Raw genomic sequence first — 57,671 nt, forward strand, 5'->3', positions numbered from 1 at the left:
GCCGCTTAGTTGCGGTTTTTTTGTACCTGAAATTTGGTAGAACAGCGGTCTCCACACTCCATAAAAAGACGCGTTGGTTGGGGGGGCGAGTCCCTCCGCCCCTGCCAATTCGAAGAAATAAGCCGCTTAGTTGCGGTTTTTTTGTACCTGAAATTTGGTAGAACAGCGGTCTCCACACTCCATAAAAAGACGCGTTGGTTGGGGGGGCGAGTCCCTCCGCCCCTGCCAATTCGAAGAAATAAGCCGCTTAGTTGCGGTTTTTTTGTACCTGAAATTTGGTAGAACAGCGGTCTCCACTCTCCATTTTCTACTTCTTCAAAACCTCTTTTTCAAAATACTTCCAGTAGTCAGGAAAACTGTCCATCCAAAATGACAAGTGTTCCTTGTATGCTGGCGAAGCTAATACTGATTCCTTCAACGTTTCATTGATGATTTTTAATGCTTTTTTAGAAAACTCAGGATTAGAGGCCGAACAGCCAATCGCGCCTGTCACAAAGTCGCCAGCTTCTTCAATCGGCAGCATGGCTAAAGACTCATGACCCGTCAATGTGAGGTAACGATAGGTCGTAAGGTAATCAATCGCATAATCGACTCTGCCTTTTGTCACGAGTTCGGCGATTGCTTCACTAGAACGAATTGAATTATGGGAAGCTATTGAGTTCTGATAGGCTGGGCTTGTTTGAATCATCTCTTGTAGATCACCATACTTTCTGGCCACTTCTCTACCTAGACGCAACTTCCTATCTTGTAATAGTTGTTCCAATTTAACTGGCGACCCAAAAGATTCAAATTTCGTTTTATCTGATTTTTTGATAATCAAAACATAAGGTGGATACAAGGTTGTGGGAATAGAATATTGACTACGCGAAGTTGCTTTCTCACGGTAAATCATACAAGGAAAACACACTGGCGCTCCATCGTCCAACATTTTACTTATTCTGACTTCTGGGGCAATCAAGGTGTCGAAGTGGACGTCAGGATTGTGGTATTCAATTTCACTAATTAATCCATCACAAATTCCCTTGCTTGAAAACTTACCGCTTTCGATATGAAATGGCGGGGTGTCACTCATGACCCAAGTTATTTTGAATGGCTGGTTTGCCACTACCGGTAAGGCTATTAATAACGCCGAAAGTAATAAAAAGGTAACAACTCGAAGAAATGCCATCAAACATCATATCTCAGTACTTGGTTATTCAATCATAAATTAGCCCACACGATTTTTAAAGGTGTATGTAGCATTATTAATCACTCAATAGATTCGTGGAACTTTTACCTTTATTCAGGTAGTATTTTGAACTCAACATCAGTGGATATGGCGATTATGTACACACCTCATCAGATAGATTGCATGCAACAACTTGGCGTGTCGTTTTTGCAGCCTGTTGCACCACCTAAAAAGGCAGATTCTGAGTCTACACCCGTTCAAGATGTATTGCTGCCCGAGTCATTACTCACCGATTTAAAAGTCGTGTTTCCCGATTTACTTATCGATGGAGAGCGAATTCATCTTACGAATAAATTTAGCTGGTTAATTCAAGCTAACACGACACGTGTGATTGCCACTAAAACCCAATTAATTACGCCGAGTTTAAATGTGATGACTCATCAACATTGGCGCAAAGTTTGGGAGCAAATAACCGACCATGCGGTGCCTTTTGGCTAACGCATTATCAAACTAACGTCAGTCTTCAATGTGACTCTTAGTTAATAAGAATGAATCTTAGTGAGTGAGAGTAAATAGAAAAGAAAATAGAAAATCGTGAAAACCCAATTAGAACCACTGAATCACTCACACCTCCCCGAGTTACTTAACATTGAACAAAACGCTCATGTGACACCGTGGTCAGAGAAAATCGTCAATCAAAGTTTTTCGCCGCGAAGTCACAATGTTGGTTTATTCAAAGTCAACGGCAACCAGTTTGAGCTTATTGGATACTATTTTTCAGAAAGTATTGCAGGTGAGGTATCGTTAGAAAATATATGTGTGGCCAATGAGTATCAGGGACGAGGTCTGAGTAAGCGCTTAATGAGTGATTTAATTACCCATAGCCAGTCCGCAGGCGCAGAAGAAATTTGGTTGGAGGTGCGTGCGTCTAATACGGCTGCAATCGCACTTTATGAAGCCTTTGGGTTTGAACAGCAGGGGATACGGCGCCAATACTACGCTATTCCAAATTCAAACTTAAAAGAAGACGCATTAACAATGAAGCGTGTCCTTTAAAAAAATACAAAATTTCAATTCTTTAAAAAAATATCCAAAATATAAGCTAATTTTCAAAAGCCGATTATATTTAGTAGACGCAATTTAAAAATGGACCGTCTATGCCTTTCCCTAAGTTAGTCTCAGCTGACACTATCGAACGTTATGAACAGAAAATAAAAGTATTGGAGTCTGACAAACAAGTTGTTGATGCTCTTAAAAGTAGTGTGGCCTACATTGAATTTCTACCGACTGGAGTCGTCACTTACGCCAACGATCTTTTCTTGTCTGCAGTAGAGTATGAATACGATGAAGTAGTTGGTAAACACCATCAGCTATTATGTGAACCCGAATATGCAGCAAGCCAAGAGTACAAAGACTTTTGGGCATCGTTGGCGGCTGGACAAAGCAATCATGGGACGTTTTTACGAGTTCGAAAAAGCGGTGAAGTACTTTGGATTAACGCAACGTATTTCCCAATATTTAATGATGAAGGAGATGTTGTAAAAGTTGCTAAAGTTGCGGCAGATGTCACTTCCAAAAAGCTTCAGTTAGATAGTCAAGAAGCGGTTGCTAAAGCGTTAATGCAATCCTTTGCTTTCATTGAATTTACACCTGATGGCAAGATCGTAAATGCGAACAAAAACTTTTGTGACACCATGAATTACAAACTAGAAGAAATTGTTGGGAAAGAACATAAAATATTCTGCCCGGATGGCTTTTTATCTCAATACGATAGCTTTTGGCGAGAATTGGCAAGTGGCGAATTTAAGACTGGAATGTTTGAAAGAATAACGAAAACAGGCACAAGTATCTGGTTAGAGGCGACCTACAACCCCGTCAAAGACAAATCCGGTAAGGTGACACGAGTGGTTAAATTTGCTCAAAATATTACTGAGCGAATAAATCAGTATGAAATGGTAGAGGAAACGTTTGAAAGCTCAAGACAATCAGCACTGCAAGCGGCAGAAATTACCTCTCAAGGTCAAGCGTCAATTCAAACTGCAACCCGGACAGCTGGTCAAATAAACCAAGCGGTTGATCAGGCTACCGATTTAATGAATCGTCTGACAGAACAATCTCATCAAATCACCCAAATTGTAACAACCATTTCGAGTATTGCAGAACAAACGAATTTACTTGCACTAAATGCCGCAATTGAGGCGGCTCGAGCAGGGGAAGCCGGTCGTGGTTTTGCCGTTGTTGCGGATGAAGTTAGAAATTTGGCTGCAAATACAAGTCGCGCAACTCGTGAAATCGCCGATATTGTTCAGCTTAATTCTGAATTGACCAAACAATCTGAAGACAATATGGGAATAATTCAAACCAATGTCACTGAAGTGAACGAGCAGCTAGAATCGGCCATGCATTTGATTCAAGACATCCGCACAGAGTCAGAAAAAATTGCGAATACGGTGACACAACTGTCGACCTCCTAACAGTCTTGAGTCGGGTTTAAAAACCAAGAAAACAACCACAACAGAATTGACATTTACATCGATAGAATAGAGGAATCGCTTTTGTCGAATAAAAATTAATAAAGCTTGGTAATTAGTAGTGAAAATATTGATTAAAGTTTGTTTGATGCGTTGTTTATCAGCTCAAGATCGGCGAAAATAGCCGACAAATTTTATGATAGATTTGGGCCTGTTCAAATGCGCCCATTTTTCAATTTTAAGAACCAATTTAATGTCTGATCAAAACGTATTAAACGAAGTAAACAAACGTCGAACGTTTGCGATTATCTCGCACCCCGACGCCGGTAAAACAACCATCACTGAAAAGGTCCTTTTATTCGGACAGCAGTTACAAACTGCCGGTACCGTTAAAGGCCGAGGCTCAAACCAGCACGCCAAGTCTGACTGGATGGAAATGGAAAAAGACCGTGGTATTTCAATCACCACCTCTGTGATGCAGTTCCCTTATAATGACCGACTGGTAAACCTACTTGATACTCCGGGACACGAAGACTTTTCAGAAGATACGTATCGTACCCTAACGGCGGTTGACTCATGTTTAATGGTTATCGACACGGCTAAAGGTGTCGAGGATAGAACTCGTAAGTTAATGGAAGTAACACGTCTTAGAGACACGCCGATCATTACTTTCATGAACAAATTGGACCGTGACATTCGCGATCCGATGGAAGTCATGGACGAAGTTGAATCAGAACTAAACATTGCTTGTGCACCAATTACTTGGCCAATTGGCTGCGGAAAGCTTTTTAAAGGCGTGTATCACATTCACCGTGATGAAGTTATTTTATATGCGTCAGGTCAAGGTCATACAATACAAGAAGTCAGAACTATCAAAGGGTTAGACAACCCAGAAGTTGATGCTGAAATCGGTGAAGATTTGGCTGAGCAATTACGCGATGAGCTAGAATTGGTTTTGGGTGCGTCACACGAATTTGAACTAGATCTATTTTTGGCTGGCCAATTGACTCCTGTTTACTTTGGTACAGCACTTGGCAACTTTGGTGTTGACCATATGCTAGACGGTTTGACTGAATGGGCGCCAACGCCTATGCCACGTCAAACAGATGTAAAGGAAGTGACAGCACAAGACGATAGCTTTAGTGGTTTTGTCTTTAAAATCCAAGCAAACATGGACCCAAAACACCGTGACCGAGTGGCGTTTATGCGCATCGTGTCTGGTAAATATGAAAAGGGTATGAAGATGAAGCACGTGCGTCTTGGTAAAGATGTTCGTATTTCAGATGCGTTGACCTTTGTTGCAGGTGACCGTGCTCAAGTTGAAGAAGCCTACCCAGGTGACATCATCGGTTTGCACAACCACGGTACCATTCAAATTGGTGACACCTTTACTCAGGGTGAAGACATGAAGTTTAGCGGTATCCCGAACTTTGCACCTGAGTTGTTCCGCCGTATTCGCCTAAAAGATCCTCTGAAACAAAAGCAGTTATTAAAAGGCTTAATTCAGTTATCAGAAGAAGGTGCTGTTCAGGTATTTAGACCACTTGATAACAACGATTTAATCGTTGGTGCGGTTGGTGTACTTCAGTTTGATGTCGTTGTTCAACGACTTAAGTCAGAATACAACGTTGAAGCAATATACGAAAATATCAACGTGGCAACGGCGCGTTGGGTGACCTGCAGCGATGAGAAAAAGCTGGATGAATTCCGCCGTAAATGTTCATCGAACCTAGCGTTGGATGGCGGTGACAGCTTAACTTATATTGCACCAACTCGAGTTAATTTGAACTTGTCGATGGAACGTTATCCAGACGTTCAATTCTCTGAGACACGCGAACATTAGTTCAGCAGACAAGTTATATAAAGGTAAATAAATGAACGTTTTCCAATTAGTACAAGATAGATTTAAACAAGCGCTGAGCAAAATTGAAGGTGCAGAAAACGCGCCGGCACCACTAGCAAAAAGCACTCGACCTGAGTTTGGCGAATACCAGTTTAATGGTGCGATGGCACTGGCAAAAATTTTGAAGCAAAAGCCGCGTGATATTGCCCAAGTTATTGTTGATAACGTAGAGCTTGACGACGTAGCTGAGAGTCTAGAAATTGCAGGACCTGGCTTCATTAACGTAAAACTTCGTCCAGAATGGTTGGCAAAACAAGTTGAACGCGCCATTGCTGATCCTCGACTGGCCGTTGAAACACAAACGGCACAAAAAGTGGTTGTTGACCTTTCTTCACCTAACCTTGCTAAAGAAATGCACGTTGGTCACTTGCGCTCGACCATCATTGGTGACGCCGTCGCCCGTGTCATTGAGTTCTTGGGCCACGATGTAATCCGTCAAAATCACATGGGTGATTGGGGCACACAGTTTGGTATGTTGATAGCACACCTGCAAGACAAACTTGCCGCGGACCAAGTTGCAACAACAGCACTGTCTGACTTAGAAGACTTTTACCGCGAAGCAAAAGTACGTTTTGACGAAGAAGAAGGCTTTGCTGATCGCGCTCGTGAGTACGTAGTGAAACTACAAGGTGGTGATGAGCAATGTAAAGCGTTGTGGGAGCAATTCATCGAAGTGTCGATTCAGCATTCAGAGGAAGTGTACGAAAAATTAAACGTAAAACTGACCAATGACGACATTATGGGTGAAAGTGCCTACAACCCAATGTTACCTGGAGTTGTAGCAGACCTTAAAGAACAGGGTATTGTCGTTGAAGACCAAGGTGCGCAAGTTGTATTTATTGAAGAGTTAGCAAATAAAGACGGTGAACCAGCGGTTTATATTGTAGAAAAGTCTGGTGGTGGTTACTTGTACTCGACAACTGACTTAGCAGCAATGAAATACCGTTCATTTGATTTAAATGCTGACCGTATCATCATTTTCACTGACGCACGTCAGGCGTTCCACTTCAAACAAGCTGAAATCGTTGGTCGTAAAGGCGGCTTATTAAAGCCAGAAACGACATACGAACACGGTCCATTCGGCATGATGTTAGGTAAAGACGGCAAGCCATTTAAGACGCGTACAGGTGGTACAGTTAAGTTGGCTGACTTACTTGATGAAGCGGTTGAACGCGCAGAGAAGTTATTAGCTGAACGCGCAAACGAATTAACAGCTGAAGAACAAAAAGAAGTCGCTCGTAAAGTCGGTATTGGCGCAATTAAATACGCCGACTTGAGCAAGAACCGTACTACGGACTACATTTTTGACTGGGATACCATGCTGAGCTTTGAAGGTGATACTGCGCCATACTTGCAATACGCGTACACACGTATTCAAAGTATTTTCAGAAAAGCTGGAATCGATACATCTGACTTTAATACAGCAGTAACAATTAGCGAAGCGCAAGAAAAAGCGTTAGCGGTTAAGTTGTTACAATTCGTTGAAGTGATTGGTTCAGTTAGCCAAAACTTAACGCCACATGTTCTTTGTACTTACTTATACGAGCTAGCTAGCTTGTTCATGAGCTTCTACGAAGCTTGCCCAATCTTAAAAGATGGAGTCGAAGAAGAAGTAAAACAAAGTCGTTTGGCTCTAAGCTTGTTGGTTGCTAAGACAATGAAACAAGGCCTAGATTTACTAGGCATTGAGACAATGGAAAAGATGTAAGCTATCTTAGTCCAGAGATAAGAAAAGCGGTGCTTGTTATAAGCGCCGCTTTTTTGTTTAGCCATTTAAGTGTTTATTAGACCAATTCAAACTAAGTTCATATTCATAACCGGCTTAATACTGTCATTAGTCTACGAGCTCAATTAATTGAGCTTAGAGCGAGAACATTATTGGCATCAATTTGAAGCGCCTGCTTTAAGTATCGTACCAACGTTTTTGAAACCTCGGGTTCGTGCTTACCCCCTAAATGTTTAGCCAAGGCCGTTTCCAGTAAATACATGTATGCTTCCCTCGCCACACCTTGTTTAGGGCTGTGTCCCGACTGTCGAGCCACCAATAAGGTCGTTGACGCAACGGTACTGGCTAAACTTGCATATTGCCTTACTTGTTTGATATCAACCCGATTATCATACAGCCCAGCCCAGATATATAGTGGTTTGTTTACCCTGCGCCAATGAGAAAGAGGCGATTTTTGCTCAAGAGTGATTAGCGCATTTTTATCGTCAGGTGCCGCAGCTAGATTACTAAAAAACGTGAGCCGTTGACCATTTGAATCTCGAATATCTTTACTATCAACAAATTGAATGGCGTGACCTAAATCTGGTGGCGGCGCGCCGGCAAACCCAAATTTGAATAAGTCAGGTGTGAAGCTCAATCCCGCCAAAGCTGAAAAGCCGCCAAAAGAGTGACCAACAATTGCTATCTCAGTTTGGGAAACCTCTGGGAAGCTTTTCAAGGCCTCTAGACTATCGATAATGTCCCGTTGAACAATACCGTCACCGAAGTCTTTGTTTGCGCTGTGGGTATAGCGGTGACCCATTCCAATAGACGCTCTGAAATTAGGTTGCCACACTGCATACCCCCTTGAAGCTATAAATGCGACAAGTGGATCCCAACGCCCGTAATCACGTGACCAAGGGCCACCGTGAGGAAAAACAACAAGCGGAAAGGGGGAATCTAATTCGAAATTCTGCTCTGGTCGGGATATTTTTGAATCAGTTGAGTTAGATACAACAACTCGACTAGGCAATGTCAAATAGCCAAACTGCCACATTTTGTCACTAACCTGATATTCGACGACTTGGGTATAGGTTTGGTTCCGTAACGTTGTTAAATCCTGTGTCTCAGAAAGTACTAAGGTATGTCGTTGGTTTGTATTGTGATCAATCCAGACATAGTCTCGGTTAGAGCGGTTGGCGCTTTCATCATTCACTAACCAAAATTGACCATCAATACTAGCTTGGATATTTAGTATTTTGTCTTTATTCTTAAATACTTCATGCGCCCGTTCAAGTTTATTTTTTGCCTGTGGCGTCAGGGGAATATAGGTTCGAAGAAGATCATTGATAACAAGTAATTCTGGATCAAATACTTGGGCAAAACCGGTTTCAATGCTCGACGTCTCATTTTGTTGGTTAATAACACCGGCCAGATCAAATTTGTCTGAGCTAAAAAAGCTATGTGTTTGATTAGTTGTTTTATTCAATAAGCTTTCGGAGAAGACGGGGGTGATTTGCTTGTCTATGAGAGTTATTTTATGAAGCCTTGCCTTGTCACCGTTTAAGCGGGCATTGACGTACAAAGACTGATTTTTACTGCCGATTCCCACTAAATTACAAGGATCGCCAATAACACAGGTAGCAATTAAACCAAGTTGCTCCATCCCAATCGGAAACTGATTAACATCATTGACCACCTGATAAATCTCTAACTGTTTGTCTTTATATAGCTTAATAAATTGAATGGGATTAACATTTTCGTTCGTAGAATGAAGTAATACATCGTCAACTTGAAAATCAGAACTGAACAATCGTTGAGCGGGTGTATTTAGCGTGTACTTGTAAAGCTCATACTGATTGGTCCTCATATTTTTTTTATGAACAAGTACACCAACATTGTAAGTGTTGCTCAGTCCTATCCATTTTGCTTCATGACGGCTGTTGAGAGTGGCTACAAACTGCGGATAACTGTTGGGTTTATTGTCAACTACACTTACTTTATTTTCATTTTGAAATATTAAGTACTCGTCTGATCTTGCCCATTGAAGCTTATTGATCTCTGAGCTAGTTAAAACTTTATAAGGTTTAGAATTGGGTAACACTTTAACCCACAATTCTTGAACGTTGAGTTTGTTATTGTGCTTGATAAATGCAACAGATTTACCAGACGGACTGAGGATCGGCTTTGGCTCATCAATTAGTTCAAGAATGGTACTACGGCTTAACAAAGGCCCACCAAGGGAGTCCATTTGCTCAGGTTTATGTTGCCGCATTTCCTGAGTTTTTAATTCATTAGCTTGAGCCATGGAAACACTTGCACTGAACGTAATCACGATTAATAAAAAAATAGAGATAAATTGCGCCATCGAAGTATTACCCCTTATTTAGTTTGTGGTAACTTCTGAAAGGTTGGTCACTGCAAGCTTATCCTCAGGAGTTTTGCGACGGCGATATACACCAACAAATGGATTAAGGAATAAAAAGCTGACCACCGCCGGTAAACTGAATACCACAAATAACCCGAGCCAAACCAAGCGAGTTGGATTTGAGAGTTTGTGGAAGCGCATAAAAAAGAGCCCTAAAGCTAAGCTAATTAAATGCAAAACAAACGCCGCAGTATTGATGGAACTTGGATAATTGGCAAACGGTTTTTTAAGGTCTGTATGACGCATCACGGCGCCACTCTCCGTCGATAACAGATCAAATAGGGATGCTCGGCCAAAATAAAGAACAGGCGAAATCAAATAATCAAAGTACATGACCCATTTCGGGTAGATATATGGTGTAAAGCGAGTTTCAGCTATGGGCGTGTATCCGCCATCAAATTGGCTCAAAATGACGCTAGCTGCGGGTTTGTCCAAACCAAAATAATCACGACCGTAATACATCATGGCGAAGCCTTGAGGAAGCTCTACTGCATTTGCTCCCCAGATTTGTTCAATAGGAACTGGGTGCGGAAGAGCAACTAAGCTTTGCAGAGGAGTATATTGATCTAGATAAGCCTGGTTGGTGAAAAGCACGATGCGTTGATTTGTTACCAAGTACGTATAGCCATTATTTTGTCTCGGCATGGTCATAAAGAACTCATTAGGTTCTAAGGTAAAACGAGTTTGAATGTATTCTTGTTCAAAATCGACCCAAACAAGGCTTTGTTTGGTGACATAGTGATTGGGTGCAAGCCATGGTACTTCATCAAACTTATCTTCTGGTTTAGCTAAGCGAAAGTCTTCGATAAAGCCGTTTTTGCCGATGGCTATTGTGTTTTTATCAAGCTGTTTCGAGTTAGGCAATATAAGCCCTAGATCATGAGAAAATAGCCACTCGGTGTCACTAGTGTCGGAGAGTCTGCTGCCAACATCGTCGACATAAAGCTGACCAAGTCGACCTTCTTTTTGATTGTACATTTTAAAGCTAACCGTATCGGCCAGTTTGGCTTGTGCAACTAAGCTACTTTTTTGTGGGTGATTCGAGTCTTTAAGTAAATGAGGCAGAAGCTCTTCGTTTTTAACTCGATAAAGATAACTTATTACATCTTTAGGAGGAGCGAAGTCTGGGTGGGTGCCGAGGATAAAATTAGGTATGTGATAAAACACTGAAGTTAGAACAAGTAATATGACACTTAAGCAAAAACTCATTGGTACAGAGATTAACAATATATCCAATGGACGACGCAAAAACGTTGATAAATCTGGTTTGAAGCTGCGTAAATTCAAATAAAGTAAAATCACATTGAATATTATCACTGGCCCAAATTGAGCAAGTGTTGAATTTGCAATTGGAGCCAAAACGACGACCATTATTGCCACCAAACTTATGGCGCCCCAACTCGCATTTAGAATTATGAATTGACCTAATTGGTATGCGAGTACACACGTCAAAAATAGGTAAACGATATAACTGTAGTGGCGTGTATCTACAATGTAAGTGCCGCTTATATCAATACCCATGGTAGCGATTAGCCATGGGAACGCGACCGCAATGAAAATAACCACTAGACCGACAAAGAGTAGGCCAAGGTAAATCTTACTCAAGTTGACCGGCCGATGAATAAGAAATGTCCAATGGTTTTTGCGTTTGTGTAAAAGCATTTGCAACAAACCGAAACAAAACGATCCGCCTATAAGTAGCAAGTTATTAAATAATGATTGGGCAATGTGATGCTCAAGAAGGGGCTTTTGTTTACTGATAAAACCAAATGCAGCCAATAGCAATAAGGCCCACAGCCATGCCCATTTTTGATATCTAGTTAATTCACTTTTAAATATTTCGAACATAATTAACCTCTTTGGGCGCGTGGCGCATTATGGTTTTTGGTTAGAAACGCATTTACTGCAGCTGGTAACGACATCTCGTTGACGGCCAATACTGTGGCTCCGCTTTTGTCTAGGTAGTCTCTGGTGGCACTTTCGTTTTGGTCGACAAGGTAAAGATGGTGAGCACCATCGATGAGTCTGTAGGTCAATAACCCTTCGACTTGATGTGGGTTAACATTCGATTGGCTTAAATCGACAATCCAATGGCGGATTCTGTCGGTAAATGTATCTGGTGATGACTGATTTTTTAACACCCCTTTTTCTAATATAATAAGGCTATCAGCAAGGCGTTCTATTTCTTCCATTTGATGAGAGCAATAAATAATAGTCATGTTTTCTTTGGCATCACAAAATAGTAACGCTTCAATAAATGACTGCTTTGCAATGACATCAAGACCTAAAGTAGGCTCGTCTAGAATCAATAAGCTTGGAGACTGAGCTAATGCCATGGCTAAATTTAGTCCTGCGCGCTCACCACGGGACAGTCCAGATATTTTTTGTTTTGGATCAACATCGAAGTAACCGACGACTTGTTGGTATAAGTCTTCGTTCCAGTTTTTGTACATTGACTTTTGCATAGCTAATAAGGCGTCAACGCGCATCCAGACTGGTAAAGTGTGTTCTTCATTAACATAACCAACTTCACCTCTAATGTGAGCAGGTAAAGAGCGACAGTCTTGATTGAACAGTTTCGCCTGTCCTGAAGTCGCTGTCTCAACACCGAGTAGCACTCGAAAAAGCGTAGATTTTCCCGCACCGTTGCTGCCGACGATCGCGTGAATACCACCTGAATTGAGAGTTAATGACAAGTCATTTAATGCTACTTTGCCATTAAACTCCTTGGTGAGATTTGTTATACAGATACACGTATTATCCATTATTGTTTCCTGCATTATTTTTTTTGTGGAGTAAATCAAGCGCAGTGTCCACTGCATCTATAAGCGCTTGTTTATCAAAGTCTAAATAAGCCACTTCATTAACAAATGACTGAACTGCGTTGTTTAGTTGAGTTTGTTGCTCTTCTTGGCTGTACTTCTGCTTTGGCTTAGCGACAAATACACCAAGACCAGAGCGGGCCTCTAACAACCCTTGGCTGGTTAATTCGTTATAAGCTTTTGCGACAGTGTTTGGGTTGATGGTCAATTGTTGTGCCAAGCCTCTTACACTAGGAAGCTTGCTACCAATAGGTAAATCACCACTGGCAATTTGAAGGCGCAGACCATCGACTATCTGTCGGAAGATAGGTCGGGTATCACCGGGTGTGATCTTTATATTTGCTACCGCGATTGCTGTCATTAACCACTCTGTTTTGTTTGGTGTACTATCTGTAGTAGTACACTAGATACAGTGTGGCTAAAAAGCAAGCGTTTTGTATAAAAAAAGCCCAAGATAAAAATCCTGGGCTTTATAGGAATAGGGCGTTATTTACAAAAGGATGGCCCTGAGCTCACTTCATTCGGTTTAGAATCACATTTGCGATTGAAGGTAATTCTCTAAGCCAATCGTTTTGATTAGACGCAACTGTTGTTCAAGCCAGTATGCGTGGTCTGACTCTGTATCATCAATGAGCGTTTGCAACATGTTACGAGTTACGTAGTCTTGTTCTTTTTCGCAAAGCGCCATGGCACTTTTTAGTGCTTCATCGACCGCGTATTCAACGCGTAAGTCACTTTCAAGCATTTCAGGGACTGTCTTACCGATATGCAATCCGTCTCGTGTGACCATGTCAGGAGTGCCTTCTAAGAACAAAATACGTTCGATGAGTAAAGAAGCATGACCTTTTTCGTCATCAAACTCATGATCAATTCGCTCAAATAACTTAGATAAGCCCCAGTCCTCATACATACGAGAGTGAATAAAGTATTGATCCATCGCCGCTAACTCATAGGCGAGTAGACCATTTAACGCGTCGATAACCGATTGTTTACCTTTCATGTTGGACTCCTTTAGTCGAGTTGGGCTTGTAAGTATTTTTCAATGCCAAGGTTTTCGATTTGGTATTCTTGCGTTTCTAACCAATCGAGGTGTTCTTCTTCACCTTCCAAAATCTCTGTTAGTAAATCACGTGATACGTAATCTTGTTGCTCTTCACAAACAGCAATCGCTGCACGCATTTGGTTTATTTGTGTCAACTGGAATTGGGTGTCACACTTCATCATCTCTTCAGTGTGTTCACCGATAGACAAAGCGCCAAGTTTTTGCAGGTTTGGCAACCCTTCTAAAAACAATATTCGTTCGATAAGTTTATCTGCTTGCTTCATATCTAGAATCGATTTTTTGTAGCACTTATCGTTGAGTTTTGAGAAGCCCCAGTTTTTGTACATACGAGCGTGCAGGAAGTATTGATTAATTGAAGTTAATTCAATCGTCAAAATATCATTGAGGGTAGTAATGATGGTGCGGTTACTTTGCATGGTTAAAATCCTATCTTGGGCATATAGGATAATTATAGAGCAAAAATGGATTTTTGCAAAAATAACCAATTAAAACAAGGGGTTAATAATGATAATCATTATTGATTAGATTGGTGTTTGTCGGGGTTTCAGCTAACTAACTGACTTCCTTGAATAAAGACTCATCGATGATTACTTTGTCGATGACGCTTTGAGCTACTTTAGTACAGTTACCACATTCTTGACCGACAGGCAGGTGTTGTTTTAGTTCACGTAAATTACCAACGCCATGTTGCTCGACGACTTCTTCGATATCTTTATCTGTGATGCCTTTACAAAGACAAACGTACATGAGAACCACCCTCTTTATTTGATGCAAGTGATAATAATTCTCATTAAGTCTTCTTGCAAGTATTTCTTTGTTATTTTTATGTGTTTTTTCAGGGTGATTTATGTTTTTTTAACTAAATCGATAATTTCGATAGGATTAATCGGAAATTCAACTTGGTTTCTCAAATGTCGTCTATATATACTAGTTGCATAATTTATTAACAAAACAACTTTGGAGATACCCATGGGCGTATTAGTAGGCCGCAAGGCACCAGATTTTTCAGCTGCAGCAGTTTTAGGCAACGGCGAAATCGTTGACAACTTTAACTTTGCAGAAGCAACTAAAGGTAAAAAAGCAGTTGTATTCTTCTACCCATTAGACTTCACTTTCGTTTGTCCTTCAGAGCTTATCGCTTTTGACAAGCGTCTTGCTGAGTTCCAAAAGCGCGGTGTAGAAGTAATCGGTGTTTCTATCGATTCTCAATTCAGCCACAATGCATGGCGTAACACTGCTGTTGAGAACGGCGGTATCGGTCAAGTTGGTTACACACTAGCTGCAGACGTTAAACACGAAATCTGTCAAGCATACGACGTTGAGCACCCAGAAGCGGGCGTTGCTTTCCGTGCATCTTTCCTAATCGACGAAGAAGGCATGGTTCGTCACCAAGTTGTCAACGACTTACCATTAGGTCGTAACATCGACGAGATGCTACGTATGGTTGACGCTCTTAACTTCCACCAAGAGCACGGCGAAGTATGTCCAGCTGGTTGGGAAGAAGGTAAAAAAGGTATGAAAGACACGCCAGACGGTGTTGCTGCTTTCTTATCTGAGAATGCTGACACGCTATAATTTAAATCTTAAGATTTAAAAACAAAAAAACTCTCGTTTATCGGGAGTTTTTTTATGCCTCCAATTTAGCAAAGAGTTGGATTTCTGATCTAAAGGAGATTCTTAAACCCCTAACAATTTGTTAGACTGACAACAACAATTCTTTTCTATTCACCATTGAGTATTTTTGTGAAGCAGACCGTTCAACAGTGTTTTTCAGATCAAGGCGCACTTGCTAAAGCAATACCTGGATTTAAGGCTAGGCAATCGCAGTTAGATATGGCAACTGCGGTCGCCGCGACAATTAAAGACCAAAAGCAGTTAGTGGTTGAAGCGGGAACGGGTACGGGAAAAACATTTGCTTATTTGGCCCCAGCATTGTTGGAAGGTAAAAAGGTCATTGTCTCAACCGGAACAAAGGCTCTTCAAGAGCAGCTGTTTCATCGCGACTTACCCCTCGTAAAACAAGCCTTAAAGCCTAGAATGAAAACGGCTTTGCTAAAAGGGCGAGCCAATTACCTTTGCCTCTACCGCATGGATCAGTATGGTCAGCACCCGCCTTTTGATGATGCCGACTTTGTAACTGATTTGTCTAAGGTTAGGCGCTGGAGTTCAGAAACTGACTCTGGCGATTTAGGTGAGTTGACATCTATTGAAGAAAATAGCCGAGTTATTCCATTCGTTACAAGTAGCGTCGACAATTGTCTAGGAAAAGACTGTCCTAATATTGGTGAGTGCCATGTGTTGAATGCTCGAAAGAAGGCCCTCGATGCTGATTTAATCGTCGTAAACCATCACTTGTTTTTTGCAGACATGTCGCTAAAAGACACGGGCTTTGGCGAGTTGATCCCTGATGCTAATGTCATTATTTTCGATGAGGCCCATCAAATTCCAGATATTGCCGCCGAGTATTTTGGTGAGCACTTCTCATCAAGACAAGTTTTTGAATTATGCAAAGAGATACAGGCTGAATATCAAACCAACTTACGTGATGTCTCTCAACTTAACAAAGCTGCGCAAAACTTAGAGAAAAACATTCTAGACATGCGTTTGGTGTTTGCCATTGATCCGGAAAAAGGCAATTGGCGAGAGAAGTCCAAACAAGACAATATTCAAGAGGCGATGAAACTCGTTCACAAGTCTTTTGATTTTTTGTACGACGTATTGAAAATGGTGGTTTCTCGAACCGAAGCAATTGACTCTTGTTTTGAGCGCTTGTGTCAGTTGAGAGGAAAGTTTGATCGAGTTAATCACATTGAAGAGACGGGTTATAGTTACTGGTACGACACGACAAAGAGACACTTTACCCTTCATACAACGCCATTGAGTATTGCCGACAAGTTTGGCAGTTTTGTTGAAGAGTCTGACGCGAGCTGGGTCTTTACCTCCGCAACCGTGTCTGTCGATGAGGAGTTTGGCCATTTTACTTCGTTATTAGGTTTGCCAGACGCAAGAACACAAATTTTGGGCAGTCCTTTTGATTATCAAAAACAAGCCTTGTTTTGTGTCCCACGCTATTTCCCAGAGCCAAATGATAAAACAGCGGTAAGAGCATTCGCAGAGCTTGCGCTCGAATTGATTGAAGCGAGCAAAGGGCGAGCGTTTTTGCTCTTCACTTCACATCGAGTTATGACGCTGGTGGGACAAATGCTCGATGGAAATACTTCTTTACCATTGTTGATGCAGGGCACGACAAGTAAGCGTTTGTTACTCGAAAAGTTTACTAAACTAAAACACGCTGTTCTTCTAGGTACGAGTTCTTTTTGGGAAGGGGTTGACGTTCGAGGCGACGCCTTGTCTTTGGTAATGATTGATAAATTACCATTTGCCTCACCTGATGAGCCCTTATTACAAGCCAGAATGGAAGACTGTAAATTAAAAGGACAAGACCCTTTTCAACAGGTACAAATTCCACAGGCCGTGATTTCTCTAAAGCAGGGTGTTGGACGCTTAATTCGAGATGTAACAGACAGCGGTGCTTTGGTAATATGCGACCCTAGGTTAGTAACAAGACAGTATGGCGAAGTTTTTATGCGGAGCTTACCAGACATGCGACGCACTCGAGATACCGATTTAGTTAAACAATTCTTAACGACTTTATAGAAAATAACATGAAACTATTAGCATTAGACGCCGCAACAGAGGCATGTTCGGTAGCAATTAAAACTCCGACAGATTTATATGAATTTTTTGAGGTTTGTCCTCAACAACACTCACAAAAGTTATTGCCAGCCGTTGAGTCTTTGTTGGATAAGGCTGAGCTAAAATTAACCGACTTGGACGGTATTGTATATGGCTGTGGACCAGGTAGCTTCACTGGTGTAAGAATTGGTGTTTCTGTTACGCAAGGCTTGGCATTCGGTGCCGAACTTAAGGTCGTGGGGGTTTCTAATTTGGCAATGATGGCTCAAGAAGCCATTGAGCGGTTTGATGCTAAGTACGTCGTTTCTGCAATTGATGCTCGTATGTCAGAGATATATTTTGCTATCTATCGCAATGTGGATGGTCAGGCTGTTCCGATCATTGCAGACCTAGTTTGTAAGCCAGAGCAGTTAGCTGAAGTGTTAGCTGGCTTAGATAAAGATGTCGCTCATGAATTAGAGTCATCGAGTTACGCTGTAGGGACAGGCTGGGAAACTTATTTATCACAACTGAGTCGAGCCATCCCAGCGACACAAACCGATATAAGTTTGCCAAACGTTAAGTTTGCTTTTGCTCAAGCAGAGCCTAAGTTTACAAGTGATGAAGCTGTGGTAGCTGAGCTAGCACAGCCCAACTATGTTCGTGATGAAGTCACTTGGAAAAAGTTACCAGGACGTTAATAACTGAAATAGCCGTTTGCGCAGCCAATAAAATCGAAACGGAACTTTTTGTCTGTTTATTGGTCAAAACCCTGTGCGACTTCGTAAAGAAGGTAGAAGTGGTACTTTTGATTTTTACTGCGCATAATGGAGAGCAATAAGAAGTAGGATAGATTAAATATCAGCTCAGTACTCAGAATGCTAAACAATAGCGTTCTGTAGAGTTGACACTAAAGGTAACGTTGATGGCATTACGCGATCCAGATCGAACAAGACATAATCTTTTACAGGTAGCTGCTCAGTTATTTCAACAAAAAGGCTATAACGGCACTAGTTTGTCTGACATTTTAAAGCAGGCCGAAGTCTCTAAGGGCGCTTTGTATCATCACTTTGCGAACAAGCAGGAGCTGTTGTACGCAGTGGTCGATGAATTATTCAGAGATATGGTGTTTGCCCGTTGGGGAGACGTAATTTACGCTGAAGAGCCAATAGAAGCTATCGCTACGGTCGTTGACAGCATGGCACAAAACGCAACTGAAGACGATATGTGTAGTGGTTGCCCAATTCACAATCTACTTGCCGAACTATCAGCAACCGATGAAGGCTTAAGGTTACGTGTTGATTCGATTTTTAGAACCCATCAACAATTGATAGAAGAAGCCTTAGAATTAGCAAAAACCAAAGGACAAGCCAAACCGGAGCTCGACAGTAAAAGAGTCAGCTTGTTTTTTATGTGCAGCCTTAATGGCATGCCGCAAATGGTGACAAGTTGTCAATGTAGAGAGTTATTGACCGAACTGACCGCGGCTTTGGCTGATTACATTCGCAGTTTTAAACTTAATTAACTACGCTTTAATTAGGGCCTTTTATAAGCGTCCGTAAAGACACTTTTGAGAATGGTGAGCTAGGGAGTTTTTACCTAGCCCTATCGCTAAAGCAATGTGGTCTAAATCAGTCCACTCAATTAACGTGGGAGAGTAAAATGGCAGAAGTAAATGGCTTATCATCGTCGTTAGCACGCACGAGTTTCTCGAATTCTGAACAGAGCCCGGTTCAGAGACAGGAGCAGCAACGCGAACTTCAAACTAATCTCGCCAATGAACAAAACCAACGTACAGAACAAATAAATGAGTCTGCGCGTGAAGAAGTTCAAGTCCGCGAACAACAAGATTTGCAGAGTGAAGCGGCTCGTAATGAACAGCGTCAAAGGGATGAACAACTGAGAACCGATTCATCCGGTCCAAACCAAATCACGCCTCCAACCCAAGATACGATCAGACAATTAGAGCAAAGTGCGGCAACCCAGCAACAGCAAACCCAAAACGCAAATGGTCTGGGCCAAACAGCAATTAATTCATATAACAGTCTTAATGCACAACAGCAAAGCGATTTGCTACGCGGCCAAATAAATGTTGATATAACAGCATAATTTGTTATTTATAAAGTAGATTTAACCGTTTGGAGGTGCAATGAACGCATATAAAGGTTGTTTGGTAGGAATTGTATTATTGTTAACGGGGTGTGCAAGTTACCCTGACTCTGTTGCGGTTGCTGAAGGTACTCAATTGGTTGAGTTTTCACAAGTGCAAAAAGAAGACAAGAAATATATAGGTCAAAAAGCGCGTTGGAGTGGCGTGATTGCTGGGGTCAAAAATCGCGCAGACAAGACTCAATTAGATGTTTTGTATTACCCATCGAGCAGTACCGGTCGACCTCAAATTAAAGACGAGCCAGCCGGTCGATTCAGAGTACTAGTGGACGGTTTCTTGGAGCCAGAAGTTTTCAAAAAAGGTAAATCTATTACGGCTCTGGGTGTCATTAAAGAAAAAGAAAGTCAAAAGATAGATGAATATGAATACGTTTATCCAACAATGACTGATGCCACTTTGCACCTATGGAAAAAGCTAAAACAGCCTGCTAAAGTCGAGTTTTATTATGGTTGGCCTGGTGCTCACCCTCGTTGGTACTGGCGTGGTGGTGTTCGTCATAAATACATCATTGGTGGCGCAAAAAAATCAAAGCCGACCGGTTTAATGAAATCAACAGATAACAAACAATAAAAATAAATATCTGAATAAGGTGAACAAAAATATGAAGCTCTTGTTGAGTAGTATAACAAGTGTCATTTTGGGTGCAGCGATGACCTTTGCTGTGCCAACTATAGCTAAAGATGAAACACCAAAATTAATTGATGGTGTCGACAAAGCTAAATTAGAATCGATTCTCAATTCGTCTCATCGTACTGCAGAAAGCAAAGAGCGTGATGAGTTTCGGCACCCAAAAGAAGTGTTCTCCTTTTTCGATATAAAACCAACCGATAAGGTTTTGGAAGTTTGGCCCGGTAACGGCTGGTACACCGAAATTTTGGGGCCGTATCTAAAGGAAGACGGTGAATTAATTGCTGCAACGTTTTCTACAATGAACCAAAACTCAAGCGATAAACGCAAGGCGTTTTGGTCCAAAGTCGCCCTTGAATATCGTGAAAAAGTCTCCGACACCGACATTTATGGTGACATTACATTTACCGAGCTTGACCCGCCTGAAGCACTGAAGGTTGCTGAACCTAACTCGGTAGACCTAGCTTTGATTATACGCTCTCTGCACATTTGGGATGAAAATGGCGACTTGCTCACTGGTTTGAAAGCCGTTTTTGATGCCATAAAGCCTGGTGGTACCTTGGGAATAATCCAACACAGAGCAGACTCTATCTCGGACATTTCTGCAATGGCTGCAGAAGGTTATTTGGGGCAAGATTATGTGATAAGCGCCGCCCAAAAAATAGGATTTGAGTTTGTTGACAGTTCTGAAGTCAATTCAAATCCACGAGATACCAAAGATTACCCAAGAGGGGTTTATACATTACCACCCACTCTTGCGATGGGGGCATTGGATCAAAATTTGTACCTCAGTATTGGTGAGAGCGACCGAATGACATTAAAGTTCATAAAGCCCCTTTTTGTAGGCCAACACAAACAATCTACGAATTAATTAGGTGAATACTAAGTTTATCAGCATTCCGTCAGGTCGAGTGTGTTATCTAGAGCACCAAGGCTCACCTGACAAACCGACGATTATTGCAGTACATGGCTGGTTGGATAACGCGGCATCGTTTCTGCCACTAAGTCGTGAAATGTCAGACTTCAACTGGATTATGGTTGATCTGATAGGGCATGGTGAGTCATCTCATCGACCAGCAGGTTGTCATTATCACTTTATTGACTGGGTAGAAGACTTGGTTGATATCATTGATACACTGAATCTAAACGAGCCTCCAGTTCTTTTAGGTCACTCAATGGGCGGCATGGTGTCGACTATTGTTGCAGGCCTTTATCCCGAAAAGATAACCAAATTAATATTGATTGATTCCGCGGGTATTTTAACTCAAGGTGAAGGCGATATTGCCAAAGAGATGCGTTCCGCTTTTGATTCGCGAAGAATTCTAAAGTCCAAAAAGAAACGAGTGCATAAAGACTTAGAGAGCGCAATAATCGCTAGGCAAAACGCAGGTGAACTTAGCTTTGAATCAGCGAAACTTCTTACCTTGAGAAATATTACTGTCGTAGAAGGCGGTTTTGAATGGAGAACAGACGTTAGGCTTCGAGCAAAATCACCTCTTCGTATCAATGATGACAGTGCCAAACAAATAGTCGCAAATATTCAGTCTCCTTGCTTGATCTTATTGGGTGAACAAGGTTATCAAATGGTTAAAGACAACTATAAAAAGTTCAGTCCTTATTACCACAATCACATTTTTTCGGAAGTACCGGGCCATCATCACTGCCATATGGACGAGCCTTTACCAATTGCTGAGCAGTTGGTTAAATTTTTACTATAATTGCGTGAATATTCATCATAAATGATAGTTTGGTTGTTTTTTGCTCTATTCAATTTGTCTCATCCGATGAGTTGGAGTAAGGTAGCGGATTATTTTGATAATAATAAAAATCAGCATTCAAATTTATTCAGGAGTTCGTTTTGGACAAGATTTGGTTAAATAAGTATCCTAAAAACGTACCAACAGAGATAGACCTTGATCCACAACACTCTTTGTTAGATGTCGTGAGTGAGAGCGTTAAGAAGTTTGCAAACAAAGACGCCTATACAAATATGGGTAAGTCGATCACATACAGCGAACTTGATCAGCAGGCCGAAGCATTTGCCGCGTATTTACAAAATACTCTAGGAATCAAAAAAGGTGACGCCGTCGCTATAATGATGCCTAACCTTTTACAATACCCAATAGCACTTATCGCTGTTCACCGCATCGGTGCTGTTGTTGTCAATGTAAACCCACTTTACACACCAAGAGAGTTAGAGCATCAACTAAACGACAGCAAAGCAAAGGCGATTGTTATTGTTGATAACTTTGCTTCTACTCTTGATCAAGTTATTGATAATACGCCGGTAGAGCACGTTATTTTGACTAAGATGGGCGACCTTCTTGGGCTTAAAGGTATAGTCGTTGATTTGGTCGTTAAGCACGTTAAGAAGATGGTTCCATCTTACAACCTGCCAAATGCGATTCCATTTAAACAAGCCTTGTCAAAAGGCAGAAGCCAAACAGTAACGCCAGTTAAGGTTGTTGGTGAAGACTTAGCATTTTTACAATACACCGGTGGTACAACGGGTGTGTCTAAAGGTGCAATGTTAACCCACGCTAATATGGTTGCGAACTTAGAGCAAGTCTCAGCCTTATTAGGTCCTTGTCTAAAAGAAGGCGAAGACCAAATTATCACTGCGTTACCGCTTTATCATATCTTTGCGTTAACGGCGAATTGTCTGCTTTTCTTAAAGTATGGCGGGACGAATGTACTGATTACTAACCCACGAGATATGCCAGGGTTCGTGAAAGAGCTAAGCAAGGTCAAGTTCACTGCAATCAGCGGTGTTAATACTTTGTTTAATGGTTTACTGAATACTCCTGGGTTCTCAGAACTAGACTTCTCAAGACTTAAGTTGAGCATCGGTGGTGGCATGGCAGTTCAGCGTGCGGTTGCTGAGCGTTGGTTAAACGTGACGGGTTGTGACTTACTGGAAGGTTATGGTCTAACGGAGTGCTCTCCAGTGGTTTCCTTTGTACCTTTTGATATTGGCAAGTACACAGGTAGTATTGGTGTCGCAACACCATCTACAGATGTACGTTTAGTTAATGACGAAGGCGAAGACGTTAAATTAGGTGAAGCGGGTGAGCTCCTTGTCAAAGGACCTCAAGTTATGCGCGGTTACTTAGGTAGAGCGGAAGCGACGGCAGAAGTATTAAACGACGGCTGGTTAGCAACAGGTGACATCGCTAAGATGGACGAAGAAGGTTTGTTGTACATCGTTGACCGTAAAAAAGACATGATTTTAGTATCTGGCTTCAACGTTTTCCCTAATGAAATTGAAGATGAAGTCGTGACGCATGAAGGCGTACTAGAGTGTGCAGCGATTGGGGTTCCACACGAGGTTTCTGGTGAAGTTGTTAAGGTATTTGTGGTTCGTAAAGATCCAAATCTTACAGCATCAGATGTCATCGATCACTGTCGTGAAAGATTAACAGGATATAAAGTTCCTAAACTGGTAGAATTCAGAGACGAATTGCCTAAATCAAATGTAGGCAAGATCTTACGTCGTAAGCTTAAAGACTAATCATCTGCTGAATTTATGCAAGATTATAAAAGCTGACTAAGGTCAGCTTTTTTTATGTCTATATTTCAGAAACTTGAGACAAGAGTACAACAAGAGAGTTATTGTGAGCGAACAAAATACGGAATATACCTACGTCGACACGCAAGATGCATTAGACCAATTTTGCCAGCAGGCAAGTAAATGTGATGTATTGGCACTGGACACAGAATTTGTCAGAACCCGAACCTTTTACGCGCAATTGGGACTTATTCAAGCTTATGACGGTGATTCTCTCGTTCTCATTGACCCATTAGTTGATTTGGATCTAGAGCCTTTTTGGTCACTTCTGACAAACCCCGATATCGTTAAGGTGCTGCATTCTTGCCACGAAGATTTAGAGGTGTTTAAGTATTATTCAGGACGTTTGCCAACCCCACTGTTTGATACTCAAATTGCCGGACAGTTTTTGAATGAAGGCACTGTATTAGGTTTTGGTGCCGCTGTTGAAAAAACCTTAGGCGTTACGCTTGATAAAGGCGAAGCTAGGACTAACTGGTTAAAACGTCCGTTGGATAAAACCCAACTCCATTACGCTGCGAATGACGTTAAATATTTATTACCTTTGTATCACGCATTTAATGATGAGCTTATCGAGCGTGGCCTTGACAGTTACAACCTACAAGAAGCACAACTCAAAGTAGAGCAGAAAAAAATTGAAAAAGACCCAGCCAAACTGTATCTAGATTTTGGTAATGGTTGGCAACTAAAACGTCGAGAATTGGCTATCTTAAAAGAGCTAAGTGCTTGGCGTTACCAGCAAGCGTTAAAGAAAAATTTGGCCTTGGGTTTTGTCGCTAAAGATGCTTCTTTATTTGCCATCGCCCAGCGTCGTCCTGGTGATTTAAATAGCCTTAAAAATATTCCTAATATCCACCCAAGCGAAATTAGGGTTCATGGCAAAGCTATGTTGCAATGTGTCGAACGAGCAAAGCGCTTAGAAATCGATGAATGTCCGGAAGTGATTCCTCGTTTGACCGACTTTTCTGACTATAAACAGGCTTTTAAACAACTTAAACAATTGGTGTCTGAAGCAAGTCGTCGACATAATGTCGCATTACCTTTATTGGCGACGAAAAAGCAGCTTAATCAATATATTCAATGGCAGTGGAAGGTACCTCATAGTAATCTTCCTGATTTTGACCTTCCGTGGAGACAACCACTTTTAGCCGAATATTTAAGTGAGTGGCGAAATCAATACTCCGTGGATAAATTAACGAACAACCCGCTTTTAAACAAGGGCTAACCTATGCAATTATGTACAATTTACAAGAGCTCAAAGAAGGCAGAGACTTACCTTTACGTTGAAAAAACGGATGATTTTTCGAAAGTACCAGAGCCTTTAATGAAGTTAATGGGAACTCCGTTACTCGTCATGACTTTAGACCTAGACCGTCGCAAGGAACTTGCACAAGCTGACCTGTCTAAAGTAAAACAAGAATTAGAAGAAAAAGGGTTTTATTTGCAAATTCCACCACCGCAAGAAAACCTACTAGATACTTTTAAAAACGATCAAAAAGCTTCAACAGGAGAAGCTTAAGAGAGGGGAAATGAAATTTAAATCTATTATTGCAGCTTTAGCTTTGTCTGTGCCATTTGCGTCTTTTGCTGCAGACAAGCCATCATTTGAGCAATATGTTGAGTCATTAAAAAAAGAAGCCATTTCAAAAGGTTTCGAGCCGGCATTTGTTAATGAACATCTCAGTGATTTGAAATATTTAAAGCGTGTTGTAAAAGCTGATAAAAACCAGCCAGAGTTTATCGAAACATTAGATACTTATTTACCAAAGCGAGTTCCAGAATGGAAAGTGACTCGTGCTCGTCAAGCGTACAAAGACAATAAAGAATTGTTAGATCAAATCGCCGAAGAGTATGGCGTTCAAGCTAGGTTTATTGTCTCTTTGTGGGCCTTAGAAACTAACTTTGGTCGTATTCAAGGTAAGATGCCAATTATCGATTCTATAGCAACATTGAGCTATGACGGTCGCCGTGAAGCGTTTTTCAAAAGACAATTATTTGCGTCATTAAAGATCCTTGAGCAAGGCCATATCGCACCAGAAAAATTTGTCGGCTCGTGGGCGGGAGCAATGGGTCAATGTCAGTTTATTCCTACCTCATTTTTGGCATATGCAGCCGACGGTGACAAAGATGGTAAAAAAGACATTTGGAACAACAAACACGATGTATTCGCGTCAATTGCGAACTACTTAAAACAAGAAGGCTGGGACAATAACAAAACATGGGGGCGCCAAGTTAAGCTTCCTGAAGGTTTTGATAAGAGTCTAATTATGCCTAAAGGCAGTAAGGGCCGCTCTGGCTGGTTAAAGAACTTCAAAAATAATGAGAAGACACTGGCTGAGTGGTCTGCTTTAGGCATCACACGTATGGACGGGCGTCCACTTCCTAAGGCAGATTTAACCGCGGCCTTGATCATGCCAGATGATGCTAAAGGTAGAATGTACCTTGCTTATGATAATTACAAATCATTAATGCATTGGAACCGTTCTTATTATTTTGTCACGTCGGTTGGCTATTTGGCTGATCGTATTGGCTACCCAAAAATTCAATAGAGTAAACAAAGTTTAATGACAGATTCAGCTAAGCCTTTTTGGCAAACTAAGTCACTACAAGAAATGACTCGCCCTGAGTGGGAGTCATTATGTGATGGTTGTGCAAAGTGCTGCTTGCACAAACTGATTGATGATGAAGAAACTGAAGAGGCGGTCGACACTGACTTTATCAATGAAGGTGAAGACTTACACTACACCAATGTCGCCTGTCAGTATCTGAATGACAAAAAGTGCGAATGTACGGTTTACACCAAACGTACAAAGTTGGTTCCTAGTTGTGTTCAATTGACTCAAGACAACCTAGAGCAAGTTTTCTATATGCCAACGAGCTGTAGCTACCGACGACTAGCTGAAGGTCGTGGTTTGCCATCTTGGCACCCATTGCTGAACAAAGGTAAAAAGTCTGCGATGCACAAAGCTGGGATGTCAGTACGAGGTAAAGTCATTTTCGACAGTATGGTTACGGAAGAGCAATACGAAGACTTTATTGTCGTGTGGCCACTTAATGACTTGGATTAAATTTAGACTTGAAAGCTGAGCCGTCCCAAGCGACGTAAATATTTAGTTTGAAATGAAAAAGGTCACTGCAAAACAGTGACCTTTTTTTATCTGACGCCCTAAACATGGTTCAGTTTATCAGGGCGCAATATACGTTTGTTTAAAGCCCAGAATTAACGCTCTAAAAAGCGACGAACTTGTTTAATGATACCTTCAGCATCGAGTTCAAGCTCTTGGTAGATCTCTTGTTGAGTACCGTGTTTGATGAACTGATCTGGTAAACCGATATTCAAGACTTTAATGCCTGCGCCTTTCATATTTAAATATTCGTTAACCGCAGAGCCAGCACCACCGGCAATAGCATTATCTTCAATTGTCACGATGAGCGAGTGACGACTACAAAGCTCATCAATTAGGCCTAAGTCCATCGGTTTTACGAAACGCATGTCGGCTAGCGTGGCATCTAATTCTTCAGCTGCTTTTGAAGCTTCACCTAAAAACGTACCAAAGTTAAGAATGGCAATCGCTGTATCATGCATGTCGTTAATCAAGCGACCTTTACCAATTTCTAACTCAGCCATTTCTTGTTGAATATCAGCACCAAGGCCAGTACCTCTAGGGTAACGAACGGCTGCTGGCTTATCCAGTTTGTGACCTGTGTACAACATTTGGCGACATTCGTTTTCATCACTTGGTGTCATAATCACTAAGTTTGGAATGCAACGCATGAAGCTAAGGTCAAATGAACCTTGGTGAGTTGGGCCATCGGCACCGACGACTCCTGCACGGTCAATCGCAAACAAGACCGGTAAATTCATAATGGCAACATCATGAATCAATTGATCGTACGCGCGCTGTAAAAAGCTTGAGTATATTGCCACAACGGCATTGTAACCCTCACAAGCCATACCGGCTGCTAATGTTACAGCGTGTTGCTCTGCGATTGCTACGTCAAAGTATTGCTCAGGGAATTCTTTCGAGAAACGAACCATGCCTGAGCCTTCACGCATCGCTGGCGTGACGGCCATCAATTTGTCGTCCTTTGCGGCCATGTCGCATAGCCAGTCACCAAATACTTTGGAATAGGTTGGAGACGTGGACTTAGACGCTGGCAATGATGTTGTTTCAGGATTAAATTTAGGTACTGCGTGGTACTTGATCGGATCCTGTTCAGCTGGCTCATAGCCTTTGCCTTTTTTAGTCACAATATGTAAGAACTGTGGACCTTGTAAGTTCTTCATATTACGCAGAGTATCAACTAAGGCATTGATATCGTGACCATCGATAGGACCAATGTAATTAAAACCTAACTCTTCAAAAATAGTCGATGGAACGACCATACCTTTTAAGTGCTCTTCAGCACGGCTTGCAAGTTCTTTGATTGGCGGCACACCACTGAGAAGCTTTTTACCACTCTCTCTGAATGTTGTGTACAAATTACCCGAAAGCAACTTAGCCATGTGAGTATTTAGGGCACCAACGTTTTCAGAAATAGACATGTCATTGTCATTTAAAACGACAAGCATGTCTGGCTTGATATCACCGGCGTGGTTCATTGCTTCAAATGCCATACCAGCCGTCATCGCACCATCGCCGATAACTGCGCAGATTTTGCGAATTGGGTCGCTAGGATTAGCTTTGTGTTTTGCTTCGGCGGCTACCGCCATACCGAGTGCGGCACTGATCGACGTAGACGAGTGGCCTACACTTAATGTGTCGTATTCACTTTCTTCTCGCCATGGGAAAGGATGCAGTCCATCTTTTTGACGGATTGTGTGAATTTGCTCGGCACGACCAGTGATAATTTTGTGTGGGTAGGCTTGATGGCCCACATCCCAAATGAGTCGGTCATACGGAGTGTTATAAACGTAATGTAACGCAACCGTCAGTTCAACAGTGCCCAAACCGGATGCGAAGTGACCAGAGCTCTTGCTTACTGAGTTTAATAGATAAGCACGTAACTCATCACAAACTGAACGCAACTGTTCTTGCGGAAGTTGGCGTAGTTCTGGTGGCAATAGAGCCTTTTGTAAATTCGGATAATCCGCTATGTTGACAGTCATAATTACTTAATGATCTCTTTGTATAATATACTGCGCTAATTGACGTAAGGTGTCCGTCTGATAAGGCAATTCATCTAAAGCCGCTAGTGCATCAGACACTAACATTTGAGCTTTTTGTTTTGTTTGTTCCAGTCCTAACAAAGCAGGATACGTCGTTTTATTTGCTGCGACATCAGACCCCTGCGGTTTGCCAAGTGTTTTGGTATCAGATGTAATATCCAATACGTCATCCCATACTTGAAAGGCCAATCCAATTGCTTCGGCATATTTAGTTAAACTGGCTAATTCAGTGTCATTCGCGTTGCCAATGACAGCTCCAGCTTTAACGGCCGCTACAATCAGAGCGCCTGTTTTTAATTTGTGCATGTTTTGTAACGCATCAAGCGTTAAGTCGCTATTGGCGGCATTTTGAGCGTCGGTATTTTGTAAATCGATACTTTGACCCGCGCACATTTGATTGGCAGCATCTGCAATCAAGCCAAATAGTGCTAATTGGTTTGTTAAACCGACCGAGGCAAAAGTGTGATTGGCAATACTAGAAAACGCAAACGACTGCAGTGTGTCACCGGCCAAAATGGCCGTCGCTTCATCAAACTTGATATGGCACGTCGCCTGTCCACGGCGCAATTCGTCATCGTCCATTGCAGGTAAGTCATCATGAATTAAACTATAGCTATGAATCGACTCAAGGGCTGCGGCGCCAGCATCTAAGTCTTCTAGTTTAGCACCAAACATTTCACCTGTTGCATAAACCAAAAATGGACGAACGCGTTTGCCACCTAATAACAGTGAGTAACGCATTGCTTCTTTTAGCTTGACGTCGGCAATGTCAGCCTGTTCTAGCTTTGCGTCAAGGACAGTCTCAATACGAGCCTTGTAGTCAGCCATTTTTATATTGATGGACATGAATCGTTAACCTTGTTGATCATTCTCAGAGAATGATTGAAGTTCAAGGCTACCTTGTTTTTCCATCAAAATTTGAACTTTCTGCTCAGCCTCTTGCAAACGGCTTTGACTTTGTCGAGTAAGTTCGATGCCTCTCTCGAATAATTGTAAAGACTGTTGCAACTCCAAGTCACCAGATTCCAATTGTTGTACAATAGTTTCTAGTTCGCTGATTGCTGACTCAAAGGTGACATTTTTTTGTTCGGACATAAGTCTATATTCGCTTCTATTTTTGCTTGTTACACGACCGCCAAAATTAGCCGGTAAAGGTATCTTAAAAGGCATGGTTATTCAATTGTAATGCGCTAAAATGAATGTAAATTGGTGAATAAGTGCGCACTTAAGTCTATAACTTACCGATAATATTTAAGTTGCGATAATAACTGTCGATAATTACACTTAGAAACAGAACAACTGCCCGGGAGTAAATTGTGGATTTAGCTAGTATTGTAGGAATGATAGGCGCTATTGGCTTTATCTTGTTGGCGATGATTTTGGGTGGCGGTATTGCCATGTTCGTCGACGTCCCATCAATTGCTATCGTATTTGGTGGTTCAACGTTTGTACTCCTCTCTAACTATACGCTTCCTCAATTTATCAGTGCCGGTAAAATTGCTGGTAAAGCATTTTCCTTTAAAATTGAAACCCCAGAAGAACTGATTGAAAAAATCGTTGAATTGGCAGATTCAGCCCGTAAGGGTGGGTTTTTAGCGTTAGAAGAAGCTGAAATTTCAAATCCATTTTTACAAAAGGGTGTCGATTTGTTGGTTGATGGTCATGACGGAGAAGTCGTACGAGCCACATTATCCAAAGATATCTCTCTGACAACCGAACGACACGAATTAGGTGCTGGTATATTCAAAACCCTGGGTGATATAGCGCCTGCGATGGGAATGATAGGTACGCTGGTTGGTCTGGTTGCTATGTTATCCAACATGGATGACCCGAAATCAATTGGTCCAGCTATGGCGGTAGCACTATTAACCACTCTTTATGGTGCATTCTTAGCAAACGTTATTGCCTTGCCTATGTCTCACAAACTTGGCCTTCGTGTAGAAGAAGAAAAATTAAATCAAAGCTTAATCATGGACGGTGTTTTGGGTATTCAAGATGGCCAAAACCCAAAAGTTATTGAGGGTGTGTTACGCAACTATTTGGCAGCTTCAAAACGCGAAATAGACACTGAGGAATAATCATGTCAGCTGAAGAAGAATGCCCGAAATGTCCCCCCGAAGGTCTCCCCGCGTGGATGGGGACCTTTGCTGACCTGATGTCACTATTAATGTGTTTCTTTGTTTTGCTTTTGTCTTTTGCAGAGATGGATGTACTTAAGTTTAAGCAAATCGCAGGTTCGATGAAGTTTGCCTTTGGTGTTCAAAACAAAATTGAAGTTAAAGACATTCCAAAAGGGACGTCAGTGATTGCACAAGAATTCCGTCCAGGTCGTCCAGAACCAACGCCAATTGAAATCATTCAGCAACAAACCATTGAAATCACTCAACAAGTACTCGAGTTCGAAGAAGGTGAAGACGAATCAGCCGGTGGTCGACAAGAGCAAACCGCAGAAATGCGTGGTGGTATGAGTTCGGCAACGGCAGATGCCGAATCAGAGTCTTCAGCCGAGTCGTCTGCAGAGCAAGAAGAAGTAAATGAGTTACTTAAGAAAATTGCGCAGCAAATGCAGCAAGAGATTATCGATGGGGCGATTGAGCTAGAGTCACTAGGTCAACAGATCATTATCCGAATTAGAGAAAACGGTTCGTTTCCTTCTGGGTCAGCCTACTTGCAAGACCAATTTAAACCAATTATTCGCAAAGTTGCCACGGTTCTAAATGATGTTCCAGGGGAAATTACGGTAGCAGGGCATACCGATGATATTAATGTTACTAACGAATTATTTACCAATAATTGGGACTTGTCTTCACAACGGGCTGTAGCCGTTGCAACCGAAATGGTAAAAGCACCGGGTTTTAATAAAAATCGAATTGTCGTTGTTGGTCATGCAGACACTCGACCACTCGTTCCAAATACAACCAGTGCTAACCGACGCATCAACAGACGTGTTGAAGTCTCCATTATGCAAGGTAAAGCAAAAGAGTCAGAAAAAATAACCATTTCTGATCAGTAACATCGGATTATTCTTCCGAGCACAACTTTTCGTCACCCCTCAGAATATGTATAATCGCGGGCTTATCTAAAGTCCGCGCTTTGCGTTTTGTTATCTATACTTGAGCCGTTATGAAGTTAATTGTTAAATACCATCCAGAAATAAATGTGAAAAGTCGCTCTGTAAGAAGACGGTTTTGTAAACTACTCGAATCTAATTTACGAATTATTTTAAAAAGAGTTCACCCAAACGCGCATATTATTTCAAGATGGAGCGATATTCTTGTTGATGCTCCGCAAGCAACGGCGCAAGAACGTGAGCAGATGCTAGATCTGATTGTTAAAGTGCCTGGAGTTGACCAATTAAATGAGGTTATTGAGTACCCGTTTGTTGACTTTGATCAAGCTTTTAAAGACGTTGCTAGCCATTGGCAGTCACACCTTGAAAACAAAACCTTTTGTGTTCGAATCAAACGCACTGGTAAACACGACTTCACTTCTTCAGATTTAGAGCGCTATATAGGCGGTGGTTTGAACCAAGCCGTTGAGTCAGCTAGTGTTTCACTTCGCAAACCAGACTTAACCATCAAAGCCGATTTAAAAGATGACGTTTTTCAAGTTATTACTGCACATTACCGAGGCTTAGGTGGAATGCCTCTACCAAGCCAAGAAGATGTGTTATCACTTATGTCAGGTGGTTTTGACTCCGGTGTAGCGACTTATCATATGATTCGCCGTGGTGCGCGTACCCACTTCTGCTTCTTTAATCTTGGTGGTAAAGAACATGAAATCGGTGTTAAACAAGCAGCCTATCAAATCTGGAGCAACTACAGTAGTTCGCACAAAACCCGTTTTATCTCAGTAAACTTCGAACCTGTTGTTGCTGAAATTCTAGAAAAGATTGATAACGGCCTTATGGGGGTTGTTCTTAAACGTATGATGATGCGTGCTGCTGCAAAGGTGGCTGATAAATTTAATATTAAGGCTTTGGTGACAGGGGAGAGTTTAGGACAAGTTTCTTCACAAACTCTAACCAACTTAAATGTCATCGACCGAGTAACGGATACGTTAATTTTAAGACCGCTTATTCACATAGATAAAGCGGAAATTATTGATACGGCTAGAAAGATCGGTAGTCATGATTTGGCGGCGGCGATGCCAGAATACTGTGGTGTTATCTCTAAAAAACCAACGACTAAAGCAGTACTAAAAGTCGTTGAAGAAAACGAAGCCGAGTTCAACTTCCAGCTATTAGAAGACGTTGTTGAAAACGCAACTGTGATGGACGTAAGAGACATCGAAAAAGAAACTCATGAGGAAGTACAAGAAGTTGAGTTATCGACTGAAATCGCTCCTGGTGCTGTGGTTGTTGATATTAGAAGCCCAGATGAAGCCGACGATGCACCGCTTGAACTAGAGGGTACAGAAGTCGTTACTATTCCTTTCTTTAAACTAGCGACTAAGTTTGGTGATTTAGATCAGTCGAAACAATACTATTTGTATTGTGACCGCGGTGTGATGAGTCGATTACAAGCACTGTTACTCCATGAACATGGCTACAAAACGGTTAAAGTATACCGAACACATTAGTCTTGATAATGTTTAATCAAATAAAAAACTCACTACAGATATAGTGAGTTTTTTTGTAATCCAGTGACTAAATTTCAGTTCTTGGATTTCTTGTTACTTGAAGTCAAAGGCTACTTAAAATCAAAAGTTACTGGCTTCAAAGAAGTTTCATCCGATTTGTAACGTGCCAGTAGTGTCTCGATAGTATCTTTGTCTATATCAATACCTTTTTCCTCTAGGAAGGCGTTGTTATAAAGTTTTGATACAGAACGCTCTCCCAAGTCACAGGCGATGGTCGCAATCGTTTGTTTGTTTCCACCACTTAATGGGCCAAACTTAATAGCCGCAAAAAATGCAGCTGCGACGTTTAATGCACTTGAACTACCCAAAACTAAGCCATCATTTTGACGAACATAATTTGCAATCGTTACGATATCTTGGTCTGTAATATTCAAGGCATAGTCAACGGAGGCCATTTTGAAATTAGCCACTAAGCGCATTATTCCGATTCCCTCTGTAAAAGAACTGCCTGGAGTGGCTTTATATTCACCCGTTTGTAAAAACTGATAGATACCTGAGCTACAAGGGTCGATACAAATCGTTTTTATATCTGGATTTTGTTCTTTGAGGTATTTTGTAATGCCACCAATGGTACCGCCTGTTCCCGCGGCACAGGTGAATATGCTCACAGCCTTGTTGGACTGATGGTATATTTCAGGTGCGGTATGAAGGTAATGAGCATCAGCATTGGCGGTATTCTCAAATTGGTTTGCCCACCAATGATCGTCATGCTGTTCAGCTATTTTTCTCGCAGTATGATAAAAGTGGTTTTCGTTAGCAAATGGAACAGGGTCAACCAAAATAAGCTCGGCACCGTGCAATTCAATCATTTGCTCTTTCTCTTTAGTTTGACCTTTAGGCATGACGACTTTGAGATTGAAGCCTAATGACTTAGCTACAATAGCTAAACCAATACCAGTATTACCAGCTGTACCTTCTACGATTGTCATACCTGGTTTAAGATCGCCACTTTCCATAGCAGATAAAACCATCTGTAATGCCGCTCTATCTTTAACTGAGCCGCCAGGGTTTTGAAATTCACATTTTACCGTAATGTCACAACCCGTTAATTTACTTAGGCTGGGAATGGTTAGTAGATCTGTATTGCCAATCGCTTCTGACAAATTGGCCGCGTGTCCGTTTTTAGGCATAGGGTTCCTCGAACAAATAATTTATTAGAATGAGCTAATTCTATATGAATGTATCAAAAAGCTAAATTAGATTTACAAATTGCGCGAATCTGTTTTTTCCAGACTAAAAAAAGAAGTGTTTATTTATTTTAGAAAAGCGCAGGAATGACTTGAATAATAAGCTTAGGTACGTATAATGCCCGGCATCGAAATTGATTAGCAAATTGCTAAAAGATTTAGGCTTTTTAGCCAATGTCGTCGGAGCCGACGACATTAAAATAAATAGCTCAGTCTACTGGCGCGGGATGGAGCAGCCTGGTAGCTCGTCGGGCTCATAACCCGAAGGTCGTCGGTTCAAATCCGGCTCCCGCAACCAATTTATGGCAATATGTAACTGCTGTGGTAGCCCTCTGGCTCAACGCTTTAAAAGAGCACGAAGGTTGATGAGTGCAATCTCAGACTCCGCAACGTATACATATTCAAATAGTATAGTCAGGTATTTTTGACAAATTCATATTGTGTTCATAAATTGATGCTAGTAAGACAGGAAACTATAGCCTCGCGACGTCGGGGATTTTTGGTTTCTGTTCACAGTTTAAGTGGTGTGCTTTATCAAAAGTACATGCAACTGGGGCTTTAGGCCCTTTTTTTGTATTTAAAATTAGCGATAGGAGCGGTGAATTGACTAACCTAGAACTGCGTTTAACTGAAATGTTACAGCCTGCAGTTGAAGCCTTAGAGTTTGAATTGTTAGGGGTTGAGTTCATTCGAGCAGGTAATCATTCTACCTTGCGTATTTATATTGATCATGAAAATGGCATCACAGTTGATAACTGTGCCGATGTCAGTCGTCAAGTAAGCGCAATTCTTGATGTTGAGGATCCAATCTCCACAGAATATAACCTTGAAGTTTCTTCACCGGGTGTTGACCGTCCGTTGTTTACTGCTAAGCACTTTGAACAAGTACTTAACGAAACAGTAAACGTGAAACTCAATGTACCGCAAGACGGTCGCCGCAATTTCAAAGGGACGTTAGTCGAAGTTGAAGGCGATATGATTAATATTGAAGTCGACAATCAAGTGTTTTCTATCTTGATTGACAATGTCGCAAAAGCACACTTAGTTGCTCGATTCGACTAACCAGATAAAGGAGCGAAGTATAATGGCAAAAGAACTATTACTGGTAGCAGAAGCGGTATCGAATGAGAAAGCCGTACCACGCGAAAAGATTTTTGAAGCACTTGAATTTGCACTAGCAGCTGCGACAAAGAAAAAGCACACAGCTGAGATTGAAGTTCGAGTTTCTATTGACCAAGAGACAGGTGAGTACGACACATTCCGCCGCTGGTTAGTTGTTCCAGACGATCACGAAATGGAAAACCCTAGTGCAGAAATGAGCTTGTCGGCTGCTCAATACGATGACCCTGAACTACAATTAGGCGATTACGTAGAAGAGCAAATCGAATCAATTAAGTTTGACCGTATTACTACGCAAATGGCAAAGCAAGTTATCGTACAAAAAGTACGTGAAGCTGAACGCGGCCAAATTGCTGAACAGTACTACGATCAAGTAGGTGAGCTAATCACGGGTATCGTTAAGAAAATGAACCGTGACAATGTCATCTTAGACTTAGGTAACAACGCTGAAGCTGTGTTGTACCGCGAAGACATGATTCAACGTGAAACATTCCGCCCAGGCGACCGTGTGCGTGCATACCTTTATGCCGTCAAGCCTGAGGTTCGTGGCCCACAACTTTTTGTGAGTCGAACTAAGCCAGAAATGCTAGTTGAATTATTTAGAATTGAAGTACCAGAAATTGGTGAAGAGATGTTGGACATTTTAGCCGCAGCTCGTGATCCAGGTTCTCGTGCCAAAATTGCCGTTAAATCAAATGACCGTCGTATCGACCCTGTTGGTGCTTGTGTAGGTATGCGTGGTGCACGTGTACAAGCCGTGTCTGGTGAATTGAACGGTGAGCGTGTAGATATCGTTTTATACGATGACAACCCTGCACAATTCGTTATCAATGCTATGGCGCCTGCTGAAGTCGCTTCTATCATTGTTGATGAAGACAGTAAGTCGATGGATATTGCAGTTGCTGAAGACAACCTAGCGATGGCAATTGGTCGCAGCGGTCAAAACGTTCGTTTAGCAAGCCAACTAACTGGTTGGGAACTAAACGTGATGACCGAAGCCGATATGGCTGAAAAACACCAAGCAGAAAACAGCAAAACGATTCAATTGTTTGTTGATGGTTTGGATATTGATGAAGACTTCGCAACATTATTAGTTGAAGAAGGTTTCTCATCACTAGAAGAAGTTGCTTACGTACCAGTAGCTGAGCTATTGGAAGTAGATGGTCTAGATGAAGAGACGGTTGAAGAGTTACGTTCACGAGCTAAAGCAACGTTGACAACACAAGCGCTTAAGAACGAAGAGTCGCTTGAAAATGCAGAACCAGAAGAAGATTTGCTAAACCTTGAAGGTATCGATCGTCATTTAGCATATGTATTGGCAAGCAAAGGTGTAACAAACCTTGAGTTACTTGCTGAGCAAGGCACAGATGATTTAGAAGGCATCGAAGAACTAGACGAAGAGCAGGCGGGCAAATTAATCATGGCCGCTCGTAACATTGTATGGTTTAGCGAAGAGCAATAAGGTTCAACGGAGGTAGTTAGAAATATGACAGAAGTTAGTTTAGATAAACTAGCCCAAGATGTGGGTACTCCGGTTGAGAAGCTGGTTTCACAATTCGCCGAAGCAGGTATTAAAAAGTCTGCTGGTGATATGGTTAATGAAGCTGAGAAAAAGCAATTACTTGACCACTTGAGCAAAGCACACGGTGGCGAAGGCGCAGAGCCGAAAAAAATGACTCTGCAGCGCAAAACCAAAAGCACATTGAGTGTAAATAGCGGCTCAGGTAAGTCGAAAAACGTTCAAGTAGAAGTTCGCAAAAAGCGTACTTTTGTAAAGCGTAGTGCAGAAGAGTTAGCGGCTATCGCTGAAGCTGAAGAAAAAGCAAAACGCGAAGCTGAAGAACAAGCAAAGCGTGAAGCGGAAGAAAAAGCTCAGCGCGAAGCAGAAGCTAAAGCGAAGCGTGAAGCAGAAGCGAAAGCCAAACGCGAAGCTGAAGAAAAGCGCAAAGCAGAAGCAAAAGCGACACAAGCTAAAAAGCCTGCTGAAAAGAAAGCTGTTAAAGAAGAAACAGCGGAAGAGCAACGTATTCGTCTAGCTCTTGAGCAAGAAGCGCTTAAGAAAGCTGAAGAAGAAGCGGCTAAGCTTGCAGAAGAAGCTCGTAAACTTGCTGAAGAAAAAGCAAAAGAGTGGGAAGAAGCGGAAGCACAGCGTAAATATAAATTAGAGCACGAAAAAGAAGAAGATCTTCACGTTCATAGCTCTGTTTATGCTCAGCTAGCTGAAGATGACCAAGACAAGCAAGAAGAGAAAAAATCTCGTCGTAAGAATAAGAAAAAGTCAGCTCAAGGTGATGATGGCTCTGGTCGTCGTAAAAAAGGCAAGCAGTCTAAGAACCAACATGCTTTCCAAAAGCCTGCAGCTCCGGTAGAACAAGTTGTTAAAATTGGTGAGACAATCACTGTTGCAGAGCTTGCAAACAAGATGGCCGTAAAAGGCGCTGAAGTTGTTAAGCAAATGATGAAGATGGGCGAAATGGTAACCATCAACCAAGTTCTTGACCAAGAGACTGCGAGTCTAGTGGTAGAAGAAATGGGTCATAAGTTTGTTCTTACTAAATCAAATGAATTAGAAGAGACCTTATTAGCGAACCGTGAATCAGGTGAAGGTGAGGCGGTAACACGTGCACCAGTTGTAACCGTTATGGGCCACGTTGACCACGGTAAGACATCGTTACTAGATTACATCCGTAAGGCAAGCATTGCAGACGGCGAAGCCGGTGGTATTACACAGCATATCGGTGCTTACCACGTAGATACTGACAATGGCATGATCACGTTCCTAGATACTCCTGGACACGCGGCGTTTACATCAATGCGTGCACGTGGTGCTAAAGCAACAGATATCGTTGTTCTTGCCGTTGCTGCGGATGATGGTGTTATGCCTCAGACTAAAGAAGCGGTGCAGCACGCAAAAGCGGCTGGCGTTCCTTTAATCGTAGCGGTTAACAAAATCGATAAAGAAACAGCTGACCCAGATCGTGTTAAAAACGAACTATCTGCTCTTGATGTTATCCCTGAAGATTGGGGTGGCGATACACAGTTTATTCATGTATCAGCCAAAACGGGTCAAGGCATTGAAGAACTTCTAGAAGCAATCAGCTTAAACGCTGAAGTACTAGAGCTTACTGCGGTTGACCACGGTGCGGCGCACGGTGTTGTAATCGAATCACGTCTTGATAAAGGTCGTGGTCCAGTTGCTACTGTACTTGTTCAAGAAGGTGAGCTTAAGCGCGGCGATATCGTTCTTTGTGGTTTTGAATACGGTCGTGTTAAAGCGATGAAAGATGAGAACGGTAAAGAGATTCAAATTGCTGGCCCATCTATCCCAGTAGAGATTTTAGGTCTTTCTGGTGTGCCTCAAGCAGGTGACGAAGCGACTGTTGTTCGCGATGAGCGTAAAGCGCGTGAAGTAGCGAATGCACGTCAAGGTAAATACCGTGAAGTGAAACTGGCACGTCAGCAAAAAGCAAAACTTGAAAACATGTTTGCAAACATGGAAGAAGGTGATGTTTCAGAACTTAACATCGTTCTTAAGACAGACGTACAAGGTTCATTGGAAGCGATTTCAGATTCATTAGCTAAACTTTCAACAGATGAAGTTAAAGTTAACATCGTTGGTAGCGGTGTAGGTGGTCTTACTGAGACTGACGCATCACTAGCTCAAGCATCTAATGCGATTGTTGTTGGCTTTAACGTTCGTGCCGACGCAAGTGCACGTCGTCTAATGGAACAAGAAGACATTGATTTGCGTTATTACAGCGTTATCTATGACTTGATTGACGAAGTTAAGCAAGCGATGTCAGGTATGTTAGCACCAGAATTTAAGCAAGAAATCATCGGTCTAGCTGAAGTACGTGACGTATTTAAATCGCCTAAGATTGGTGCGATTGCGGGTTGTATGGTTACTGAAGGTAACGTTAAACGTAACAACCCAATCCGCGTACTACGTGACAACGTTGTTATTTACGAAGGTGAACTAGAGTCACTACGTCGCTTTAAAGACGACGTACAAGAAGTTCGTAACGGCATGGAATGTGGTATCGGCGTTAAGAACTACAACGATGTTAAAGTTGGAGACATGATTGAAGTCTTCGAAATCGTTGAAGTTAAACGTACTCTATAAGCCTAGAGACAACGCCTAGGTAATTGAGAAAAAGGGGCGTCGAGCCCCTTTTTTGTGATTCAATATTACAACAAGCTTAAAAGTTGAGTTTGTAATAATTCATTAGGTAGACCAACCTTTTGATTAGACTACTTTAGGAGAGAAAAGTGCAAAGAGACTTTTCGAGAACAGATAGAGTTGCACAACAAGTGCAGCAAGAAATCGCGATGATCTTACAACGCGATTTTAAAGATCCTCGTGTAGGCTGGACTACAGTTTCAGCCGTAGAGGTATCTAAAGATTTAGCATACGTAACTGTGTTTGTTACTTTCTTTGGTAAAGAAGGTGAAGAAATAGAAGAAACCATCGAAATATTAAATAAAGCCGGTGGTTATTTCCGTTCTGAAATTGGCAAGCGCATGCGTCTTCGAATCGTACCTGAGGTTAAGTTTGAGTATGACAACAGCTTAGTTACCGGTATTGAAATGTCGAGGAAAGTTGATGATGCCATCAACAAAGACAAAAACCGCCGTGCCGAATCAGGTGAAAACCCAGTAGAAGACGCGGACGACTAATCGATGGGACGCAAACGTAAAGGCCGTGCAATTAACGGTATCGTGTTAGTTGATAAGCCACAAGGCGACTCATCAAACAACATTTTACAAAAAGTAAGAGCCATTTATGGTGCGGCCAAAGCAGGTCATACGGGGGCACTTGACCCACTAGCAACGGGAATGTTGCCGGTTTGTCTAGGTGAAGCCACAAAGTTTAGTCAGTACTTATTAGACTCAGACAAGAGTTACTTTGTAACGGCTAAATTTGGTGAGCGCACTGACACTAGTGATGCTGATGGTGAGATTGTAGAAACGCGTCCGGTTGACATATCGGTTGAACAAATTGAAAAGTTCAAGGCAACATTGACGGGTGGCATTCAACAAGTCCCAACTATGTTTTCTGCGTTAAAACACAATGGTCAGCCGTTGTACAAACTTGCTAGACAGGGGATTACGGTAGAACGCGCAGCGAGACCTATTACGATTTTTGAATTTGAGTTGTTGGACTTTCGTGGTGATGAAGCTGATTTCCAGGTGCGTTGTTCGAAAGGTACTTACATTCGAACGCTAATTGATGATCTCGGGCAATTACTTGGTTGTGGTGCTCACGTTAAAGTTTTACGACGTACTCAAGTGGCTAACTATCCGAGTGATAAAATGTTAACCCTCGACCAAATTCAACATTTAAAAGACAGTAATCTTGATGAGTCTTTAAAGGTTGAAGGCGATCGTTATAGCGGTGTTGATTATTCTGAGTTAGACAGCCATTTATTACCGATGGAAACTGCACTAATTGGTTTACCTAAATTAGTTCTACCCACAAAAGACATTCAAACCTTAAGGTTTGGTCAAACAGTACCATTGAATGAAGACATGGTATTAGCAAACCAAGCGATTTTTGAAGCCAAATTACACGAAGACCCAGAAGCAGAGTTAATTGTCTTTAGCAAAGAAGACAATGAGTTTGCTGGTGTTGTTGCTTTCTCTCAAAACGAAGTGAAAGTAAAACGATTGGTTGTAGTACCAAGCGGCGAATAACACTTGAATTTAACTTTGATTTAGCTTGAATTTAGCTTTGATTTAGGTAGAATGCGCGCTCTTGTTTTGAACTCGTGTTAAAGCAAGAGCATCCTGTTGTGGCTGAGTTAGTGATCGGCTACAACCACATTTATTATTTTTAGGAGAGACTTATGTCACTAAGCGTTGAAGAAAAAGCAGCAATCTTAGCTGAATTTGGTGCGAACGAAAAAGATTCTGGTTCTGTTGAAGTTCAAGTTGCATTATTAACTGCAGACATCAACAAACTACAAGGCCACTTTGCTAGCCACAAGAAAGACAACCACTCACGTCGTGGTCTTTTACGTAAAGTTAGCCAACGTCGTAACCTTTTAGACTACTTAAAAGGTAAAAACCTTGAGCGTTACAATGACTTGATCAAGCGTTTAGGTCTACGTCGCTAATATTTCGGATTTCCGAAAATAGAAAAAGGAGCATTTATTGCTCCTTTTTTTGTGCCTGTCATTTAATTTTAATGGCATTAGATATTGACCTACGTATAATATGCCGCGAACTTATATGAAAATAATAGATTTGGTCGGCGTGAGTGCATGTGAAGTTAAATGTACTCGATATAAACCGCGCTCAAAGAAAACAGCCAAATCGCAATGAAAGGAAAAAAACGTGACTCCAATTATTAAAAAATTCCAGTATGGTCAGCACGAGGTCACTCTAGAAACGGGCGTCATCGCACGTCAAGCTACTGCTGCTGTAATGGCAAGCATCGGCGACACATCTGTATTTGTATCAGTTGTTGGTAAAAAAGAAGCGAAAGAAGGTCAAGACTTCTTCCCTTTAACAGTTAACTATCAAGAAAAAGCATACGCTGCGGGTAAAATCCCAGGCGGTTTCTTCAAGCGTGAAGGTCGTCCTTCAGAAGAAGAAACACTAATTGCACGTCTAATCGACCGTCCAATTCGTCCATTATTCCCAGAAGGTTTCAAAAACGAAGTACAGGTAGTTTGTACCGTTGTTTCTGTAAACCCTGAAATCCAACCAGACCTAGTTGCAATGATCGGTGCATCAGCAGCGCTTTCAATCTCTGGTATTCCATTTAGCGGCCCAATCGGTGTTGCTCGTGTTGGTGTTGTTGACGGTCAATACGTTCTTAACCCATCACAAACAGAATTAAAGACTAGCGACCTAGATTTAGTTGTTGCTGGTACTGAAAATGCGGTTCTTATGGTTGAATCTGAAGCAGCTGTATTGTCTGAAGAGACAATGTTAGGTGCGGTTGTATACGGCCATGACGAAATGCAGAAAGTTGTAACGGCAATCAACGAATTTGCTGCTGAAGTTGGCAACCCAGTATGGGAATGGTCAGCGCCAGAAGAAAACACAGACCTTAAAGCAAAAGTAGCTGAGTTAGCAAAAGAAGGCATCGATGCGGCTTACTCAATCGCTGACAAAATGGCTCGTTACGACGCCGTTGGTGAAGTTAAGAAAGCAACAATTGCTAAATTAGAAGAAACACTAAGCGAAGAAGAATTCAACGAGAAAGAAATCTCAGAATTAGTTCACGACTTAGAGAAAGACGTTGTACGTTCTCGCATCTTAGCTGGTGAAAAGCGTATCGATGGTCGTGACCCAGACATGGTTCGCGCACTTGACGTTAAGACTGGTATTTTGCCACGTACTCACGGTTCTTCACTATTTACTCGTGGTGAAACTCAGGCAATCGTTACTGCTACATTAGGTACAGAACGTGACGCACAAATCATCGACTCACTATTAGGCGAGCGTCGTGACAACTTCATGTTGCACTACAACTTCCCTCCGTACTGTGTTGGTGAAACAGGTATGATTGGTTCGCCTAAGCGTCGTGAAATCGGTCACGGTCGTCTTGCGAAGCGCGGTGTTGCTGCTGTTATGCCTACTCAAGAAGAGTTCCCGTACACGGTTCGTCTAGTATCAGAAATCACAGAATCTAACGGTTCTTCTTCAATGGCGTCTGTTTGTGGTTCATCTCTTGCGCTAATGGATGCAGGTGTTCCAATCAAAGCATCTGTTGCTGGTATCGCGATGGGTCTAGTGAAAGACGACAACAACTTCGTAGTTCTTTCTGACATCCTTGGTGACGAAGATCACTTAGGTGACATGGACTTTAAAGTTGCGGGTACTTCAGAAGGTATCACAGCACTTCAAATGGACATCAAGATTGAAGGTATCACTCGTGAAATCATGGACAAGGCACTTGTTCAAGCTAAAGCGGCTCGTTTACACATTCTAAGTGTTATGGACGAAGCGATTGGCGGTCACCGTGAAGAGATGTCTCAATTTGCGCCTCGAATCTACACAGTTAAGATTCCACAGAAGAAAATTGCAGATGTTATCGGTAAAGGCGGTGCAACTATCCGTGCTCTTACTGAAGAAACGGGTACAACGATTGAAATCGAAGACGATGGTACAGTTAAAATCGCTGCGACTGATGGTGCAAGTGCAGAAGCGTGTATCGCTCGCGTTAAGCAATTAACTACTGACCTAGAAGTAGGTAAGACTTACCAAGGTAAAGTTGCACGTATCGTAGACTTCGGTGCATTCGTAAACGTACTACCAGGTAAAGATGGTTTAGTTCACATTTCTCAAATCTCTCAAGAGCGTGTTGAGAATGTGGCTGACGTACTATCTGAAGGTCAAGAAGTTCAAGTTAAAGTACTTGAAATCGACCGTCAAGGCCGTGTACGTCTAAGTATGAAAGAAGCAGTAGAAGCATCTGCTGAATAATAACTTTTATACGTTTTCGATCTAAAAGAGAGCCTCGGCTCTCTTTTTTTGTGCCACACTTATTTTTAGTAGGCGTTTTATGGTATTAATAAGACGTTAAGAAAAGGAGTAACCATGAAATTTGCTGGCCTAATGCTAATTGCCGCGACATTGTTTTTAAGCGGTTGTGCGACAACTGATAAAGTCCCTTCAAATAGTGAGCCACACTATGTGAATGATGTCGTTATTTCTGAGCCGTTGCGTGTCGATTATAAAAGCGAATTAGCGATTGCCAAACTAACTCAAATTATTAATCACGCTCAGCTCGAAAAAGAAAAACTTGCCGAGTTACTCTATGACCGTGGTGTAATGTATGACAGCCTAGGGCTTCGCTCTTTAGCACAATTAGATTTTCGCCGTGCGTTAGAACACAAACCTGATTTTGCCGATGCCTATAACTTTATCGGTATTCACCTGACACTGATGGGCCAGTATGCTCAAGCGTTTGAAGCTTTTGACTCTGCTCTAGAAATTGATCCTCAGCACAAGTACGTTAAGCTCAATCGCGGTATTGCATTGCATTACTACGGTCGCAACGAGCTAGCGATGGAAGACTTTGAACAATTTTACTTTGAAAAGCCACAAGACCCGTACCGTGCAATCTGGTTGTATTTTTCTGAGCTTGCAGCAGATGCAGAAGGGGCAAGAATGAGACTGGTGTATAACTCAACTCAGCTCAATCACACTGACTGGTCGTTTGATATTGTCGACTTGTTGTTAGGGAACCTAGATGAGCAAACTTTTATTACCAATATGGGCAAAAACTTAACATCTCAGCGAGAGTTGGCCGAGCGTCTGTGTGAAGGCTATTTTTACCTCGCTAAAATGTCTCTCAATAATGGTAATGATGAAAAAGCTAAAAACTATTTCCGTTTGGCGTTATCTACAGGTGTACACGAGTTTGTTGAATACAAATACGCGTGGTTAGAATTAAACAAATTATACGAAAAGGCGCGATTGCAATATGAGGCCTCCCTCATTAATTAATCCAGCGTTGAATCCATTTTCATTGAACAACGATCCATTAGCGACTCGTATCGTTTTTTCGTTAAAAACGATATTGGTCGCCTTTCTTATTCTTGTTAATCCCTCCGATACGATCATTACTTCAGAAGATGAAGTAAAACGACATTTTGCTGAAGATGGCAGCTATTTGTTTATGGCCGCCCATTACCAAGATATTGAAGCCTCTTATCAGGTTTATTTACAAACGGGTGAGTTAGACTTTTTAAAACAAGCCGCTTTGAAAGGACAAAAAGATGCAATTTGGGATTGGTATCAATACCTAGCAGCGAGTTATAGCCTTGGGCATCAGCGCAATCTAAATCGTCACTCAAATAAAAAGCCAAATAGTAATTCAGATAATAGCCAGCACCTTGACCATTACAGTGACATCAAAATTCCGCAAGTCCAGCTGGCTAATACTCGTCAGATTGACGTGGACTTTTGGTTTGAAAGGGCGGTGTCAATCAAACATCCGCAAGCTTTGATGTTGCGTGCGAACCAATTACTGAATGAACAAAAGTTTGAACAGTTAGGCGTGTTCTTAAATAGTGATGCGGTGCGCACAATCTTAACGCCCAAAACAGCGCAAGGAGCAAAACCGTTTCGTAACAATGACGTAACGCAATCCTTTACCCATATAAAACAAATAGTTGAATTATTTAATGACCCAGAAGTTATTTATCAGACCAACCTCAACAAAGTAAATTGGATAGATCAGGAATCACCCGATAAACCTCTCTCGTGCTCTTCTCCGGTGTTACTTTTAGCGGGAAACCATGCGCAGGCGAATAAGCTTTTAAACCTTTCTACAGCATTGGACAGCCTTGTAGCGCAATACCCAAACCTTCAAGGCAATCCGTATTGTTATACTAAGCCGATCATTGAGCCACGATTATTAGCTATTTGTCAAAATGATAACTTGATGAGAGCAAGTTGTGATCAGCAAGCGTTGTCGTTTATTTTAAATCAATATGAAACGTCATTGAGTGAGCAGAAATACACTATTGTAATGGTGGCGTCCGGGCTTGCTAATGTTCGTGAAAATGTGATGTTTTTAAGTGAAGAGGCTCAAACTAATTTATTACTTCACGAGCTCGCTCATTGGTCTGGTCTTATTGATGAATATCCACTGCGCAAAAACCAGCAATCTATAGTATGCCGAGGTGAAATACCTTACTGGCCTGGTAAAAATGTATTGATTGCCAAACACTCTATCTCACAACAAAGTCTAGAGCTTACCTTTAAACAAACGTTGTGGCCGACTAATACCTGTCAGGGCACTGCCTATAAAGCCTACAAAACTCAAGCTGCACCGAGTGTTATGGAGTATTTTGATGCGCCACTTACTCAAGATTACCTTCATATGATATTTAGTGATTAACTTAATATAAATACCGTCATATCGTTGTCATCTTTTTTTTATATCGTTCAATCTCCCTAAAGTGAAGTGTGCACTTGTGTTGGGCAAAGTTGCTCGATAATGGTGATTACTCGCGTTCAAAGAAAGACTTGCAGCAACGATAGTTGTTTAAAAACATATAGTTATGTTTTGGGCATGAAACTTTCAATCTTTCGATATTGAACAAAACCGGAGATGATTATGTTAGACAATGAACGAGTATTAAAACATCAGGTTGTAGCTGAAATCGCAGCGAGTGGCCGTCTTATCGCAGACGTTGCACAAGAGTACGGTTTATCAAACAAGCGTGTCTATGAATGGGTTAAATTAAAACGTAAGAAAAGCAAGTCATCTAAGCGTAAATCGAATCGTCTTAGCTAACAACAGATTTACAAAAGACAAAAAAAACCCTCCATGAGGAGGGTTTAAAAATCAATGGTTGGGAGAAACCATTTAAATTTTTACTGGTTAACCATTATGGTTGATATGAAACATCCATATTTACACCAGAGTAAGTTTGGTAAGCACGGATACCGATGTGCCATGTTCCAGCAGTTGGGTTGCTGATTGAACATGATTCAGTATTACCACCTTTGTAAGGACGGCAATCAAATGCCGACGTTGTAGGTTGTGCACCAAAGCGGATGTATAAGTCTGCATCACCAGAACCACCGTAAGTGTTTACATCAAAGCTAGACATACCTGCAGGTACATCAATTGTGTAGTACTTCCAGTTGTTACGCGAAGCGCTGATGTTGTTTACTGTAGTGCTGAAGCCTTGACCACCTGTTGCAGGCTCAGTGAAGCTGCCTGTTAGGCTAACGCCGCTAAATGCTGTGTAGCCGATAACTTTTACATAATATGTACCCGCTTGAACATTTGAGATGTTACAAGTTTCGCTGTTACCGTTTAACCATGGACGACAGTCATAAGTCGAAGTCGTAGGGCTTGAACCAAATCGAACGTATAAGTCCGCATCACCTGTACCACCACTCATTGCGAATGATAAGTCAGTTGCACCAGCTGGAACATTAAGAGTGAACTCTAGCTCTTGACCACCTGAACCACTAAGGCCAGTTACCGCTTGACCATTCGTTAATTCAGAACCACCAGTTGGAGGAGGTGTGGTACCGCCACCACAGTTGTTTGCTAGGTAATCAGAAGCGGCTTTAGTTTGAACCAAACCGTAACCAGTTTTGTCATCACGACCAGCAGTTTCTAAGTCGATAGCGGTTGCTTTCAACGCTGCACGTACTTGCTCTGCAGTACATGAAATGTTGTTAGACCAAGCTAATGCTGCAGCACCGGCAACGTGAGGGGTCGCCATTGAAGTACCATTGTAATATGCGTAGTCTTGGTTAGCCGTAACAGTAATTGATGCTGTTTGACCTAAACGACCTAACAACTCTTGACCTAATGCACGGTTTACCGATACATGAGGTATGTTTACTGCGTTTGTCGCATCAACAAGGAATGGGTTTTGAAGACCTGGACGGTCCGCATTACTATAAACAATGACACCAGATGCACCAGCATCAGCACACGCTTTTGCTGGGTTAATTTCTGGGTAGTTGCTGCCTTTTTGGTTGTCATTACGTTCAGCAACACAGATGTTGCCTGCAACGTTTGAACAGTTGTAAGTAGACCCTGTCCATGTACAACTTGCTAATTGACCATTCGCTGTGCCATTAACATTTTGAACCACATAGCTAGAGCCACTTTGAACATAGTGAGTTTGAGGAACAACACGGTCATTCGCCCAAGTTGTGCCACCGACTGTGATTGAACCTAAACGTCCGTCACCAGCAACGGTAGATAATACCGCTTCACCAGGACCGGCGATTTCAACTTGTGGAGTAAACTGAGAGAACTCAGCGTGCTTGCCAGTTTCATCAACCGCACCTACCGCCATAACAGTATCGTAAGACGCTGGGTAAGAAAGGCTTGCGTCACCATCGTTACCAGATGCAGCGATTAATAATACGCCCTGTGCAGAAGCAGCTTCTAAGCCATTACGTTCCGCATTACTTGCAGACGGGCCACCAAGACTCATGTTTACAACTTTGGCACCATTATCAACACAAGTGTTAACTGCAGTAACTAGGTCAGAACTATAGCCCCAGCCACTTTCGTTAAATACTTTAACGATGTGTAAATTAACATTTGTATTAGGAAGGACGCCTACAACACCTTCATTGTTGTTAACACCAGCAATCGTACCTGCTACGTGTGTACCGTGAGAGCCGCCAGCTTGGTACCAGTTACCTGTGCCAGGATCATTTGTACCAGTTGCATTGTTTGCCGCTAGGTCTGGGTTTGTCGCTTCATAACCAGAGTCAATGATACATACAGTCATGTTGCCCGCTTGTGCATCAGACACTTGGTCAGCTTGAATGTTCGGGATACCCCAAGGCACATTCTCAGACATTAAGTAACGGACTGGATCCATCTCTGCAACTTTGATGTTCTTATCTTTGCGGATGGCATCTAGGAATGCTTTACGCTCTTTGCGATTAATTGACTTTGCTAGCTTAAAGATATGCTTTTTGTTTTTAAGCTTACGTTTATGCTTAATTGATTTGTTTTTCTTAAGGGCCTTACGAAGGCGCTTAGCCATTTTTTTAACTTCGCGTTTAGTATCTACACCTTCAAGATACTCAACAATAAATTGGTCAGTTTTGTCTTCGAATAGCATTTCACGTTGCTTGGCTTTCCATGCGCCAAATTCAGACGCTGTGCCTACGTGTGCTTTTTTTTCTACTTCTTGGAGGTTGGCTGCTTGAACTGAGCCCGCGCCTACTATTGCTGCTGTTGCTAGAGCAACGGCTGACAATGCAGGTGTCTTATTTTTGGTATTAGTCATCTATCATGTTCTCTATTTTTACCGAATCATTGCGTTCGGTTTTATTATTAGATGCAATCCTTTGACGTGAGACCTACGCTTAAAACCCAACTTCTAGATAGGTATTTCCGGTAGCGCAGAACAAGAACCTATCTTTTTTAAAAGCAGAATTGTAGAAAAATTTTTCTTTAAATAAGTATTACTGTGGGCCAGCGGAAGAAAGGATGTTCGAATTGAAAAATATTTTCTGAACTAAGAGTGGTGAAATAACTAGCTTGTTTCGATTTTTGTTTAATCAAATTTTAGATAAGAAAAACTAATGTCAAAAAAGTATTACAAAATGTTAATTAAATACATATGTATAAAAATTGGGTAAAAAGTAGGCGAGATATTTAGTCTTCAGTTAACAAAGGTTTAAGCATTCCTTCCAATCCATTTAGTTTTACTTCATAAACTAAAGCTAGTTGCTCCCCGAGCTTGCCATTAGGAAAACCTTGTTTGTTAAACCACACTAAATAAGGTTCTGGTAGTTGAAGCAATTTACGTCCCGCATATTTACCAAAAGGCATTTGAGTATTGATTGCTTCAATTAACTGTTGTTGATTCATAAGAGTGTTGTTTTGGCCTACTTCTGGATTCTGGAATTAGAAAAGGAAATGATAAATAAGTTCCATAAAAAAGCAGCGAATGGTTCGCTGCTTTGTACATATATAAATAAAGCTGTTTATTACTCGTCTTCAATACTTCTTAGTAGCGCGTTTACACCAACTTTAGCACGTGTTTGTGCGTCAACTTTCTTAACAATGATAGCTGCGTATAAAGAGTGGCTGCCGTCTTTTGAAGGTAAAGAACCAGGAACAACAACAGAACCCGCAGGAACTCGGCCATAAGTAATTTCACCGGTTTCACGGTCATAAATACGCGTTGATTGACTGATGTAAACACCCATCGAAAGTACCGAACCTTCTTCAACTACAACACCTTCAACAACTTCTGAACGTGCGCCAATAAAACAGTTATCTTCAATGATCGTAGGGTTCGCTTGCAGTGGCTCAAGTACGCCGCCGATGCCTACGCCGCCAGATAAGTGAACGTTTTTACCGATTTGGGCACACGAGCCAACCGTCGCCCACGTATCAACCATAGTACCGTCGTCAACATAAGCACCGATATTAGTGTAAGAAGGCATCAAGACAACGTTCTTACCGATGTAAGAACCTTTACGCGCTGTAGCAGGTGGTACAACACGCATACCTTGATCTTTAAAGTCTTCAGCTGTGTAGTTGGCGAACTTGCTGTCTACTTTGTCCCAGAAGTTGGTTTCTGCACCATCCATTAATTCGTTGTCACGAATTCTAAATGATAATAAAACGGCTTTCTTTAACCATTGGTGAACTACCCACTCACCGGCAATTTTTTCTGCTACTCGAGCTTCACCGCTGTCGATTAATTCGATAGCTTGTTCAACTGCAGATTTTACTTCTTCAGTTACGGTAGAAGGAGTAATGCTTTCGCGATTGTCAAAAGCACTCTCTATGATGGATTGTAGGTCAGACATGAGGATCCTTAAATCATTTGTTAACTAAGCTCGGCTGTTAAAGCCTCGACTAAATCTTGTTTTTGTTGCTCATCGAGTTTTTCGCGATGAGCGGTGGAAATCTTAAAAATATCTTCTGCCTTTTCACCATTAGTGGAGATTTTGGCAGAGTACAACAGCACATTATTATCAAAGAATATCTGAGCTATTTTTGCGAGTAATCCAGGTTTATCTAACGCGGTGAGTTCCATCATGTCGCGTTTATTGCTCTTGGCATCCATAAAACGAACCCGGACAGGAATCTTAAACTGTTTGATCTGTCTAGGTACACGTTTTTGAGCGCGTGTTATTGACATTTCACCTGTTAAGACTTGCTCAATTGTTTGTTTTATATCCAAACGTCTTTGTTCAGATGTGATTACGCCATTATCTTTATCCAAAATGATAAAGGTATCAATTAAATATCCGTCTTTTGTATTAAGAATATGAGCATCGGCGACGTTGACATTTTTATTATGGAAAACAGATACAATATCTTTAAATAAACCGGCTCTATCTTTGGTGTATACAAAAACTTGTGTTCCACCTCGAACTGCTTGGTCACTAAGCCATACTAATGGCTTTTTGGTTCTCTGTTTGTGTTCAAGTAAATGTTCAGTATGCCATGCAACTTGTTGCGCACTGTGGCGTGAAAAGTAAACCGTCCTAAACTGTTTCCAAATCTGTTCTGCGCGTTCGAGGTTTAGGTCTTTTTGTTCTAATAAAGCTAAAGCTTGCTCTTTGTGGGCTTTGGCTGTCTCACGCATATCTTTGGTATTTTCTAGGCCTTGGCGCAGGACTCGTTGTGTCGCAAGATAAAGGTCAGCGAGAAGGGTGTTTTTCCATTCATTCCATAGATTAGTATTGGTGGCCCGAACATCGGCAACGGTTAAACAGTATAAGTTGTTTAAGCGGTTCTCATCACGCACTTTTTTGGCAAATTCGTTGATAACACCAGGGTCATAGATATCATTTTTTTGAGCTGTAATTGACATAAGTAAGTGATTGTCCACTAACCAGCTAATTAGCTTGGTGTCAGTGTTAGGTAAACCATGCAAGCGACCAAAGTGGGTTGCATCAATAGCTCCTAACTTGGAGTGATCACCACCTCGCCCCTTACCGATGTCGTGGAAAATTCCGGCTAAAGTTAACAGCTCAGGTTTATCTAGTTTTTTGTAAATCTCGCTACAAATAGGGAATTCGTCTTTACACTCTGGCAATGAATATCTGTGAATGTTTTTTAAAAGTCGGTGTGTATGTTCATCAACCGTATATGCGTGAAACAAATCAAATTGCATTTGGCCGACAATGTGTCGCCAGTTAGGCATATAGTAAGCCAATACACTGTGGCGCATCATTAAAGTGAATGCATGGCCTAACGCATTTGGATGACGTAAAAAAGTCATGAAATTACTACGACACTTTTCTAGGTCGTGCAAATCGCCCATTAAACGACGACGAACTCGACGCAATAAACGAATAGTATCTGAGTGTAACGTTTCAATTTCAGGGTGGTCGGCTATCAAGATAAACATCTTGATGATATTAGCTCGATAGAAAAACACATCGTTGTGGCGCACCAACATTGAACGCCCATGAAGAGCAAAGTCATCATCAATAATGGTCACCTTTGACTCGTTACCTAAGATGGCGGAGTTAAATCGTTGTAACAGCATGGTATTGAGTTCGGTGACACGTCTAGCGACTCGAAAGAAACGCTTCATCATACGCTCGACCGCCGCCTTACCATCGGTACCGAAGCCCATTTTCTCTGCTACTTGGGGCTGGTAATCAAAGAGCAACCTGTTTTCGTTACGGCCAGCGACTAGATGAAGCGCAAAACGCATTTGCCACAAATAGTCACGACATTCCAACATCTCTTGATATTCATCAGGTAAAAGGTAGTCATGTTCGACTAACTCAGCGGTATATTGGGTGTTGAAGTGTTTTTTGGCCACCCAAGAGATGGTTTGTAAGTCTCTTAAACAGCCAGGGTTGGCTTTTAAATTCGGCTCCAAATTGTACGACGTTGAATGATATCGAGCATGACGTTGCTCTTGCTCATCGCGTTTTGCCAGATAGAAGGCTTTACTAGACATGAAACCCGACTCTGTGAGTTTGGTTTCCAATGAATCAAAATTAATCTTGTTACCACAAATCAGCCGACGTTCCATCAGGTTAGTTGCGATGGTGATGTCATCAGCAGCGACATTAATACATTCTTTGATGGTGCGAACCGAATGTCCTACATCAAACTTAAGATCCCACAACGTCGTCAAAAACTGAGAGATTTTTTCGTTAGCCGATGAAGATAACTTTTTGCTTGATAGCAATAATAGATCGATATCGGACTCGGGATGCAATTCGCTTCTGCCAAAACCACCAACGGCCATTAAAGTAACGTCATTCTCTTCGTGAAGCAGACAATGTTGCCATACATTTAATAAAACAAAGTCGACAAACGTCGCGCGAGCTTGAACTAACTTTCTGACGGATATCAAATTAAATTGTTGAGCGCTCCAAAGAGCAAATTCTTCTAATCTAGCCTTGTAAACGTTCAGGTCAAAGGGTTGCGGAAGTGGCGACAATAGCTCGTTTGGTATCTTGGATTTCACTTTAATTCCTTTTGTACAATCAAACCTTATTTCAATCGTTGGGCTGGCTAGCTATTGGAGCTCGCATCTAAAAAACACCAAGACTTAAAGCCATAAAAAAAGAGCGATAAAAATATCGCTCTCATAGTGTATTAGTGTGAAATGACTCGTGGGAAGTCCTCATCACTGCGTAAGGTCAACACCTCAACGCCATTTTCTGTTACTAACAAAGTGTGTTCCCACTGTGCAGATAACTTGCGGTCTTTTGTTACGGCCGTCCATTGATCCGGCAGCACTTTTAGTTTGTGTGTGCCAGCATTTATCATAGGCTCGATGGTGAAACACATGCCCGCTTTTAATTCTTCGCCTGTACCACGGCGACCATAATGGACGACTTGTGGCTCTTCGTGGAAACCTTCACCAATACCATGTCCGCAAAAATCTCGAACCACTGAATAAGAATGAGACTCGGCATGTTTTTGAATCACCGCACCAATGTCACCTAAGCGGCAACCTGGCTTCACTAACTCGATAGCTTTGTACAAACACTCTTGTGTCACTCGGGCTAAACGCTCGGCCATGATGGTTGGTTTGCCAACAAAAAACATTTTGGACGTATCACCGTGGAAACCATCCTTAATAACCGTTACGTCGATGTTGACACAGTCACCTTCTTTTAGAGGTTTGTCGTCTGGAATCCCGTGACAGATCACATGATTAACCGATGTACAGATTGACTTTGGAAAAGGAGGGTGACCATAGTTAAGTGGTGCTGGTACACAGCCTTGAACATCGACTATGTAGTTGTGACAAATCGTGTTTAGCTCGTTGGTAGTAACACCAGGCTTCACATGCGGCTCAATCATTTCTAAAACCTCTGATGCAAGGCGTCCTGCAACACGCATTTTTTCGATTTGTTCTGGCGTTTTAATTACCGCACCCATATAACCCTCACTTTTTAATCTGATGAACAACAACCGAGTCTAACAAAAAATGAACGATTTTTTGACCATTTGGTTGTGTTTTGTAGTCCTATTATGGTATAAAGCGCGCCTTATTTTTACAAAGGTTTTTTGAGTTTTTACTTAAATCATTTTTGCACTAATAAGAACGCGGTCTGGATTTAAGGGTTGTAACCCAATTTTTAAAGTCGCCGCAAATAAACTTTTAATTTAAATAACACACATATATCGACACGTTCTCCGGGGTGCTGAGCTTAGGCTTGGTCGGTAGAATGGGATATATGGAGGCCTAACCCCAATAGAGGATTATAAAATGGCAAACGTATCTATGCGTGACATGCTACAAGCTGGCGTACACTTTGGTCACCAAACTCGTTACTGGAACCCTAAAATGAAACCTTTCATTTTCGGTGCACGTAACAAAGTTCATATCATCAACTTAGAAAACACTGTACCTATGTTCAACGAAGCACTTGATTTCATCAAGTCTGTTTCTGCGCGTAAAGGTAAGATTTTATTCGTTGGTACAAAGCGTGCGGCAAGCGAGTCAATCAAAGAAGCTGCGATTGCTTGTGATCAGTTTTACGTAAACCACCGCTGGTTAGGTGGTATGTTGACTAACTGGAAAACAGTTCGTCAATCTATCAAGCGTTTAAAAGACTTAGAAGCACAAGCTGAAGACGGTACTTTTGAAAAGCTAACTAAAAAAGAAGCTTTAATGCGTACTCGTGAAATGGAAAAGCTTGAGAAGAGCCTTGGTGGTATCAAAAACATGGGCGGTTTACCTGACGCGATTTTCATCATCGACGCAGATAACGAGCACATTGCTATCGCTGAAGCAAACAACTTAGGTATTCCTGTAGTTGCAGTTGTTGATACTAACTCTAACCCAGACAACATCGATTATGTTGTTCCTGGTAACGACGATGCTATCCGTGCAATTCAGTTATACACTAACTCAGTTGCTGCGGCCGTTAAAGAAGGTCGTGCTAACAACATCGAAGCGCAAGCTGAAGATTTTGTAGAAGCTGAAGCTTAATTGTTGTAACAAATCGTTCATAACGATTTAATAATTGCATCAATTTCTAGGGGTCATAATTATGGCCCCTAATCCAAATTATATAAGTTAGTGCCTAACTCGATTAGGCGGTAACCGTACAAATTAGAGGACAAGACCATGGCAGTAACTGCTGCATTAGTTAAAGAACTTCGTGAACGCACTGGCGCGGGCATGATGGATTGTAAAAAAGCCCTAACTGAAACTAACGGTGACATCGATTTAGCGATCGAAAACATGCGTAAAAACGGTCAAGCGAAAGCTGCTAAAAAAGCAGGTAACGTTGCCGCTGAAGGTACAATCATCATCGAAAACGGTGAAGGTTTTGCTGCATTAGTTGAAGTTAACTGTCAAACAGACTTCGTTGCTAAAGACGAGAGCTTCTTAGGTTTTGCTACTAAAGTTGCTAAGTCAGCAGCTGAAGCAAAAACAACAATCGAAGACTTACAAGCTAAGTTCGAAGAAGACCGTGTACAACTAGTTGCTAAAATCGGTGAAAACATCAATGTTCGTCGTTTAGCATACGTTGACGGTGCTGAGCTTGCTTCTTACCGTCACGGTGAGAAAATTGGTGTTGTTGTTGCTGGTTCTGGCGACGCTGAAACACTTAAGCACGTAGCGATGCACGTTGCTGCTTCTAAGCCTGAGTTCGTTAACCCTGAAGACGTTCCAGCTGAAGTTGTAGAAAAAGAGAAAGCGATCCAAGTTGAAATCGCAATGAACGAAGGTAAGCCTCAAGAAATCGCTGAGAAAATGGTTACTGGTCGTATGAAGAAGTTCACTGGTGAGATCTCTCTTACTGGTCAAGCTTTCATCATGGAACCTAAGAAATCTGTTGGCGACATGCTTAAAGAGAAAGGCGCTTCTGTTTCTACATTCGTTCGCTTAGAAGTTGGCGAAGGTATCGAGAAGAAAGAAGAAGATTTCGCAGCTGAAGTTGCAGCTCAAATCGAAGCAGCTAAAAACGCTTAATAAACGCTTTTTAGACTGATACAAAAACCGTAATGGGGCGACCTGTTACGGTTTTTTTGTTTTGTAAAACCGCAAAAATTGACATAGAATACGCCGCAATTTGCACCTCTTAATCAAATCACAAACCAGGAGCCGGAATGACCACGAAGCCAGTTTTTAGAAGAATATTGTTAAAACTTAGCGGTGAGGCGTTAGTAGGGGAAGAGGGTTTTGGTATTGATCCAAAGGTTCTTGACCGTATGGCGCAAGAAATTAAAGAGTTGGTTGAGCACGATATCCAAGTGGGTGTAGTGTTAGGTGGTGGTAACATTTTCCGTGGTGCGCCTTTAGCTGAAGCTGGTATGAACCGCGTCGTTGGCGACCACATGGGTATGCTTGCAACCGTAATGAATGGTTTAGCGATGCGTGATGCTCTTCACCGTGCACACGTAAACGCACGCTTAATGTCAGCCATTCCTCTAAAAGGGGTGTGTGATGACTATTCTTGGGCTGAAGGTATTAGTTTATTGAAGAGTGGCCGTGTGGTAATTTTTAGCGCAGGTACAGGTAATCCATTCTTTACTACCGACTCAGCGGCTTGTTTACGTGGTATTGAAATCGAAGCCGATGTAGTATTAAAAGCAACAAAGGTAGATGGCGTGTATTCGGATGATCCAGTTAAGAATCCAGAGGCGACCTTATACCGTGAATTAGATTACCAAGAAGTTATCGAAAAAGAATTAAAAGTAATGGACTTAGCTGCGTTCACTTTAGCAAGAGATCACGGCATTCCAATTTGTGTCTTCAACATGAACAAGCCAGGTGCGCTAAAACGTGTCATTATGGGTGAAGAAGAAGGCACAATCGTTACCAAATTAGACAAATAATCAGAAAAACTGCGAAGGAATTTTACTGTGTTAGATGAAATCCAAAAAGATGCTGATGTACGCATGGACAAGAGCATTGAAGCTCTTCAAAACCAATTAAACAAGATTCGTACAGGTCGCGCGCACCCTAGCTTACTAGATGGTATCCAGGTGTCATACTACGGTGCAGACACGCCTCTAAACCAAGTTGCCAACGTAACGATTGA

At 41.8% G+C, this 57,671-nt stretch carries 52 protein-coding genes and 1 tRNA gene (1 of these 53 running past the window's edge); 36 read left to right on the forward strand and 17 right to left on the reverse strand.

What is annotated here, in order from left to right:
• Window positions 1-307 precede the first annotated feature (307 nt).
• Window positions 308-1,168, reverse strand: a complete 861-nt coding sequence (locus tag AC4E96_RS03315) for a hypothetical protein (protein WP_490254903.1) — start codon at window positions 1,166-1,168, stop codon at window positions 308-310.
• A gap of 126 nt (window positions 1,169-1,294) precedes the next feature.
• On the opposite strand from AC4E96_RS03315, the gene AC4E96_RS03320 reads away from it, so the two are divergent.
• The 5 genes from AC4E96_RS03320 (at window position 1,295) to argS (ending at window position 7,250) form a co-directional block, all read left to right on the forward strand.
• A complete protein-coding gene (locus AC4E96_RS03320) occupies window positions 1,295-1,666 on the forward strand; it encodes a hypothetical protein (protein ID WP_490254904.1) in 372 nt (123 codons plus the stop codon).
• Window positions 1,667-1,762: 96 nt separating this feature from the next.
• Window positions 1,763-2,224: a ribosomal protein S18-alanine N-acetyltransferase gene (rimI, locus tag AC4E96_RS03325; protein ID WP_490254905.1), complete on the forward strand. Its 462-nt coding sequence runs from the start codon at window positions 1,763-1,765 to the stop codon at window positions 2,222-2,224.
• 101 nt (window positions 2,225-2,325) lie between these two features.
• Complete coding sequence (locus AC4E96_RS03330) at window positions 2,326-3,642, forward strand: methyl-accepting chemotaxis protein (protein ID WP_490254906.1); 1,317 nt, start codon at window positions 2,326-2,328, stop codon at window positions 3,640-3,642.
• A gap of 250 nt (window positions 3,643-3,892) precedes the next feature.
• Window positions 3,893-5,482, forward strand: a complete 1,590-nt coding sequence (gene prfC / locus AC4E96_RS03335) for a peptide chain release factor 3 (RefSeq protein ID WP_488031956.1) — start codon at window positions 3,893-3,895, stop codon at window positions 5,480-5,482.
• Window positions 5,483-5,513: 31 nt separating this feature from the next.
• Window positions 5,514-7,250, forward strand: a complete 1,737-nt coding sequence (argS, locus tag AC4E96_RS03340) for an arginine--tRNA ligase (protein WP_488031955.1) — start codon at window positions 5,514-5,516, stop codon at window positions 7,248-7,250.
• A gap of 139 nt (window positions 7,251-7,389) precedes the next feature.
• On the opposite strand, the gene AC4E96_RS03345 is transcribed toward argS, so the two are convergent.
• From AC4E96_RS03345 to AC4E96_RS03375, 7 genes are all read right to left on the reverse strand, one after another.
• Window positions 7,390-9,615 (reverse strand): alpha/beta hydrolase family protein, encoded by a 2,226-nt coding sequence (locus tag AC4E96_RS03345; protein WP_490254907.1) that lies wholly within the window; start codon window positions 9,613-9,615, stop codon window positions 7,390-7,392.
• 18 nt (window positions 9,616-9,633) lie between these two features.
• Entirely contained in the window at window positions 9,634-11,523 is a 1,890-nt protein-coding gene (locus AC4E96_RS03350; RefSeq protein ID WP_490254908.1) for a hypothetical protein, read from the reverse strand.
• Between the two features lie 2 nt (window positions 11,524-11,525).
• Window positions 11,526-12,440 carry an ABC transporter ATP-binding protein gene (locus AC4E96_RS03355; protein WP_490254909.1) on the reverse strand — a complete coding sequence of 305 codons (915 nt, stop codon included), beginning with the start codon at window positions 12,438-12,440 and terminating at the stop codon, window positions 11,526-11,528.
• Window positions 12,433-12,858 carry a GntR family transcriptional regulator gene (locus tag AC4E96_RS03360; RefSeq protein ID WP_490254910.1) on the reverse strand — a complete coding sequence of 142 codons (426 nt, stop codon included), beginning with the start codon at window positions 12,856-12,858 and terminating at the stop codon, window positions 12,433-12,435. The genes AC4E96_RS03355 and AC4E96_RS03360 overlap by 8 nt, the downstream gene beginning before the upstream one ends.
• A gap of 171 nt (window positions 12,859-13,029) precedes the next feature.
• Window positions 13,030-13,497, reverse strand: coding sequence for a bacterioferritin (gene bfr, locus AC4E96_RS03365; RefSeq protein WP_488031954.1), 468 nt, complete (start codon window positions 13,495-13,497; stop codon window positions 13,030-13,032).
• 11 nt (window positions 13,498-13,508) lie between these two features.
• On the reverse strand, window positions 13,509-13,976 hold the full coding sequence (gene bfr, locus AC4E96_RS03370; protein ID WP_488031953.1) for a bacterioferritin: 468 nt from the start codon (window positions 13,974-13,976) through the stop codon (window positions 13,509-13,511).
• Window positions 13,977-14,112: 136 nt separating this feature from the next.
• On the reverse strand, window positions 14,113-14,307 hold the full coding sequence (locus AC4E96_RS03375) for a (2Fe-2S)-binding protein (RefSeq protein WP_490254911.1): 195 nt from the start codon (window positions 14,305-14,307) through the stop codon (window positions 14,113-14,115).
• Window positions 14,308-14,529: 222 nt separating this feature from the next.
• On the opposite strand from AC4E96_RS03375, the gene AC4E96_RS03380 reads away from it, so the two are divergent.
• The 13 genes from AC4E96_RS03380 (at window position 14,530) to AC4E96_RS03440 (ending at window position 26,668) form a co-directional block, all read left to right on the forward strand.
• On the forward strand, window positions 14,530-15,135 hold the full coding sequence (locus tag AC4E96_RS03380; RefSeq protein ID WP_488031951.1) for a peroxiredoxin: 606 nt from the start codon (window positions 14,530-14,532) through the stop codon (window positions 15,133-15,135).
• A 168-nt stretch (window positions 15,136-15,303) separates the two neighbouring features.
• On the forward strand, window positions 15,304-17,217 hold the full coding sequence (gene yoaA / locus AC4E96_RS03385; protein WP_488031950.1) for a DNA repair helicase YoaA: 1,914 nt from the start codon (window positions 15,304-15,306) through the stop codon (window positions 17,215-17,217).
• A gap of 8 nt (window positions 17,218-17,225) precedes the next feature.
• Entirely contained in the window at window positions 17,226-17,936 is a 711-nt protein-coding gene (gene tsaB / locus AC4E96_RS03390) for a tRNA (adenosine(37)-N6)-threonylcarbamoyltransferase complex dimerization subunit type 1 TsaB (RefSeq protein ID WP_490254912.1), read from the forward strand.
• 224 nt (window positions 17,937-18,160) lie between these two features.
• On the forward strand, window positions 18,161-18,760 hold the full coding sequence (locus AC4E96_RS03395; RefSeq protein ID WP_490254913.1) for a TetR/AcrR family transcriptional regulator: 600 nt from the start codon (window positions 18,161-18,163) through the stop codon (window positions 18,758-18,760).
• A gap of 137 nt (window positions 18,761-18,897) precedes the next feature.
• Window positions 18,898-19,344: a hypothetical protein gene (locus AC4E96_RS03400; RefSeq protein ID WP_490254914.1), complete on the forward strand. Its 447-nt coding sequence runs from the start codon at window positions 18,898-18,900 to the stop codon at window positions 19,342-19,344.
• A gap of 40 nt (window positions 19,345-19,384) precedes the next feature.
• Entirely contained in the window at window positions 19,385-19,975 is a 591-nt protein-coding gene (locus AC4E96_RS03405) for a Slp family lipoprotein (protein ID WP_490254915.1), read from the forward strand.
• Window positions 19,976-20,006: 31 nt separating this feature from the next.
• The gene (locus AC4E96_RS03410; protein ID WP_490254916.1) at window positions 20,007-20,903 is read left to right on the forward strand and encodes a class I SAM-dependent methyltransferase; all 897 of its coding nucleotides are present in this window, start codon (window positions 20,007-20,009) and stop codon (window positions 20,901-20,903) included.
• A 4-nt stretch (window positions 20,904-20,907) separates the two neighbouring features.
• Window positions 20,908-21,750 carry an alpha/beta fold hydrolase gene (locus tag AC4E96_RS03415; RefSeq protein ID WP_488031944.1) on the forward strand — a complete coding sequence of 281 codons (843 nt, stop codon included), beginning with the start codon at window positions 20,908-20,910 and terminating at the stop codon, window positions 21,748-21,750.
• A 140-nt stretch (window positions 21,751-21,890) separates the two neighbouring features.
• On the forward strand, window positions 21,891-23,543 hold the full coding sequence (gene fadD, locus AC4E96_RS03420) for a long-chain-fatty-acid--CoA ligase FadD (RefSeq protein ID WP_488031943.1): 1,653 nt from the start codon (window positions 21,891-21,893) through the stop codon (window positions 23,541-23,543).
• Between the two features lie 103 nt (window positions 23,544-23,646).
• The gene (gene rnd / locus AC4E96_RS03425; RefSeq protein ID WP_488031942.1) at window positions 23,647-24,825 is read left to right on the forward strand and encodes a ribonuclease D; all 1,179 of its coding nucleotides are present in this window, start codon (window positions 23,647-23,649) and stop codon (window positions 24,823-24,825) included.
• Between the two features lie 3 nt (window positions 24,826-24,828).
• Entirely contained in the window at window positions 24,829-25,119 is a 291-nt protein-coding gene (locus tag AC4E96_RS03430; protein ID WP_488031941.1) for a YcgL domain-containing protein, read from the forward strand.
• Between the two features lie 10 nt (window positions 25,120-25,129).
• Window positions 25,130-26,149, forward strand: coding sequence for a lytic murein transglycosylase (locus AC4E96_RS03435; protein ID WP_490254917.1), 1,020 nt, complete (start codon window positions 25,130-25,132; stop codon window positions 26,147-26,149).
• A 15-nt stretch (window positions 26,150-26,164) separates the two neighbouring features.
• Window positions 26,165-26,668 (forward strand): YcgN family cysteine cluster protein, encoded by a 504-nt coding sequence (locus tag AC4E96_RS03440; RefSeq protein WP_488031939.1) that lies wholly within the window; start codon window positions 26,165-26,167, stop codon window positions 26,666-26,668.
• 152 nt (window positions 26,669-26,820) lie between these two features.
• Here the strand turns inward: AC4E96_RS03440 and dxs are convergent, their stop codons facing one another.
• The 3 genes from dxs to AC4E96_RS03455 are packed head-to-tail and all read right to left on the reverse strand — an operon-like array spanning window position 26,821 to window position 29,865.
• The gene (dxs, locus tag AC4E96_RS03445; protein WP_490254918.1) at window positions 26,821-28,710 is read right to left on the reverse strand and encodes a 1-deoxy-D-xylulose-5-phosphate synthase; all 1,890 of its coding nucleotides are present in this window, start codon (window positions 28,708-28,710) and stop codon (window positions 26,821-26,823) included.
• Window positions 28,711-28,716: 6 nt separating this feature from the next.
• Window positions 28,717-29,616: a (2E,6E)-farnesyl diphosphate synthase gene (gene ispA, locus AC4E96_RS03450; protein WP_490254919.1), complete on the reverse strand. Its 900-nt coding sequence runs from the start codon at window positions 29,614-29,616 to the stop codon at window positions 28,717-28,719.
• Between the two features lie 6 nt (window positions 29,617-29,622).
• Complete coding sequence (locus AC4E96_RS03455) at window positions 29,623-29,865, reverse strand: exodeoxyribonuclease VII small subunit (protein WP_488031936.1); 243 nt, start codon at window positions 29,863-29,865, stop codon at window positions 29,623-29,625.
• A 221-nt stretch (window positions 29,866-30,086) separates the two neighbouring features.
• Here AC4E96_RS03455 and pomA point away from each other — a divergent pair, with 221 nt between their 5' ends.
• The 3 genes from pomA to thiI all read left to right on the forward strand — a co-directional run bounded on the left by pomA (window position 30,087) and on the right by thiI (window position 33,351).
• Entirely contained in the window at window positions 30,087-30,848 is a 762-nt protein-coding gene (gene pomA, locus AC4E96_RS03460; protein WP_488031935.1) for a flagellar motor protein PomA, read from the forward strand.
• 2 nt (window positions 30,849-30,850) lie between these two features.
• Window positions 30,851-31,783 (forward strand): flagellar motor protein MotB, encoded by a 933-nt coding sequence (locus AC4E96_RS03465; RefSeq protein WP_488031934.1) that lies wholly within the window; start codon window positions 30,851-30,853, stop codon window positions 31,781-31,783.
• A gap of 110 nt (window positions 31,784-31,893) precedes the next feature.
• Window positions 31,894-33,351, forward strand: a complete 1,458-nt coding sequence (thiI, locus tag AC4E96_RS03470; RefSeq protein ID WP_488031933.1) for a tRNA uracil 4-sulfurtransferase ThiI — start codon at window positions 31,894-31,896, stop codon at window positions 33,349-33,351.
• A gap of 110 nt (window positions 33,352-33,461) precedes the next feature.
• Here thiI and AC4E96_RS03475 read toward each other — a convergent pair whose 3' ends face one another.
• On the reverse strand, window positions 33,462-34,541 hold the full coding sequence (locus tag AC4E96_RS03475; protein ID WP_490254920.1) for a cysteine synthase A: 1,080 nt from the start codon (window positions 34,539-34,541) through the stop codon (window positions 33,462-33,464).
• 278 nt (window positions 34,542-34,819) lie between these two features.
• Here AC4E96_RS03475 and AC4E96_RS03480 point away from each other — a divergent pair.
• From AC4E96_RS03480 to AC4E96_RS03530, 11 genes are all read left to right on the forward strand, one after another.
• Window positions 34,820-34,896: transfer RNA gene (locus AC4E96_RS03480), tRNA-Met, on the forward strand.
• 305 nt (window positions 34,897-35,201) lie between these two features.
• The gene (gene rimP, locus AC4E96_RS03485) at window positions 35,202-35,660 is read left to right on the forward strand and encodes a ribosome maturation factor RimP (protein ID WP_488031931.1); all 459 of its coding nucleotides are present in this window, start codon (window positions 35,202-35,204) and stop codon (window positions 35,658-35,660) included.
• Between the two features lie 22 nt (window positions 35,661-35,682).
• Window positions 35,683-37,179, forward strand: coding sequence for a transcription termination factor NusA (nusA, locus tag AC4E96_RS03490; RefSeq protein WP_488031930.1), 1,497 nt, complete (start codon window positions 35,683-35,685; stop codon window positions 37,177-37,179).
• A 24-nt stretch (window positions 37,180-37,203) separates the two neighbouring features.
• A complete protein-coding gene (gene infB / locus AC4E96_RS03495) occupies window positions 37,204-39,840 on the forward strand; it encodes a translation initiation factor IF-2 (RefSeq protein WP_490254921.1) in 2,637 nt (878 codons plus the stop codon).
• A 146-nt stretch (window positions 39,841-39,986) separates the two neighbouring features.
• On the forward strand, window positions 39,987-40,394 hold the full coding sequence (rbfA, locus tag AC4E96_RS03500) for a 30S ribosome-binding factor RbfA (RefSeq protein WP_488031928.1): 408 nt from the start codon (window positions 39,987-39,989) through the stop codon (window positions 40,392-40,394).
• 3 nt (window positions 40,395-40,397) lie between these two features.
• Window positions 40,398-41,411: a tRNA pseudouridine(55) synthase TruB gene (gene truB, locus AC4E96_RS03505; RefSeq protein WP_490254922.1), complete on the forward strand. Its 1,014-nt coding sequence runs from the start codon at window positions 40,398-40,400 to the stop codon at window positions 41,409-41,411.
• Window positions 41,412-41,563: 152 nt separating this feature from the next.
• Window positions 41,564-41,833 carry a 30S ribosomal protein S15 gene (rpsO, locus tag AC4E96_RS03510; RefSeq protein WP_208832862.1) on the forward strand — a complete coding sequence of 90 codons (270 nt, stop codon included), beginning with the start codon at window positions 41,564-41,566 and terminating at the stop codon, window positions 41,831-41,833.
• A gap of 220 nt (window positions 41,834-42,053) precedes the next feature.
• Window positions 42,054-44,153: a polyribonucleotide nucleotidyltransferase gene (gene pnp, locus AC4E96_RS03515; RefSeq protein ID WP_490254923.1), complete on the forward strand. Its 2,100-nt coding sequence runs from the start codon at window positions 42,054-42,056 to the stop codon at window positions 44,151-44,153.
• Between the two features lie 114 nt (window positions 44,154-44,267).
• Window positions 44,268-45,179 carry a lipoprotein NlpI gene (gene nlpI, locus AC4E96_RS03520; RefSeq protein WP_488031925.1) on the forward strand — a complete coding sequence of 304 codons (912 nt, stop codon included), beginning with the start codon at window positions 44,268-44,270 and terminating at the stop codon, window positions 45,177-45,179.
• Window positions 45,157-46,578 carry a hypothetical protein gene (locus AC4E96_RS03525; protein ID WP_490254924.1) on the forward strand — a complete coding sequence of 474 codons (1,422 nt, stop codon included), beginning with the start codon at window positions 45,157-45,159 and terminating at the stop codon, window positions 46,576-46,578. The genes nlpI and AC4E96_RS03525 overlap by 23 nt, the downstream gene beginning before the upstream one ends.
• Before the next feature lie 219 nt (window positions 46,579-46,797).
• Complete coding sequence (locus AC4E96_RS03530) at window positions 46,798-46,977, forward strand: transposase (RefSeq protein ID WP_488031923.1); 180 nt, start codon at window positions 46,798-46,800, stop codon at window positions 46,975-46,977.
• Between the two features lie 94 nt (window positions 46,978-47,071).
• On the opposite strand, the gene AC4E96_RS03535 is transcribed toward AC4E96_RS03530, so the two are convergent.
• From AC4E96_RS03535 to map, 5 genes are all read right to left on the reverse strand, one after another.
• A complete protein-coding gene (locus AC4E96_RS03535) occupies window positions 47,072-49,459 on the reverse strand; it encodes a S8 family serine peptidase (protein ID WP_490254925.1) in 2,388 nt (795 codons plus the stop codon).
• Window positions 49,460-49,830: 371 nt separating this feature from the next.
• Complete coding sequence (locus AC4E96_RS03540; protein ID WP_488031921.1) at window positions 49,831-50,046, reverse strand: DUF3820 family protein; 216 nt, start codon at window positions 50,044-50,046, stop codon at window positions 49,831-49,833.
• 119 nt (window positions 50,047-50,165) lie between these two features.
• Entirely contained in the window at window positions 50,166-50,996 is an 831-nt protein-coding gene (dapD, locus tag AC4E96_RS03545) for a 2,3,4,5-tetrahydropyridine-2,6-dicarboxylate N-succinyltransferase (RefSeq protein ID WP_490254926.1), read from the reverse strand.
• Window positions 50,997-51,016: 20 nt separating this feature from the next.
• Complete coding sequence (glnD, locus tag AC4E96_RS03550; protein WP_488031919.1) at window positions 51,017-53,629, reverse strand: [protein-PII] uridylyltransferase; 2,613 nt, start codon at window positions 53,627-53,629, stop codon at window positions 51,017-51,019.
• 131 nt (window positions 53,630-53,760) lie between these two features.
• A complete protein-coding gene (map, locus tag AC4E96_RS03555) occupies window positions 53,761-54,552 on the reverse strand; it encodes a type I methionyl aminopeptidase (RefSeq protein WP_488031918.1) in 792 nt (263 codons plus the stop codon).
• A gap of 331 nt (window positions 54,553-54,883) precedes the next feature.
• On the opposite strand from map, the gene rpsB reads away from it, so the two are divergent.
• The 4 genes from rpsB to frr all read left to right on the forward strand — a co-directional run.
• Entirely contained in the window at window positions 54,884-55,609 is a 726-nt protein-coding gene (gene rpsB / locus AC4E96_RS03560; RefSeq protein ID WP_488031917.1) for a 30S ribosomal protein S2, read from the forward strand.
• A 138-nt stretch (window positions 55,610-55,747) separates the two neighbouring features.
• The gene (gene tsf, locus AC4E96_RS03565; protein ID WP_488031916.1) at window positions 55,748-56,599 is read left to right on the forward strand and encodes a translation elongation factor Ts; all 852 of its coding nucleotides are present in this window, start codon (window positions 55,748-55,750) and stop codon (window positions 56,597-56,599) included.
• A 137-nt stretch (window positions 56,600-56,736) separates the two neighbouring features.
• Window positions 56,737-57,465: a UMP kinase gene (gene pyrH / locus AC4E96_RS03570; RefSeq protein ID WP_488031915.1), complete on the forward strand. Its 729-nt coding sequence runs from the start codon at window positions 56,737-56,739 to the stop codon at window positions 57,463-57,465.
• Window positions 57,466-57,492: 27 nt separating this feature from the next.
• Window positions 57,493-57,671: the beginning of a ribosome recycling factor gene (gene frr, locus AC4E96_RS03575; protein ID WP_488031914.1), read on the forward strand. Its footprint extends 379 nt past the window's final position; 179 of the gene's 558 nt are visible here — the first part of the coding sequence; its start codon is at window positions 57,493-57,495; the stop codon falls past the right edge of the window.

This window comes from Psychrosphaera sp. (genome assembly GCF_982872775.1).

What these genes read in the sequence shown, in the direction of transcription:
- AC4E96_RS03315 (WP_490254903.1), bottom strand. Translation starts at nt 1,168, where the DNA reads ATGGCATTTCTTCGAGTTGTTACCTTTTTATTACTTTCGGCGTTATTA.
- AC4E96_RS03330 (WP_490254906.1), top strand. Translation starts at nt 2,326, where the DNA reads ATGCCTTTCCCTAAGTTAGTCTCAGCTGACACTATCGAACGTTATGAA.
- prfC (WP_488031956.1), top strand. Translation starts at nt 3,893, where the DNA reads ATGTCTGATCAAAACGTATTAAACGAAGTAAACAAACGTCGAACGTTT.
- argS (WP_488031955.1), top strand. Translation starts at nt 5,514, where the DNA reads ATGAACGTTTTCCAATTAGTACAAGATAGATTTAAACAAGCGCTGAGC.
- AC4E96_RS03345 (WP_490254907.1), bottom strand. Translation starts at nt 9,615, where the DNA reads ATGGCGCAATTTATCTCTATTTTTTTATTAATCGTGATTACGTTCAGT.
- AC4E96_RS03350 (WP_490254908.1), bottom strand. Translation starts at nt 11,523, where the DNA reads ATGTTCGAAATATTTAAAAGTGAATTAACTAGATATCAAAAATGGGCA.
- AC4E96_RS03355 (WP_490254909.1), bottom strand. Translation starts at nt 12,440, where the DNA reads ATGGATAATACGTGTATCTGTATAACAAATCTCACCAAGGAGTTTAAT.
- AC4E96_RS03360 (WP_490254910.1), bottom strand. Translation starts at nt 12,858, where the DNA reads ATGACAGCAATCGCGGTAGCAAATATAAAGATCACACCCGGTGATACC.
- bfr (WP_488031954.1), bottom strand. Translation starts at nt 13,497, where the DNA reads ATGAAAGGTAAACAATCGGTTATCGACGCGTTAAATGGTCTACTCGCC.
- bfr (WP_488031953.1), bottom strand. Translation starts at nt 13,976, where the DNA reads ATGCAAAGTAACCGCACCATCATTACTACCCTCAATGATATTTTGACG.
- AC4E96_RS03375 (WP_490254911.1), bottom strand. Translation starts at nt 14,307, where the DNA reads ATGTACGTTTGTCTTTGTAAAGGCATCACAGATAAAGATATCGAAGAA.
- AC4E96_RS03380 (WP_488031951.1), top strand. Translation starts at nt 14,530, where the DNA reads ATGGGCGTATTAGTAGGCCGCAAGGCACCAGATTTTTCAGCTGCAGCA.
- tsaB (WP_490254912.1), top strand. Translation starts at nt 17,226, where the DNA reads ATGAAACTATTAGCATTAGACGCCGCAACAGAGGCATGTTCGGTAGCA.
- AC4E96_RS03395 (WP_490254913.1), top strand. Translation starts at nt 18,161, where the DNA reads ATGGCATTACGCGATCCAGATCGAACAAGACATAATCTTTTACAGGTA.
- AC4E96_RS03400 (WP_490254914.1), top strand. Translation starts at nt 18,898, where the DNA reads ATGGCAGAAGTAAATGGCTTATCATCGTCGTTAGCACGCACGAGTTTC.
- AC4E96_RS03405 (WP_490254915.1), top strand. Translation starts at nt 19,385, where the DNA reads ATGAACGCATATAAAGGTTGTTTGGTAGGAATTGTATTATTGTTAACG.
- AC4E96_RS03410 (WP_490254916.1), top strand. Translation starts at nt 20,007, where the DNA reads ATGAAGCTCTTGTTGAGTAGTATAACAAGTGTCATTTTGGGTGCAGCG.
- AC4E96_RS03430 (WP_488031941.1), top strand. Translation starts at nt 24,829, where the DNA reads ATGCAATTATGTACAATTTACAAGAGCTCAAAGAAGGCAGAGACTTAC.
- AC4E96_RS03435 (WP_490254917.1), top strand. Translation starts at nt 25,130, where the DNA reads ATGAAATTTAAATCTATTATTGCAGCTTTAGCTTTGTCTGTGCCATTT.
- AC4E96_RS03440 (WP_488031939.1), top strand. Translation starts at nt 26,165, where the DNA reads ATGACAGATTCAGCTAAGCCTTTTTGGCAAACTAAGTCACTACAAGAA.
- dxs (WP_490254918.1), bottom strand. Translation starts at nt 28,710, where the DNA reads ATGACTGTCAACATAGCGGATTATCCGAATTTACAAAAGGCTCTATTG.
- ispA (WP_490254919.1), bottom strand. Translation starts at nt 29,616, where the DNA reads ATGTCCATCAATATAAAAATGGCTGACTACAAGGCTCGTATTGAGACT.
- AC4E96_RS03455 (WP_488031936.1), bottom strand. Translation starts at nt 29,865, where the DNA reads ATGTCCGAACAAAAAAATGTCACCTTTGAGTCAGCAATCAGCGAACTA.
- AC4E96_RS03465 (WP_488031934.1), top strand. Translation starts at nt 30,851, where the DNA reads ATGTCAGCTGAAGAAGAATGCCCGAAATGTCCCCCCGAAGGTCTCCCC.
- thiI (WP_488031933.1), top strand. Translation starts at nt 31,894, where the DNA reads ATGAAGTTAATTGTTAAATACCATCCAGAAATAAATGTGAAAAGTCGC.
- AC4E96_RS03475 (WP_490254920.1), bottom strand. Translation starts at nt 34,541, where the DNA reads ATGCCTAAAAACGGACACGCGGCCAATTTGTCAGAAGCGATTGGCAAT.
- nusA (WP_488031930.1), top strand. Translation starts at nt 35,683, where the DNA reads ATGGCAAAAGAACTATTACTGGTAGCAGAAGCGGTATCGAATGAGAAA.
- infB (WP_490254921.1), top strand. Translation starts at nt 37,204, where the DNA reads ATGACAGAAGTTAGTTTAGATAAACTAGCCCAAGATGTGGGTACTCCG.
- truB (WP_490254922.1), top strand. Translation starts at nt 40,398, where the DNA reads ATGGGACGCAAACGTAAAGGCCGTGCAATTAACGGTATCGTGTTAGTT.
- rpsO (WP_208832862.1), top strand. Translation starts at nt 41,564, where the DNA reads ATGTCACTAAGCGTTGAAGAAAAAGCAGCAATCTTAGCTGAATTTGGT.
- nlpI (WP_488031925.1), top strand. Translation starts at nt 44,268, where the DNA reads ATGAAATTTGCTGGCCTAATGCTAATTGCCGCGACATTGTTTTTAAGC.
- AC4E96_RS03525 (WP_490254924.1), top strand. Translation starts at nt 45,157, where the DNA reads ATGAGGCCTCCCTCATTAATTAATCCAGCGTTGAATCCATTTTCATTG.
- AC4E96_RS03530 (WP_488031923.1), top strand. Translation starts at nt 46,798, where the DNA reads ATGTTAGACAATGAACGAGTATTAAAACATCAGGTTGTAGCTGAAATC.
- AC4E96_RS03535 (WP_490254925.1), bottom strand. Translation starts at nt 49,459, where the DNA reads ATGACTAATACCAAAAATAAGACACCTGCATTGTCAGCCGTTGCTCTA.
- AC4E96_RS03540 (WP_488031921.1), bottom strand. Translation starts at nt 50,046, where the DNA reads ATGAATCAACAACAGTTAATTGAAGCAATCAATACTCAAATGCCTTTT.
- dapD (WP_490254926.1), bottom strand. Translation starts at nt 50,996, where the DNA reads ATGTCTGACCTACAATCCATCATAGAGAGTGCTTTTGACAATCGCGAA.
- map (WP_488031918.1), bottom strand. Translation starts at nt 54,552, where the DNA reads ATGGGTGCGGTAATTAAAACGCCAGAACAAATCGAAAAAATGCGTGTT.
- rpsB (WP_488031917.1), top strand. Translation starts at nt 54,884, where the DNA reads ATGGCAAACGTATCTATGCGTGACATGCTACAAGCTGGCGTACACTTT.
- tsf (WP_488031916.1), top strand. Translation starts at nt 55,748, where the DNA reads ATGGCAGTAACTGCTGCATTAGTTAAAGAACTTCGTGAACGCACTGGC.
- pyrH (WP_488031915.1), top strand. Translation starts at nt 56,737, where the DNA reads ATGACCACGAAGCCAGTTTTTAGAAGAATATTGTTAAAACTTAGCGGT.